At 70.9% G+C, this 57671-nt stretch carries 39 protein-coding genes and 1 tRNA gene (1 of these 40 cut by a window edge); 26 read left to right on the forward strand and 14 right to left on the reverse strand.

The features are described from left to right. Positions 1 to 150: 150 nt before the first annotated feature. Complete coding sequence (gene acs, locus ACZ7LS_RS15910; RefSeq protein WP_385134836.1) at positions 151 to 2106, reverse strand: acetate--CoA ligase; 1956 nt, start codon at positions 2104 to 2106, stop codon at positions 151 to 153. A 231-nt stretch (positions 2107 to 2337) separates the two neighbouring features. Then, positions 2338 to 5034, reverse strand: a complete 2697-nt coding sequence (locus ACZ7LS_RS15915; RefSeq protein WP_385134834.1) for a bifunctional SulP family inorganic anion transporter/carbonic anhydrase — start codon at positions 5032 to 5034, stop codon at positions 2338 to 2340. Positions 5035 to 5341: 307 nt separating this feature from the next. Here ACZ7LS_RS15915 and ACZ7LS_RS15920 point away from each other — a divergent pair, with 307 nt between their 5' ends. Then, positions 5342 to 6616 carry a polysaccharide deacetylase family protein gene (locus ACZ7LS_RS15920; protein WP_382670603.1) on the forward strand — a complete coding sequence of 425 codons (1275 nt, stop codon included), beginning with the start codon at positions 5342 to 5344 and terminating at the stop codon, positions 6614 to 6616. A 44-nt stretch (positions 6617 to 6660) separates the two neighbouring features. Here the strand turns inward: ACZ7LS_RS15920 and ACZ7LS_RS15925 are convergent, their stop codons facing one another. After that, positions 6661 to 7647, reverse strand: coding sequence for an ATP-binding protein (locus ACZ7LS_RS15925; protein WP_382521018.1), 987 nt, complete (start codon positions 7645 to 7647; stop codon positions 6661 to 6663). Between the two features lie 102 nt (positions 7648 to 7749). On the opposite strand from ACZ7LS_RS15925, the gene ACZ7LS_RS15930 reads away from it, so the two are divergent. After that, positions 7750 to 8628, forward strand: coding sequence for a Fic family protein (locus ACZ7LS_RS15930; protein WP_385134832.1), 879 nt, complete (start codon positions 7750 to 7752; stop codon positions 8626 to 8628). 471 nt (positions 8629 to 9099) lie between these two features. Here the strand turns inward: ACZ7LS_RS15930 and ACZ7LS_RS15935 are convergent, their stop codons facing one another. Further along, positions 9100 to 9936, reverse strand: a complete 837-nt coding sequence (locus ACZ7LS_RS15935; protein ID WP_382521015.1) for an HAD family hydrolase — start codon at positions 9934 to 9936, stop codon at positions 9100 to 9102. Between the two features lie 515 nt (positions 9937 to 10451). Here ACZ7LS_RS15935 and ssd point away from each other — a divergent pair. From ssd to ACZ7LS_RS15970, 7 genes are all read left to right on the forward strand, one after another. Then, positions 10452 to 11555: a septum site-determining protein Ssd gene (gene ssd / locus ACZ7LS_RS15940; protein ID WP_382521013.1), complete on the forward strand. Its 1104-nt coding sequence runs from the start codon at positions 10452 to 10454 to the stop codon at positions 11553 to 11555. Further along, the gene (locus ACZ7LS_RS15945; RefSeq protein ID WP_382521011.1) at positions 11552 to 12715 is read left to right on the forward strand and encodes a TadA family conjugal transfer-associated ATPase; all 1164 of its coding nucleotides are present in this window, start codon (positions 11552 to 11554) and stop codon (positions 12713 to 12715) included. Before ssd ends, ACZ7LS_RS15945 begins: the two co-directional genes overlap by 4 nt. Further along, positions 12712 to 13593: a type II secretion system F family protein gene (locus ACZ7LS_RS15950; protein WP_385134829.1), complete on the forward strand. Its 882-nt coding sequence runs from the start codon at positions 12712 to 12714 to the stop codon at positions 13591 to 13593. Before ACZ7LS_RS15945 ends, ACZ7LS_RS15950 begins: the two co-directional genes overlap by 4 nt. Then, positions 13590 to 14393 (forward strand): type II secretion system F family protein, encoded by an 804-nt coding sequence (locus tag ACZ7LS_RS15955; RefSeq protein ID WP_385134827.1) that lies wholly within the window; start codon positions 13590 to 13592, stop codon positions 14391 to 14393. The genes ACZ7LS_RS15950 and ACZ7LS_RS15955 overlap by 4 nt, the downstream gene beginning before the upstream one ends. Positions 14394 to 14440: 47 nt before the next feature. Continuing rightward, complete coding sequence (locus ACZ7LS_RS15960; RefSeq protein ID WP_382521006.1) at positions 14441 to 14641, forward strand: DUF4244 domain-containing protein; 201 nt, start codon at positions 14441 to 14443, stop codon at positions 14639 to 14641. Between the two features lie 79 nt (positions 14642 to 14720). Continuing rightward, entirely contained in the window at positions 14721 to 15089 is a 369-nt protein-coding gene (locus tag ACZ7LS_RS15965) for a TadE family type IV pilus minor pilin (protein WP_382521004.1), read from the forward strand. After that, entirely contained in the window at positions 15086 to 15502 is a 417-nt protein-coding gene (locus ACZ7LS_RS15970; RefSeq protein WP_382521002.1) for an Rv3654c family TadE-like protein, read from the forward strand. The genes ACZ7LS_RS15965 and ACZ7LS_RS15970 overlap by 4 nt, the downstream gene beginning before the upstream one ends. Here ACZ7LS_RS15970 and ACZ7LS_RS15975 read toward each other — a convergent pair. Next, positions 15499 to 18048, reverse strand: coding sequence for a DEAD/DEAH box helicase (locus tag ACZ7LS_RS15975; protein ID WP_385134825.1), 2550 nt, complete (start codon positions 18046 to 18048; stop codon positions 15499 to 15501). The two genes, ACZ7LS_RS15970 and ACZ7LS_RS15975, sit on opposite strands and share 4 nt — an antisense overlap. A gap of 79 nt (positions 18049 to 18127) precedes the next feature. Between ACZ7LS_RS15975 and ACZ7LS_RS15980 the strand changes: the two genes are divergently transcribed. The 14 genes from ACZ7LS_RS15980 (at position 18128) to ACZ7LS_RS16045 (ending at position 37644) form a co-directional block, all read left to right on the forward strand. Beyond that, a complete protein-coding gene (locus ACZ7LS_RS15980; protein ID WP_003967428.1) occupies positions 18128 to 18481 on the forward strand; it encodes an STAS domain-containing protein in 354 nt (117 codons plus the stop codon). Between the two features lie 102 nt (positions 18482 to 18583). Then, positions 18584 to 19030, forward strand: coding sequence for an ATP-binding protein (locus tag ACZ7LS_RS15985; RefSeq protein ID WP_382670584.1), 447 nt, complete (start codon positions 18584 to 18586; stop codon positions 19028 to 19030). Positions 19031 to 19284: 254 nt separating this feature from the next. Then, the gene (locus ACZ7LS_RS15990; RefSeq protein WP_385134823.1) at positions 19285 to 21696 is read left to right on the forward strand and encodes a sodium-translocating pyrophosphatase; all 2412 of its coding nucleotides are present in this window, start codon (positions 19285 to 19287) and stop codon (positions 21694 to 21696) included. 241 nt (positions 21697 to 21937) lie between these two features. Beyond that, complete coding sequence (locus ACZ7LS_RS15995; protein WP_382520994.1) at positions 21938 to 22519, forward strand: small secreted protein; 582 nt, start codon at positions 21938 to 21940, stop codon at positions 22517 to 22519. A gap of 158 nt (positions 22520 to 22677) precedes the next feature. Next, positions 22678 to 24192: a DUF7059 domain-containing protein gene (locus ACZ7LS_RS16000; protein ID WP_385136791.1), complete on the forward strand. Its 1515-nt coding sequence runs from the start codon at positions 22678 to 22680 to the stop codon at positions 24190 to 24192. 192 nt (positions 24193 to 24384) lie between these two features. Continuing rightward, a complete protein-coding gene (locus ACZ7LS_RS16005; protein WP_382520991.1) occupies positions 24385 to 24582 on the forward strand; it encodes a hypothetical protein in 198 nt (65 codons plus the stop codon). A gap of 393 nt (positions 24583 to 24975) precedes the next feature. Beyond that, positions 24976 to 27873 carry a type I DNA topoisomerase gene (gene topA / locus ACZ7LS_RS16010; RefSeq protein ID WP_385136793.1) on the forward strand — a complete coding sequence of 966 codons (2898 nt, stop codon included), beginning with the start codon at positions 24976 to 24978 and terminating at the stop codon, positions 27871 to 27873. A gap of 135 nt (positions 27874 to 28008) precedes the next feature. Next, positions 28009 to 31629: a dTMP kinase gene (gene tmk / locus ACZ7LS_RS16015; protein ID WP_385136795.1), complete on the forward strand. Its 3621-nt coding sequence runs from the start codon at positions 28009 to 28011 to the stop codon at positions 31627 to 31629. Positions 31630 to 31820: 191 nt separating this feature from the next. Then, entirely contained in the window at positions 31821 to 33026 is a 1206-nt protein-coding gene (locus tag ACZ7LS_RS16020; RefSeq protein ID WP_382670565.1) for a DNA polymerase III subunit delta', read from the forward strand. A gap of 229 nt (positions 33027 to 33255) precedes the next feature. After that, positions 33256 to 34815 carry an alpha/beta hydrolase gene (locus ACZ7LS_RS16025; protein ID WP_385136797.1) on the forward strand — a complete coding sequence of 520 codons (1560 nt, stop codon included), beginning with the start codon at positions 33256 to 33258 and terminating at the stop codon, positions 34813 to 34815. A gap of 97 nt (positions 34816 to 34912) precedes the next feature. Then, positions 34913 to 34986: transfer RNA gene (locus tag ACZ7LS_RS16030), tRNA-Thr, on the forward strand. A gap of 209 nt (positions 34987 to 35195) precedes the next feature. Beyond that, positions 35196 to 35630, forward strand: coding sequence for a hypothetical protein (locus ACZ7LS_RS16035; RefSeq protein ID WP_382520883.1), 435 nt, complete (start codon positions 35196 to 35198; stop codon positions 35628 to 35630). Positions 35631 to 35821: 191 nt separating this feature from the next. Continuing rightward, positions 35822 to 37066 (forward strand): hypothetical protein, encoded by a 1245-nt coding sequence (locus ACZ7LS_RS16040; protein ID WP_385136799.1) that lies wholly within the window; start codon positions 35822 to 35824, stop codon positions 37064 to 37066. After that, positions 37063 to 37644 (forward strand): hypothetical protein, encoded by a 582-nt coding sequence (locus tag ACZ7LS_RS16045; RefSeq protein WP_382670549.1) that lies wholly within the window; start codon positions 37063 to 37065, stop codon positions 37642 to 37644. Before ACZ7LS_RS16040 ends, ACZ7LS_RS16045 begins: the two co-directional genes overlap by 4 nt. Positions 37645 to 37683: 39 nt before the next feature. Here the strand turns inward: ACZ7LS_RS16045 and ACZ7LS_RS16050 are convergent, their stop codons facing one another. Next, positions 37684 to 39948 (reverse strand): tetratricopeptide repeat protein, encoded by a 2265-nt coding sequence (locus ACZ7LS_RS16050; protein ID WP_385136801.1) that lies wholly within the window; start codon positions 39946 to 39948, stop codon positions 37684 to 37686. A gap of 485 nt (positions 39949 to 40433) precedes the next feature. On the opposite strand from ACZ7LS_RS16050, the gene ACZ7LS_RS16055 reads away from it, so the two are divergent. Continuing rightward, entirely contained in the window at positions 40434 to 43559 is a 3126-nt protein-coding gene (locus ACZ7LS_RS16055) for an AfsR/SARP family transcriptional regulator (protein WP_385136803.1), read from the forward strand. A gap of 431 nt (positions 43560 to 43990) precedes the next feature. Here ACZ7LS_RS16055 and ACZ7LS_RS16060 read toward each other — a convergent pair whose 3' ends face one another. Together ACZ7LS_RS16060 and ACZ7LS_RS16065 are read right to left on the reverse strand one after the other, a co-directional pair. Beyond that, on the reverse strand, positions 43991 to 47416 hold the full coding sequence (locus tag ACZ7LS_RS16060) for a CARDB domain-containing protein (RefSeq protein ID WP_385136805.1): 3426 nt from the start codon (positions 47414 to 47416) through the stop codon (positions 43991 to 43993). A gap of 428 nt (positions 47417 to 47844) precedes the next feature. Then, positions 47845 to 49104 carry a cytochrome P450 gene (locus tag ACZ7LS_RS16065; RefSeq protein WP_385136807.1) on the reverse strand — a complete coding sequence of 420 codons (1260 nt, stop codon included), beginning with the start codon at positions 49102 to 49104 and terminating at the stop codon, positions 47845 to 47847. Between the two features lie 249 nt (positions 49105 to 49353). On the opposite strand from ACZ7LS_RS16065, the gene ACZ7LS_RS16070 reads away from it, so the two are divergent. Continuing rightward, positions 49354 to 49983 (forward strand): TetR/AcrR family transcriptional regulator, encoded by a 630-nt coding sequence (locus ACZ7LS_RS16070; RefSeq protein ID WP_382520869.1) that lies wholly within the window; start codon positions 49354 to 49356, stop codon positions 49981 to 49983. Between the two features lie 120 nt (positions 49984 to 50103). Here ACZ7LS_RS16070 and ACZ7LS_RS16075 read toward each other — a convergent pair whose 3' ends face one another. The 5 genes from ACZ7LS_RS16075 to ACZ7LS_RS16095 form a co-directional block, all read right to left on the reverse strand. Further along, the gene (locus ACZ7LS_RS16075; protein ID WP_382878653.1) at positions 50104 to 51675 is read right to left on the reverse strand and encodes an AAA family ATPase; all 1572 of its coding nucleotides are present in this window, start codon (positions 51673 to 51675) and stop codon (positions 50104 to 50106) included. Positions 51676 to 51801: 126 nt separating this feature from the next. Beyond that, positions 51802 to 52497 carry a hypothetical protein gene (locus ACZ7LS_RS16080; RefSeq protein ID WP_385136809.1) on the reverse strand — a complete coding sequence of 232 codons (696 nt, stop codon included), beginning with the start codon at positions 52495 to 52497 and terminating at the stop codon, positions 51802 to 51804. After that, complete coding sequence (locus tag ACZ7LS_RS16085) at positions 52494 to 52790, reverse strand: hypothetical protein (RefSeq protein WP_382520863.1); 297 nt, start codon at positions 52788 to 52790, stop codon at positions 52494 to 52496. Before ACZ7LS_RS16085 ends, ACZ7LS_RS16080 begins: the two co-directional genes overlap by 4 nt. After that, a complete protein-coding gene (locus ACZ7LS_RS16090; RefSeq protein ID WP_382670529.1) occupies positions 52787 to 54565 on the reverse strand; it encodes a hypothetical protein in 1779 nt (592 codons plus the stop codon). Before ACZ7LS_RS16090 ends, ACZ7LS_RS16085 begins: the two co-directional genes overlap by 4 nt. Before the next feature lie 67 nt (positions 54566 to 54632). Next, a complete protein-coding gene (locus ACZ7LS_RS16095) occupies positions 54633 to 55103 on the reverse strand; it encodes a hypothetical protein (RefSeq protein WP_385136811.1) in 471 nt (156 codons plus the stop codon). Positions 55104 to 55305: 202 nt separating this feature from the next. Between ACZ7LS_RS16095 and ACZ7LS_RS16100 the strand changes: the two genes are divergently transcribed. Then, entirely contained in the window at positions 55306 to 57333 is a 2028-nt protein-coding gene (locus ACZ7LS_RS16100) for a caspase family protein (protein WP_385136812.1), read from the forward strand. A gap of 33 nt (positions 57334 to 57366) precedes the next feature. On the opposite strand, the gene ACZ7LS_RS16105 is transcribed toward ACZ7LS_RS16100, so the two are convergent. Next, positions 57367 to 57671: the final stretch of a CHAT domain-containing protein gene (locus tag ACZ7LS_RS16105; RefSeq protein WP_471064757.1), read on the reverse strand. It continues 4342 nt past the right edge of the window; the window shows 305 of its 4647 coding nt (coding positions 4343–4647); the start codon falls outside the window, past its right edge; its stop codon occupies positions 57367 to 57369.

A 57671-nucleotide genomic window follows, 5' to 3' on the forward strand; every position in this document is an offset into this window, starting at 1 on the left:
GGGGGGGGGGGCGGTGTGTGGGGGGGGTGTTGGGGGGGGGGGGGGGGGGGGTGGGGGGAGGAAAGGGGGGGGGGGGGGGGGGGGGGGGGGGGGGGGGGCCCCCCCCCCCCCCCCCCGCCCGCTTGCGTTCTCTACGCTGTACCGGCCCGCTCAGTCCTCGCTGGTCGCGCTGGGCAGCTGGCTCTGGATGAGGTCCATGACCGACGAGTCGGTCAGCGTCGTGACATCCCCGAGCTGGCGGTTCTCCGCGACATCCCGCAGCAGGCGCCGCATGATCTTGCCGGAGCGGGTCTTGGGCAGTTCCGCGACCGGCAGGATCCGCTTGGGCTTCGCGATCGGCCCGAGCGCGGTGCCGACATGGTTGCGCAGCTCGGCCACGAGCCCGTCGTCGACGCTCGCCGTGCCCCGCAGGATCACGAACGCGACGATGGCCTGGCCGGTCGTCTCGTCCGCGGCACCGACCACGGCTGCCTCGGCGACCTTGGGGTGGGAGACGAGCGCCGACTCCACCTCCGTCGTCGAGATGTTGTGGCCGGAGACGAGCATGACGTCGTCCACCCGCCCCAGCAGCCAGATGTCGCCGTCGTCATCCCTCTTCGCGCCGTCCCCGGCGAAGTACTTGCCCTCGAAGCGGGACCAGTAGGTGTCGATGAACCGCTGGTCGTCGCCCCAGATGGTGCGCAGCATCGACGGCCAGGGCTCGGTGAGGACGAGATAACCGCCGCCCCCGTTGGGCACCTCGCGGGCCTCGTCGTCCACGACGGTCGCCGAGATGCCGGGCAGTGCGCGCTGGGCGGAGCCCGGCTTCGTCTCCGTCACGCCGGGCAGCGGGGAGATCATCATGGCGCCGGTCTCGGTCTGCCACCAGGTGTCCACGATCGGGGTCTTGCCGGCACCGATGTGCTCGCGGTACCAGATCCACGCCTCGGGGTTGATCGGCTCGCCCACCGAGCCCAGCACCCTCAGAGAGGTCAGATCGAACTTCGCGGGGATGTCGTCGCCCCACTTCATGAACGTACGGATCGCGGTCGGCGCGGTGTAGAGGATCGTGACCCCGTACTTCTGCACGATCTCCCAGAACCGCCCCTGGTGCGGGGTGTCGGGAGTGCCCTCGTACATCACCTGCGTGGCGCCGTTGGCCAGCGGCCCGTACACGATGTACGAGTGGCCGGTCACCCACCCGATGTCGGCCGTGCACCAGTACACGTCCGTCTCGGGCTTGAGGTCGAAGACGGCGTGGTGGGTGTAGGCCGCCTGGGTGAGATAGCCGCCCGAGGTGTGCAGGATGCCCTTGGGCTTACCCGTCGTACCCGAGGTGTAGAGGATGAAGAGCGGGTGCTCCGCGGCGAACGCCTCGGGGGTGTGCTCGGGGGACTGGCGCCCGACGATGTCGTGCCACCACACATCACGGGAGTCGTCGAAGGCGGTGTCCTGGCCGGTACGGCGGACCACCAGCACATGCTCGACCTGCGGGCACTTGGCAACGGCCTCGTCGATGGCCGGCTTGAGGGCGCTCGGCTTGCCGCGGCGGTAGCCACCGTCGGAGGTGATCACCAGCTTGGCGTCGGCGTCCTGGATACGGGAGGCGACGGCGTCGGCAGAGAAGCCGCCGAAGACCACGGAATGCGCGGCCCCGATCCGGGCGCAGGCCAGCATGGCGACCGCGGCCTCGGGGATCATCGGCAGATATACGGCGACCCGGTCGCCCGCGCGCACCCCCAGCTCGGTGAGCGCGTTGGCGGCGCGCGACACCTCGTCCTTCAGCTCCGCGTAAGTGATCGCGCGGCTGTCGCCCGGCTCGCCCTCGAAGTGGATGGCGACGCGGTCTCCGTTACCGGCTGCCACATGGCGATCGACGCAGTTGTAGGCGACATTCAGCTCGCCGTCCGCGAACCACTTCGCGAACGGTGGGTTCGACCAGTCCAGAGTCTCGGTCGGCTCGGTGACCCAGGTGAGCCGCCTCGCCTGCTCGGCCCAGAAGCCAAGCCTGTCCGCATCGGCCCGCTCGTACGCCTTCGCCGTCACATTGGCGTGCGCGGCCAGCTCGGCCGGGGGTGCGAACCGCCGGTCCTCCTTGAGCAGGTTGGCCAGGCTTTCGTTGCTCACGACATCTCCCTTTCCCAGGGCGTCCTATGTGTCCCGGGCCTAGCTCATCAGGCGAATGCCCGGGTGACAAGGGGCTTCCGGAAATTGGTTTAGACCTGTGTGATGGGGATCGGATCCGCCGGGACACGGGTCCCGGATCCGCCGTCCCGCGCCCGACTGAGAAGTGGCCCTCCTCCCCGGGGTGGTGGGGAGGGGGGCCACACACTCTCACGGATGCGGTACGAGGTCGGTTCAGGCGCGCGACTCCTCCAGCGTGGTCGGGGCCACCCGGTCGAACACCTCTTCACCGCTGAAGTCACCGCGCGCCCCGACCCCGTCCGCCAGCAGATACGCCTGGGCCTCGCCGACATGGAAGTACATGCCGTGCAACTCCAGCGTGCCCTCGGCCAGTCGGCGGGCCACCGACTCATGGGCCCGAAGATGCTCCAACTGCTGGACGACATTGGTCAGACAGAGCTGCTCGACCGCGTCGGCGGGCAGCCGTCCGGAGATCCTGGCCCAGGAGTGCTGACCGCTTCGCATCCGCTCCAGGCTGGGCAGCCCGTGGCGCAGCCAGCGCCGCAGGGGCGTACCGACCCCGGGCCCGTCCCCGTCCGCGTCTGCGGGGGTGTTCAGCAGGGCCTGCATCGCCCCGCATCCCGAATGCCCGCACACGGTGATGGACTCGACTCGCAGCACATCCACCGCGTACTCGATCGCCGCGGCCACCGAATCGTCCGCGCCGTCCGCCCCTGGCAGCGGGACCAGATTCCCCACGTTCCGCACGGTGAACAGGTCGCCAGGACCACTGGACGTGATCATGCTCGTGATCAGCCGGGAGTCCGCGCAGGTGAGGAAGAGCTGCGAAGGCCGCTGTCCCTCGCGCGCCAGCCGGGCCAGCTCACCGCGTACCAGCGGCGCCGTATTGCGCTGGAAGGAGCTGATCCCGCTGGCCAGTTGGCGGACTCCGGGCGAACGCGCCGCGCCCGCGGACAGCGTGTGGCACATAGCGGTCTTCTTCGCTCCGGGCCACGCCGTACCGGAGAGATCGGCCGCGGACGGGTCGCTCGCGGGCTGGTCGGTGGTGGACGCGTCGGCGGTGGACGGATCGTTCGCGGGCCGGTCGGCGGTGAACGGGGTGGCCGTGGTCGAGGCGAATGCGGGCGGTGCGCCTCCGGACGGCTTGCCTCCGGACGGGTCGGCTGCGGAGGGGGCGTCCGCGGGTGGGACGACGCGTGTCCGCTCTCCATGTTGCGAGGCATTCACCTGCACGGGGGAGTGCTCCCCGCACCTGTGGTTGCGCCAGGGCGTCCAGGGCCGGCAGCAGGTGGGCGACTCCGTGGCCGGCTCGGCGATCCGGCCGCCCGCCCGCCCCGTGAACTCGGCCACACGGCCATGGGCGATATGAGCCATCTGCCAGTCGTGCAGCGCCTCGAACGCCGCGTGGTCCATGAAAGAGCCGTCCAGCTCGACCACACAGTCCGAGTCCCAGGGCACCTGGTGCAGCACCCGGCTGAGCCGCGGTACGGCGAGGAACGTCAACTGACCCCGCGCGCGTACGCGGTGGATCCCGTCCTGCACCTCGACCGTGATCCGGGTCCTGGTGAGCCGGTGCAGGGCCACCGCGACCGCCACAGCGATCCCGATCACCACGCCTTCCAGTACGCCGGTGAACACCACGGCGGCCAGCGTCACCACGTACACCAGCATTTCGCGGTTCCGCTGCACGCTGCGCAGATGGACGAGGTTCACCATCTGGACCCCGACGACCATCACCAGCGCGGCCAGGGCCGCCAGCGGGATCAGATCCAGCACGGGCACCAGCAGCAGGGCCGCGATCGCGACCCACAGCCCGTGCAGCATGGTCGAATTCCGGCTCACAGCGCCGGACGCCACATTGGCGGCGCTGCGGACGGCGACCCCTGTGATGGGCAGACCGCCGAGCGCGCCCGAGACGACATTCCCCGCCCCTTGTCCGGCCAGCTCCCGGTCCAGCCGGGCGCGCGGGATATGGACGCCGGGCTTCTTGCGCGCCGCCGTCAGCTTGTCCACGGCGACCGCGGACAGCAGCGATTCGACGCTGCCGACCAGGGTGACGGTGAGAACGGCCGCGAGCAGTCCGAGCACCGGCCCCTCGGGCAGCGCGGGCAGGGCATGGCTGCTCCAGGAGGGCAGATCGACGCGCTCCAGACTGACCCCGGCGAGCGCGGCCAGGGTCGTCGCGATCGCCACCGCCGCGAGCGTGCCCGGGATCTTACGTACGATCCGGCCCGTACGCCCCGGAATCCGTGGCCAGGCGAGCAGTACGGCGATGGTCAGCAGGCTTACGGAGAGCGCGCCCGGATGCAGATTGGCCAACTGGGCGGGCAGGCCGCGCACATTGTCGACGGCGGAGCTCTGCGGCGTACCGCCGAGCACGATATGGAGCTGGGCGAGCGCGATCGTGACACCGATGCCGGCGAGCATGCCGTGCACGATCGCCGGGCTGACGGCGAGCGCCGAGCGGGCCACCCGCAGCGCCGCGAGGCCGAGTTGGGCGAACCCGGCGCAGATGGTGATGGCGCAGGTGACGCGCCAGCCGAACTGCTGGATCAGATCGGCGGTGACGACGGTGAGTCCGGCGGCGGGGCCGCTGACCTGAAGCGGGGCCCCGCCCAGCCGGCCGACGACCAGACCGCCGACGGCGGCGGCCACCAGGCCCGCCTGGAGCGGTGCGCCGGTGGCGAGCGCGATGCCGAGGGAGAGCGGCAGCGCGATCAGGAAAACGGAGATCGACGCGGATACGTCGGCTCCGGCGATCCGGAACCCGCGCCCTCCGCGCCCTCCTCGGCCGCCACGGTCGTCGCGGTCGTCGTGCGGAGGTCTGCGCGGTCGGCGCAAGCGTGAGAGGCGCGCCAACGGGGACGCGGGCTCGGTGGGGGCGGTGCGGGTGGGGATGGCGGCAGTCATATTTCCCGTCTCCTCCGGGGCGGCGCGGTCGCGGTATAGGGGGGCGCGGCCGTGGGTCACGGCGTGCAGTGGCGGGACGTGTTTCCTCAACACTCGGTAAATAGATCGTAATGGAGAGTAAAGACTCCGGCATTACTTTCCGGGCAAATGGGGCAATGCTTCACCCTGAGGGGTGATTAGTGATCTTGTACGGCTTGTCGTTTCTTCATCTCATCGGTCTCAGTGCGACGTTGTCGGCGCTCGGCGCCGTGCCGGCAGTCGCCGCTCGGCACTTCGGTACTGAAACCTGAGGGAAGAGGGTGGGCGGATGCTGGCCGCCACAAAGAGAATCGGCTTCGGCGCCGCCGTCATGGCGCTCGCCGTCGGACTCGGGGGGTGTTCCGGATCGCCGGGAGCCGACAAGGAGGCCCCGAAGGGTGCCCACGGCGCCAAGGGGGCCCCCGGAGCCCAGAACGCCCCCCATCTCATCGGCGACGGCTCCACCGCGTTCACCGGCGCCCAGCCGCATCTGCCGAAGCCGGAGCGGCTGAAGCCGGGCCAGGAACCACCCCAGTTCGTGGTGTTCTCCTGGGACGGCGCGGGCGAGGACAGCCAGAAGCTCTTCTCCCACTTCCGCGGGGTGGCCAAGAAGTACAACGCGAAGATGACGTACTTCCTGAGCGGCGTCTATCTGCTCCCGGAGGAGAAGGCCGACCTGTACGACCCGCCGCAGCACGATCGCGGCACCTCGGACATCGGTTTCAATGACACACAGGGCATCAAGGACACCCTGCGGGAGCTGCGCGGCGCCTGGCGCGACGGCAATGAGATCGGCACCCACTTCAACGGCCACTTCTGCGGCAACGAGGGCGGCGTCGGTACCTGGTCCGTCGACGAGTGGAAGAGCGAGATCAACCAGGCCAAGTCCTTTGTGAAGACCTGGAAGACCAACGCGGGCCTGAAGGAGGAGGCCCCGCTCCCCTTCGACTATGACAAGGAAGCGATCGGCGCCCGTACGCCCTGCCTGGAAGGGCAGAAGAACATGATGCGGGCGGCGAAGACGATGGGATTCCGCTACGACTCCAGCGGCATCGGCAACCAGGTCTGGCCGAAGAAGGCGGACGGTCTCTGGGACATTCCGCTCCAGCTGGTCCCGGTGCCGGGGCGTGATTTCGAGACGCTCTCGATGGACTACAACTTCATGTTCAACCAGTCAGGGACGGTCAACGGCGATCCCTCGCAGCACGCGTACTGGGGCAACCAGATGCGTGACGGACTGCTGGAGGCCTTCGACCGCGCCTATCACGGGAACCGCGCGCCGCTGATCATCGGCAACCACTTCGAGTCCTGGAACGGCGGCACGTACATGACCGCCGTCGAGGACACGATCAAGACGGTCTGCGTCCAGAAAGAGGTGCGGTGCGTGACGTTCCGCCAGCTCACCGACTGGCTGGACGCGCAGGACCCGGAGACCCTGGACAAATTCCGCGGCCTGGGCGTCGGCAAGGCGCCCAAGGGCGGCTGGACGGCACTCGCGGCCGCCCCCGCGTCCAAGAGCCCGTCCCCGGCCGCCCGCCCGGCAGGCCACTCGGAAGAGCGCTGACGGCGCCGGCGGCGGGACGGAGGACGGGGGCTTCGCGGTCCCCTTCAGGAGGGCTGGGGTACGGCGAGTGCTTCGCCGAGGACGAAGGCGGGGTCGACCTGCGCGGCGAGATCGACACCCGTCTTCGCGTTGCCCCAGCTCTCCGCGTTCCTGAGGTGGAAGTGGACCATCTGCCGTGTGTACCGCTCCCAGTCGCGGTGCTCGTACGAATCCTCCGCCGCGTCCTGGAGCGTCTGGAGCGCGCAGCGGTTGTCCGCCTCCAGGAGTTCGAAGCGGATCGGCCGGCCCTTCTCCATCGCCCGGACCCAGTCGGAGTGGCCCACCGTGACGAGCAGGTCGTCGCCGACCTCCTCGCGCAGGAAGTCCAGATCGTCCTGCCCCTGGACCTTGTTGCCGATCACCCTCAGCGAGACGCCGAAGTCCCGCGCGTACTCCTTGTACTGGCGGTATACGGACACGCCCTTGAGCGTCGGCTCCGCCACCAGGAACGTCATGTCGAACCGGGTGAACATCCCGGACGCGAACGAGTCCGAGCCCGCCGTCATGTCGACCACCACATACTCGTCCGGGCCGTCGACCAGATGGTTGAGGCACAACTCGACCGCGCCGACCTTGGAGTGGTAGCAGCTCACCCCGAGATCGGACTCGGTGAAGGGGCCGGTTGCCATCAGCCGGATCTCGCCGTCGTCCAACTGGACGGTCCGGGCGCACGCGTCGTACACCGGATTGTTCTCGCCGACCCGGAGCAGCCGCGACCCCTCACCAGGCGGTGTTGTCTTGATCATCGCTTCGGCCGACGGGATCCGTGGGTTGCTGCCCCGCAGGTAGTCCTTGATCAGCGGGAGATGCGCACCCATCGCGGGCAGCGCGGCGGCTTCCGGCTCGTCGAGGCCGAGCGCGGCCCCGAGATGCTGATTGATGTCGGCGTCCACCGCGACGACGGTGGCCTCGTTGGCGGTCAGATGACGGATGAAGAGCGAGGACAGCGTGGTCTTGCCGCTGCCGCCCTTGCCCACGAAAGCGATCTTCATGTTCACCTAGGGTAGTGGCAATCTCGCGCAAGGTGAGCGGGTCGAGTGAGGAAGACCACTCCAAGGTGGGGCGCGCGGCCCGGGCGCGTAGCCTCGCTACTTATGAGTACGACTGCCTCTGACGCTTCCTTCGCGCCCCGGCCGGAGGACCCCCTGCTCGCGCTGGCCTCCTTGCCCGGGGTTCCCGACGCGGTGGATTCCGTACGCAGGGCGGTCGACCGCGTCTACAGCCACCGTGTGATGCGGCGCCGCAGCAACGAGGTCACCTCCGAGGCGGCCCTGCGCGCGGCGCGCGGCTCCGCGGCGCTGTCCGGTGCCGACTGGGCGCTCGAAGAAGTGCGTCGGCGCAGCGACTTCGGTTCGGAGGCCGAGGCCCGTACGGTCGGCGCGGCGCTCCGACTGAACGCCGAGGCCGGTCAACTTCTCTCCATCTGGGGGCAGTCGCCGCTGCGCGTGCTCGCCAGGCTGCATCTGGTGGCCGCCGGGGGCGCGGGCGTCACGGACGAGACCGTGGGGCGGCCCCGGCTGACGGGCGAGCCGGTCGTGGAGGCGCCCGAGTGTGTTGTTCCTGAACCGCTGGACAAGACTCCGCTGCCGGGAGCGGACGAGGTGGCCGGACGGCTGGAGGGGCTGTCCCGGCTGGTGGTCGCGCCGGGCAGGGCGCCGGCCCTGGTGACGGCGGCGGTGGTGCACGGCGAACTGCTGGCGCTGCGGCCCTTCGGCTCGTACAACGGCCTCGTGGCGCGGGCGGCCGAGCGTGTGGTGCTGATCGGCAGCGGCCTTGACCCCAAGTCGGTCTGTCCGGCGGAGGTGGGACACGCGGAACTGGGGCCCTCGGCGTACGCCGCCGCCTTCGACGGCTATCTGTCGGGCACCCAGGAGGGGATGGCTGTGTGGATCACCCACTGCGGGCGGGCGATCGAACTAGGGGTACGGGAGTCCACCGCCGTATGCGAGGCGCTTCAGCGGGGCGCGGCCTGAGCCGAGGCGCCATAAGGGGCCGGGACGCCGTAAGGAGAAGTGGCCTCAGCGGAAGTGGCCTCAGCGGAAGTGGCCCTCAGCGGAAGTGGCCTGAACAGGGTTGCGGCGGCGCCTCGTTGGCACCGCCGCTGGCATGTCCACCGAGTTACCAAGCGTCCTCGTTGTGTTGCCCATCAGGTCGGGTACTTCGCCCGTCACCTGGTGCGGCTGGCCCGTAATCGACGGGTCGACGTCGCGTGGGTGCTCAGTTTTCATGCTCGGTCCGTGGGGCCTGGTGCGTACAACAGGTGATCCTCTCGGATGTCCTTGGTCTCGCGGGCCGTTGACTCCTTTCTACTCCTGTCCGCAGGGATGGGAAACCCCTGGCCGGACTTCTTTACTTTTGGGTTCAAATAACGACAAAACGGTCATGGAGGTGCGCGCCCTGTCCGACCGGACGGCCCAGGGGCCGGACGGCGCGGGCGTCAGGCGTCAGGTGAGGGCCGACTGCCTCCGCTTGGTGGCGTACCAGACCAGACCCGCCGTCGCGGCGGCCGCGCCCACCGCTGCCGCCGCGACCAGTGCCGGCCGAGGCGGCATCGAGAAGGCGGGCAGGCGCTGCTTGAGACGTACGGGCCGGTTGAAGACGAGAATCGGCCAGTCGCGCGCCGCCGCCTCCCTGCGCAGTGCGCGGTCCGGGTTGACCGCGTACGGATGTCCCACCGACTGGAGCATCGGTACATCGGTGTAGGAGTCGCTGTACGCGTAGCAGCGGGAGAGGTCGTACCCCTCCGACGCGGCGAGCGCCTTGATGGCCTCGGCCTTGGTCGGCCCGTACGCGTAGTACTCCACCTCACCCGTGAAGCAGCCGTCGGCGCCGACGACCATCCGGGTGGCCACCACCCGGTCGGCGCCGAGCAGATCGCCGATGGGTTCGACGACCTCGGCGCCGGAGGTGGACACGATCACCACATCGCGGCCGGCGGTGTGATGGTCCTCGATGAGGGACGCCGCCTCGTCGTAGATGATCGGGTCGATGAGATCGTGCAGCGTCTCGGCGACGATCTCTTTGACCTGCTGGACGTTCCAGCCCTTGCAGAGAGCGGAGAGATACTCCCGCATCCGCTCCATCTGATCGTGATCTGCGCCTCCGGCGAGGAAGACGAACTGCGCGTATGCGGTGCGCAGTACGGCGCGGCGGTTGATCAGGCCGCCTTGGTAGAAGGACTTGCTGAAGGTCAACGTCGATGACTTCGCAATGACCGTCTTGTCCAGGTCAAAGAAGGCTGCTGTGCGCGGCAAGGAGTGGTTTTCCACGAGGCCGAGCATATGCGCCCACCATTCGGCGTAAGCTGGGGCGCGTGGGTTTGCCTGAGAAGGCTCTCGGGTACACCATGGAAGTCACGGATCGTTCGCGACCGTGCTAACCCGGTCCGGCTCCTCCCCCCCCCGAGTCGGCCGTGGGGACGACCCCCGCTCTCCCCCCCGGCGGGGGTCGTCGCATGTCCGGACGCGTTTTTGGCTCGTCGAAGCCACTCGTCCCCCTTTCTGAAGCTCTCTGCGCGATGGTGCTCCCGCAAGCATGCCCGTCACTGTGCGTAGCGAATGCGCTGCTCTCCGGAAGTCACTGGTATGAGCTACCGGGATATTCACAACTGGTGAGTTGTCCACAGTTTTCAAGCAAGATCCACACGATTTCTTGTTGCGCTGCACGGTGATTCCTGCCGCGAAGTTCGCGGCAGCCGGAATCACGGATACCGGATCACTGCGAGATCGCGGAGAGAAGCGCTCGCGGATAGCCGGATCGAAGAAGAGATAGGGGGGCGGAGATCGTGGCTGGATCCATGACATCCGATCGTTCGCGGATCGGCGGGGGAGGCGGGGCCGGGCCGCTGATTCTGACCGAGGATGTGGAGTTGCTCGACGATCTGCTGAGGCTCTGTGCCGCGGCCGGAGCCGAGCCGCAAGTCCACCATTCGGTGCCGGAGCGGAAGGGGTGCTGGGAGGACGCGCCGATGGTTCTCGTCGGCGACGACGCGGCGGCGCGTTGCCGTGGTGCCGCCCGCAGACGGGACGTGATGCTCGTCGGGCGGGACCAGGACGACCCGGGTGTGTGGCGGCGAGCGGTGGAGATCGGCGCGGACTGCGTGCTGAGGCTCCCCGACGCCGAGAGCTGGCTCGTCGACCGGATCGCGGACGCCGCCGAAGGGGTCGGCCGGCCCGCGCTCACCGTCGGTGTGATCGGCGGGCGTGGCGGCGCGGGGGCTTCGACGCTGGCGTGCGCCCTGGCCGTCACCGCGGCGCGCGCGGGCCGGCGCACGATGCTCATCGACGCCGATCCGCTCGGCGGTGGCCTTGACGTGGTGCTCGGCGGCGAGCAGGCGGAGGGCAGAAGGTGGCCGGATTTCGCCGCTTCCAAGGGGCGTGTCGCGGGCGGCGCGCTGGAGGAGTCGCTGCCCCGGCTCCATGAACTGCGGGTGCTCAGCTGGGACCGCGGCGATTCGGTGATGCTCCAGCCGGAGGCCATGCGGTCGGTGCTCGCGGCGGCCCGCAGGCGCGGCGGAGTCGTGGTCGTGGATCTTCCCCGGCGAGTCGACGAAGCCGTGGCGGAGGCCCTGGCGCAGCTGGATCTGGGGCTGCTGGTGGTGCCCGCCGAGCTGCGGGCCGTCGCCGCGGCCGGCCGGGTGGCCTCGCTGGCGAACATGGTCCTCAGGGATCTGCGGGTGGTGGTCCGGGGTCCGTACGCCGCCGGGCTGGACGAGCGATGGATCGCCGGCGCGCTCCGGTTGCCCCTGGTGGGCGAATTGCCTCTGGAGCCCGGTCTGTCCGAGTCCCAGGACGGCGGCGCGCCGCCGGGATCCCGGGCGCGAGGACCGCTCGCCGCGTTCTGTACGGCGTTCTGGGAGCGGGCGCTGGCCGGGGCCGGGGACGGGAGCGTGACGACATGAGCGGCGGCGGGGCGGCGTACGGGCTGCTGGACGCCGTACGGCAGCGGCTCGCGGAGAGCGGGGCGGACCCGACGCCGGCCAGGGTGGCGGCGGCGCTGCGGGCCCAGGGGCGGTTGCTGGGCGATACGGAAGTGCTCGGCGCCGCGGCGGAGTTGCGGTGCGAGCTGGTGGGGACAGGCCCTCTGGAGCCGCTTCTCGACGACCCCTCGGTGACGGACGTGCTCGTCTCCGCGCCCGACCGGGTGTGGGTGGACCGGGGCGGTGGTCTTGAGCTGACGGCCGTGACGTTCACCGACGCCGCCTCCGTACGGAGACTGGCGCAGCGGCTCGCGGCCGCGGCCGGGCGCCGGCTCGACGACGCCAGACCCTGGGTGGACGCGCGGCTGCCCGACGGGACACGGATGCACGCGGTGCTGCCGCCGGTGGCGGTGGGCTCGACCTGCCTGTCGCTGCGGGTGGTACGGCCCAAGGCGTTCTCGCTGCCGGAGCTGACCGCGGCGGGGACGGTACCGCCGGGTGGGGAGCGGGTGCTGCGGGCGCTGATCGAGTCCCGGCTGTCGTTCCTGATCAGTGGGGGCACGGGCACGGGCAAGACCACGCTCCTGTCCACACTGCTCGGTCTGGTCGGCGAGCGCGAGCGGATCGTACTGGCCGAGGACTCCGCCGAGTTGAGGCCCGATCATCCGCATGTGGTGCGGCTGGAGGGCAGGCCGGCGAACCAGGAGGGCGCGGGCCTGGTGACGTTGCGGGATCTGGTCAGACAGGCGCTGCGTATGCGGCCGGACCGGCTGGTCGTCGGCGAGGTCCGGGGCCACGAGGTCACGGAACTGCTCGCCGCCCTGAACACGGGACACGAAGGCGGCTGCGGCACCGTACACGCGAATACCGCGGCGGACGTGCCGGCGCGTCTGGAGGCGCTGGGAACGGCGGCGGGGCTCGACCGGGCGGCGTTGCACAGTCAGCTGGCGGCGGCGCTGTCGGTCGTGATCCATCTCGTACGGGACCGCGACGGGCGCCGGAGGATCGCCGAGGTGCACGTGCTGGAACGGGATCCGGCAGGGCTGGTGGTGCCGGTGCCCGCGTTGCGCTGGGGCGCCGGAGGCTTCGCGTACGACCGTGGCCGGCAGCGGTTGCTGGCGCTGATCGGAGGCGCGCCGTGACGGCTCTGACGACGCATGTCACCGCTTTCGCGGCGGTGCTGTTCGCCGGGGGAGCGGTCCGGCTGGCCATCAGGCAGGAACGGGGCTTGCGCCGGGCCGGACAACTGCTCGCGGCCCCGGGCTCGTCCGTCGCCGCGGTGCCGGGGGCGCCGCCGTGGGAGCGATGGCTGCCGAAGGCCCGCGAGGGGGCGCGACGGCTGCGGGGGAAGTGGCTCTGCCTGGCGCCCGCGGTGCTGCTCGCGCTGCTGGGCGAGTCGGTCCTGCCGCTGCTCGGCGGCGTGCTGGCGGTGCCGCTGGTGGGGCGGTGGCTGCGCGCCAGGGAGCGGAGGAAGGCGCGCGAGCGGATGGCCGACAGGATCGTCGCGTTGTGCGGCACGGCCGCAGGCGAGCTGCGAGCCGGCCTGCACCCCACCCAGGCCCTGCTCGCCGCCGCACGGTCGACCGGTGGCCTGGGAAGCGCGGAGGGCGCGGTGCTGGCGGCCGCGCGGTTCGGCGGCGACGTACCCGACGCCCTGCGGAAGGCGGCGCGTGAGCCGGGAGCGGACGGCCTTGTCGGGCTCGCGGCCTGCTGGCGGGTGGCTGTGGACGGCGGGGCGGGGCTCGCCGCCGGGCTGGACCGTCTGGAAGCGGCGCTGCGGGCGGAGAGAGAGCAACGGGAAGGGTTACGAGCCCAGCTGGCGGGCGCCTGGGCGACAGTCGTGGTGCTGGCGCTGCTTCCCGCGGTGGGCCTGGCGCTGGGCTGGGCCCTGGGCGCGGATCCGCTGCGTGTCCTGCTGCACACCCCGGCCGGGCTCGGCTGTCTGCTGGTGGGCGGGCTGCTGGAGGGCGCGGGCCTGTGGTGGGCCGCCCGGATCGTACGGACCGGGGAGGCGCCGTGACGGGGGAGTTCACCCACAGGCTGTGGGCGGTTGTCCCGGCGCTCACCGCGGCCGGCTCTGTGGCCATGGTGTGTCTGGCCCTGGTGTCTCTCGCCTTCGCGGTGGAGGCCGGGCGGCGTGAACGGCGGGCGCGGGCGCGGTTCGTGGCCCTGCTGGCGGTCGCGTACGGACGGCGGCGGCCACGGTCCCGGGCGGCCGCGGTGTGGGCGCGGCGCTGGGGTCCGCCGGGCGTCGCGGTGATCTTCGGCTGGATCATGGTCGGCGGGGTGGCCGGCTGGCTGGTCGGGCTCGCCGGGGCGTACGGGGTCCGCAGGTGGTCGCGTACGAGAAAGCCGGGAGACCGTACCGGCACCGATGAGGCGGCCCGTCAGCTCCCGCTCGCCGCCGATCTGCTGGCCGCCTGCGTCGCCGCCGGGGCGGGGCCGCGCGAGGCGGCGGAGGCGGTCGGGGAGTCGCTGGGCGGACCCGTTGGCGACCGGCTGGCACGGACGGCCGCGGAGCTGCGGCTCGGCGGCGAACCGGCCGAGGCGTGGGGGCGGTTCGGGGAGATACCGGGCGCGGCGGGGCTGGCCCGCTGTCTCGAACGGGCGGGATCGACGGGAGCGCCGGCCGCCGAGCCGGTCTCCCGGCTGGCCGCGGGCTTCAGGGCGGAACGAGCCCGGGAGGCGGTGGCCAGAGCCCAGCGGGCCCAGGTGCTGATCACGGCCCCCGTGGGGCTGTGCTTTCTCCCCGCCTTCCTGGCGGTGGGGGTGGCCCCGGTGGTCATCGGCCTGGCGAGCGGACTGCTGAACGGCAGCTGACCACTGACCAACTGACCAACTTTCCACGGCTTCTACGGGGAGATGACATGAGGATGAGGATCCGACGCATGCGGCGGGTAGGGCTGCGCGGGGCGCGGGCAGACGCAGGGATGACCACGTCCGAGTACGCGGTGGGGACGATCGCCGCCTGCGCGCTCGCTGCGGTGCTCTACAAGGTAGTCACGAGCGGGCCTGTGGCGGGTGCCTTGCAGTCGTTGATCGGCAGGGCTCTCAGTGCGCAGTTCTGAGACGGTCCGTACGCGCCCGGCCCGGGGCCGTCGCCCGGCCCGTCGCGGTGACCGGGGGTTCGTGACGGCGGAGGCGGCGATGGCGGTACCGGCGCTGGCCGTGTTCGCCCTGGCCCTCGTCTGGGCTCTGATGGCGGCTTCCTCACAGATCCGGTGTGTGGACGCGGCGCGGGCGGGGGCGAGAGCGGCCGCCAGAGCCGAGCCACGGGCCGCGGCGGTGGCCGCCGCCCGTTCGGCCGCCCCGGCGGGCGCCAGGGTCGCTCTCGGCCGTACAGGCGATCTGTGGCGGGTGCGGGTGGAGGCGCCGACGCCCGGACCGGGCGCCCTGGCCCTCACGCTCACCGCCGAGGCCGTCGCGTCGGCGGAGGACGCGGTGGACGTCCCGGACCCCGTACAGGCCGCGAGAGACGGCTCCAGGGGCCCGCGCAGAGCCGGAGCGGCGCCATGACCGGGGAGCGGGCCAGGGACGGGGCCGCCAGGGCCAGGGCGGGGAGCGGGGACCGTGGGTCGGCGACGGTGTGGGCGGCGGTGGCGGCGACCGCGCTGTGCGCCGTCTTCGCCCTGGTGCTCGCGATGGGACAGGCGGTCGTCACTCGGCACCGGGCGGGCACGGCGGCCGATCTGGCGGCCCTCGCCGCGGCGGACCACGCGCTCCTCGGTTCGGCGGACGCCTGCCGCAGAGCGGTCGCGGTGGCGGCGGCGCAGGGATCGGAGGTGGTGCGGTGCGTGGTGAGCGGTGAGATCGCGGACGTGACGGCGCGGGCGGCCTTCGGGCCGTACACCCCGACGGTCAGGGCACGGGCGGGACCACCACCGCTCCCCGTGCCTCCGCCAGGCGCCGTGCCGGGTCTCGCGGGCTAAACCACGGTGGACGCGTCCGCGACCGCGTCCGCGACCACGTCCGCGTCGGCAACCGCGACCGCGACGGGATCCGCTTCCGGTTCCGCTTCGGCCCGCGCGTCGGGGGCGGTGCTGAGCAGCTCGGTCAGCAGCCGTACGGCACCTCGCTTGTGCAGGGGGTCGTTGCCGTTGCCGCACTTCGGGGACTGGATGCAGGACGGACAGCCGGCGTCGCACTCGCAGGAGGCGATCGCCTCGCGGGTGGCACCGAGCCACTCCCGTGCTGTCCGGAAGGCCCGCTCCGCGAAGCCCGCGCCGCCGGGATGGCCGTCGTACACGAAGACTGTCGGCAGCAGCGTGTCCGGGTGGAGGGGCACGGACACCCCGCCGATGTCCCAGCGGTCGCAGGTCGCGAAGAGCGGCAGCATCCCGATCGAGGCGTGCTCGGCGGCGTGCAGCGCGCCGCCCAGCTGCTCCGGATTGACCCGGGCCCGGTCGAGCTGGTCCTCGGTGACGGTCCACCACACGGCCCGGGTGCGGAGCGTCCGTGGCGGCAGGTCGAGTTTGCTCTCGCCCAGTACCTCGCCGGTGATCAGCCGGCGGCGCAGAAAGGAGACCACCTGGTTGGTGACTTCGACGGAGCCGTAGCAGAGGCGTCCCTCGCCCCACGGGATCTCCGTGTCGGTTTCGAGCACGGAGATGGCGGTGGTGTCGCGGGCGGTGGTGGAGTACGGCGGGTTCGCCTCTTCGACCAGGGCGACCGAGTCCGCCAGGTCGAGCCGCTTCACCAGGTACGTACGGCCCTGGTGGAGGTGGACGGCGCCGTCGTGGACGGCGGTGTGGGAGGCGGCTTCGTCGACCGTGCCCAGCAGCCGTCCTGTCCCCGCCTCGACGATCTGGACGGGACTGCCGCCCTCGCCCCGGATGTCGGCGAGATCGGCGGCCCGCTCGCGGCGGGTCCAGTACCAGCCGGAGGCGCGGCGCCGCAGCAGCCCCGCGGTCTCCAGCTGCGGGAGCAGGTCGGGTACGGCGGGGCCGAAGAGCGTCAGATCGGCTTCGGTGAGGGGGAGTTCCGCGGCCGCCGCGCACAGATGGGGGGCGAGGACGTACGGGTTGTCGGGGTCGAGGACGGTGGACTCGACGGGCTGCCGGAACAGCGCCTCGGGGTGGTGGACGAGGAACGTGTCCAGCGGATCGTCCCGCGCGACCAGGATGGCCAGCGCTCCCTGCCCGGAGCGGCCTGCCCGGCCCGCCTGCTGCCACAGGGACGCGCGGGTGCCCGGATATCCGGCGATGACGACGGCGTCCAGGCCCGAGACGTCGATGCCCAGCTCCAGGGCGGTGGTGGCGGCGAGGCCGAGCAGCTCGCCGGAGTGCAGGGCGTTCTCCAGGGCGCGGCGTTCCTCGGGGAGGTAGCCGCCTCGGTAGGCGGCGACCCGGCGGGCCAGCGAGCGGTCCACCTCGGCCAGCCGTTCCTGGGCGATGACGGAGATGAGCTCGGCGCCGCGCCGGGAGCGTACGAAGGCGACCGTACGGACGCCCTGGACGGTCAGGTCGGTGAGGAGGTCGGCGGTCTCGGCGGTGGCGGTACGGCGGACGGGGGCGCCCTTCTCGCCGTGCAGCTCGGTGAGCGGCGGCTCCCAGAGCGCGAAGACCAGCTCGCCGCGCGGTGAGGCGTCGTCGGCGACCTCGTGGACGGGCAGCCCGGTGAGCCGGCCGGCGGCCTGGGCAGGCTCCGCGGCCGTCGCCGAGGCGAGCAGGAAGACCGGATTCGCTCCGTAACGGGCGCATACGCGGCGGAGCCGGCGCAGTACCTGCGCCACATGGGAGCCGAAGACACCGCGGTAGGTGTGGCACTCGTCGATGACGACATAGCGCAGGGCGCGCAGGAAGGAGGCCCAGCGGGGGTGGGACGGGAGTATCCCCCGGTGCAGCATGTCCGGATTGGTCAGCACGTAGTTGGCGTACTGCCGGACCCACTCCCGCTCCTCGACGGGGGTGTCACCGTCGTAGACGGCGGGGCGCACGTGATTGCCGAGCGGGGCGGCCAGCGCCTTGACGGCGCGGCGCTGGTCGGCGGCGAGCGCCTTCGTCGGGGCGAGGTAGAGCGCGGTCGTTCCCCGGCCGTTGGGCGCCTCGGAACCGTCGAGGAGGGTGCTCAGTACGGGGGCGAGATACGCCAGGGACTTGCCGGAGGCGGTGCCGGTGGCGATCACGACGGACTCGCCGTCCAGGGCGTGCTCGGCGGCGGCCGCCTGGTGGGCCCACGGATGGTCGATACCGGCCCGCTGAATGGCGTTGATCACTTCCGGGCGGATGCGGTCGGGCCAGACGGCATGACGCCCCGCACGTGGGGGCAGGTGCTCCGTATGGGTGATGCGCGCAGCACGGCCCGCCCCCGTGGCGAGCCGGTCCAGGACCGTACGGGGGGAGGGGCGGTTGCCCCCGCTCTCGGGGGGTCCACTGGGGCGGTGATTCCTGGCCATCGGCATCGAGTGTGTCACTGGCGTGACGGACAATGGTCTCAAGGCGTCGTGCATGACTGCTGGTAAGTGATTGAATGCCATCGCGGCTGGCGATACGTCCCCTGGCTCCGTCGGGGAGACCCGAGGGGCGACCGCTCGATAGCAAGGTGCTGGAGGATCCGTGGACCTGTCCCTGTCGACTCGCAATGTGTCCGGCCCTGGTGGCGACCGTACGGTCGTCGAGGTCGGTGGCGAGATTGATGTGTATACCGCGCCCAAGCTGCGCGAGCAGTTGGTCGAGTTGGTGAACGACGGCAGCTACCACCTGGTTGTCGACATGGAGGGCGTGGACTTCCTGGACTCGACCGGTCTCGGCGTGCTCGTGGGTGGCCTGAAGCGAGTGCGCGCCCATGAGGGCTCGCTGCGCCTGGTCTGCAACCAGGAGCGCATTCTCAAGATCTTCCGGATCACCGGTCTCACCAAGGTGTTCCCGATCCACACCACGGTCGACGAGGCCGTAGCGGCCACCGACTGAGGTCGGCCGCGTCTTCCGGAGGAGAGAGGGCAGAGGCACCGGGCGTGATGCCCGGCGCCCGCGCCCGTGAGTTTCCACGCTCGTACGTTCGAGGGGGATCGCATGGCCACCGTTGAACTCCGCTTCAGCGCCCAGCCCGAACACGTCAGAACGGCCCGTCTGGTGGCGGCCGCCGTGGCTCGCCGGGCAGGCGTCGATGAAGCTGTGTTGGACGAGGTCAGACTCGCGGTCGGTGAAGCGTGCAGCCGGGCGGTCGGGCTGCACCGCAGCCATGGCATCACCGCTCCGGTGAGAGTCGTGCTGAACGAGGAGGAGAAAACCTTCTCCATCGAGGTCGGCGACGGCGTCACGGCCACGGGCGGTGCCGCCGGCGAGGCCCGTGACGGCGCGGCTCCGGCCGACTCCCACGAGAGCGACGCCGAGGGTGAGGACGAGATGGGTCTCGCGGTCATCAGCGGGCTCGTCGACGATGTGGAGGTCACCTCGGGCGACGACGGTGGCGTCATCCGGATGAGCTGGCCGACGGCCGCGGCCGTCGCGCTGCCCTGACGGCACACGGCACTGCCACCGGCCCTTTCGGGCAGCCGAACGGGGAGCCGGTGATCCATTCCAGAAAGGCCCTGCCGAGCAGGGCCTTTCTCTTTTCCATCGGATTATCGATCACCCATTAACGCGCTTATCCCATTACCCTTTCCAAGGTCATTCGATAAGTCAAGGTCAATTGCATGTGGCGTGCTCTGTTTTGATCAGGTTCCGCTCCCTACAATCCGTCCATCTTGAACGCTGAGCGTCAAGGAGGACGAATGGCGGGGCACTTCCAACCACAACTGTCCGAGCACCCCACTTCTCTCGCCGCGGCGATACTCACGGATGACAACCGCGTCATCGTGATCGTCATCGCGGTCGTCGCGCTGGCGGCGCTGTTCGTTGCCCAGCTGCTGGTGCGCCAGGTGCTGGCGGCCGGCGAGGGCACCGATTCGATGAAGGAGATCGCGGCCGCGGTCCAGGAAGGCGCGAATGCCTATCTGGCACGGCAGTTGCGCACCCTCGGCGTATTCGCCGTCGTGGTGTTCTTCCTGTTGCTGTTGTTGCCGGCCGACAACTGGTCACAACGCGCGGGACGTTCGTTGTTCTTCCTGGTGGGTGCGCTTTTCTCGGCGGCCACCGGTTACATCGGCATGCGTCTCGCCGTACGCAGCAATGTGCGGGTGGCGGCGGCCGCGCGTGAGGCGACACCGGCGGAGGGTGAGCCGGAGAAAGATCTCACGGCCGTTTCGCACAAAGCCATGAGGATCGCATTCCGTACGGGTGGCGTGGTCGGCATGTTCACGGTGGGCCTCGGTCTGCTCGGTGCCTCCTGCGTGGTCCTCGTCTACGCCGCCGACGCCCCCAAGGTGCTGGAGGGCTTCGGCCTCGGGGCCGCGCTGATCGCCATGTTCATGCGCGTCGGCGGCGGCATCTTCACCAAGGCGGCCGACGTCGGCGCCGACCTGGTCGGCAAGGTCGAGCAGGGGATCCCCGAGGACGATCCGCGCAACGCGGCGACGATCGCCGACAACGTGGGCGACAACGTCGGTGACTGCGCGGGCATGGCCGCAGACCTGTTCGAGTCGTACGCGGTGACGCTCGTCGCCGCGCTGATCCTCGGCAAGGCGGCGTTCGGGGACTTCGGGCTGGCCTTCCCGCTGATCGTCCCCGCGATCGGGGTGATCACCGCGATGATCGGCATCTTCGCGGTCGCCCCGCGCCGCGCCGACCGCAGCGGGATGAGCGCCATGAACCGCGGCTTCTTCATCTCCGCGGTGATCTCGCTCGCGCTGGTGGCCGTGGCGTCGTTCGTCTACCTGCCCTCCACGTACGCGGAGCTGGACGGGGTCACGGACCAGGCGATCCTGACGCACAGCGGTGACCCGAGGGTGCTCGCCCTGCTCGCGGTGGCCATCGGGATCGTGCTGGCAGCCCTGATCCAGCAGCTCACCGGCTACTTCACCGAGACCGGCCGGCGCCCGGTCAGGGACATCGGCAAGTCCGCCCTGACCGGGCCCGCCACCGTCGTGCTCGCGGGGGTGGCCATCGGTCTGGAGTCCGCTGTCTACACGGCGCTGCTGATCGGCCTCGCGGTCTACGGGGCGTTCCTGCTCGGCGGTACGTCGATCATGCTCGCCCTCTTCGCGGTGGCCCTGGCGGGCACCGGGCTGCTCACCACCGTCGGCGTGATCGTGGCCATGGACACCTTCGGGCCCGTCTCCGACAACGCCCAGGGCATCGCCGAGATGTCCGGCGACGTCGAGGGCGCGGGCGCGCAGGTGCTCACCGACCTCGACGCCGTGGGGAACACCACGAAGGCCATCACGAAGGGCATCGCCATCGCCACGGCCGTACTCGCCGCGTCGGCGCTCTTCGGCTCGTACCGGGACGCCATCGCCACGGCCGTCGCGGAGGTGGGGGCCAAGGCGGGCGAGCTGACGCTCAGCCTGGACATCTCGCAGCCCAACAACCTGGTCGGGCTGATCCTGGGCGCCGCGGTCGTCTTCCTCTTCTCGGGGCTGGCGATCAACGCGGTCTCGCGATCGGCCGGTTCGGTGGTCTACGAGGTGCGCAGGCAGTTCCGCGAGCACCCCGGGATCATGGATTACACCGAGAAACCGGAGTACGGCCGGGTGGTCGACATCTGCACCAAGGACGCGCTGCGCGAGCTGGCCACCCCGGGACTGCTCGCCGTCCTCACCCCCATCGCCGTCGGCTTCTCGCTCGGCGTGGGCGCGCTCGGCTCGTTCCTGGCCGGCGCGATCGGTACGGGCACGCTGATGGCCGTCTTCCTCGCCAACTCGGGCGGTGCCTGGGACAACGCCAAGAAGCTCGTCGAGGACGGTCATCACGGCGGCAAGGGCAGTGAGGCCCACGCCGCGACGGTCATCGGGGACACCGTGGGAGACCCGTTCAAGGACACGGCGGGTCCCGCCATCAACCCCCTGCTGAAGGTGATGAACCTGGTGGCGCTGCTCATCGCCCCGGCGGTGGTGCAGTTCAGTTACGGGGCGGACGCCAGCGCCGGCGTCCGCACGCTGGTGGCGGTGCTCGCCCTTGTCGTCATCATCGGCGCGGTCTATGTCTCCAAACGGCGCTCGGTCACGGTGGACGGCGGGAGCGAGGGCGGCGGGGGCGGTTCCGGCGGCGGGAGCGAGAAGTCGCCCGACCCGGTGGCGGCTCCCTGACGACTCCTGACGGCTGCTGCGGCTTCTGACGGCTGAGAAACGCACAGGAGCGGGCGGGTGGCGCGGAGTGACGCGCCGCCCGCCCGCTCACGTCCGTGAGGGACGGCGTACGTCCGGCGTGAGGTGTCTCTCTCTTGGTGCAAATGGCTGCAATAGGGTATTGAACGGACGTTTGGCGCGCGGTTGTCGCCCACTTGGCGTGTATGTTCCGGGGCCGAGAGCCTTGGAAGGGACCCATCCGGTGAACAAGAAGCTTGTGGCCGCGCTGTCCGGCGGTGCGGTGCTGCTCATGGCGCTGTCCGGCTGCAGTGGTGATGACAGCGAACAAAAGGTGAACGACTGGGCCAAGAAGGTCTGTGACCAGGTTCAGCCTCAACTGACGAAGATCGCGGACGCCAACACCTCCATCCAGCAGGCGACCTCCGACAGCAGCAAGCCCGCTGATGTCCAGAAGGCCGACTCGGCTGCCTTCCAGGCCATCTCCGACGCCTACAAGGCGCTGGGCTCCGCCGTGGACGGCGCGGGCGCCCCGCCCGTCACGGACGGCGAGAAGACCCAGAAGGAGGCCGTCAAGGAGCTCAACGCCACCGCGACGGCGTACGCGGGCCTCAAGACGAAGGTCGACGCGCTCGACACCAAGGACCAGGCGGACTTCGCCGACGGCCTCAAGGGCGTCGCGGACGAGCTGGACAAGCTCGGCAAGAGCGGCGACCAGGCACTCCAGAAGCTCCAGTCCGGCGACGTCGGCAAGGCGATGGCGAAGCAGACCGGCTGCCAGAAGCCCCCCTCGACGGCCGGGGGGTCCGCTTCCCCGGCGGCGTGACCCGACGGCACGCCACCGCACCACACCGTCCGCTCCCGGGCGCCCTCAGGGGCTTCGGGCCGCTCCGGAACGCGGTCGCACACGGCCCGCGGCCCGGTCCCCCGAACGGAGGGGCCGGGCCGCGGGCCGTTGTCAGTGGCAGCCGCCACAATGTGGGGGTGAGTACGACCAGCCTTCCCGCGCCCGACCACTCGCCCCGACTCCGTGCGGCCCTGCTCGCCGCCGACTTCACCGCAGACGGCCTGCTCGACCTGCTCGGCGCACCCGCCTATGCCGCGCTGGCCCGCAGCGAGACCGTGCCCGCGCTCCGTGCCACCCCCGGCGACACCCCGCTCGAAACGCTCGTACGGCTCTTCCTGCTCCAACGACCGGTCCCGGGGGAGCGCGCGGCTGCCGCGCTGCCGCTGGACGAGGCGCTCGCCGACGGCTGGGTCACACAGGACGGGGACGACGGCGACGACGTCCACGCGACGGTGGACGTACGGCCGTACAGCGGGCCCGAGGGGCAGGACTGGTTCATCGTCTCCGACCTGGGCCGCGCGGTCGGCGGCGCCTCGGGCGCGGGCGGCCATGACGAGGGGGTGGTGCTCGGCGTCGGCGGCGCCTCGACGACCCTGGCCGGGATCACCGTACGCGCACCGGTCGGGAGCGCGCTCGATCTCGGCACCGGCTCCGGTATCCAGGCGCTGCACGCCGCCCAGCACGCCACCCGCGTCACGGCCACCGACCTCAACCCCCGGGCGCTCGGCTTCACGCGGCTGACGCTGGCCCTTTCCGGCGCCCCCGCCGCCGAGCTGCGCGAGGGCTCGCTCTTCGAGCCGGTCGCGGACGAGACGTACGACCTGATCGTCTCGAATCCGCCGTTCGTCATCTCGCCCGGGGCCCGGCTCACCTACCGCGACGGCGGGATGGGCGGGGACGAACTGTGCCGCACGCTCGTCCAGCAGGCGGGGGAGCGGCTGAACGACGGCGGATTCGCGCACTTTCTCGCCAACTGGCAGCACGTGGAGGGGGAGGAGTGGCAGCAGCGGCTGCGCTCGTGGGTGCCGCGCGGCTGTGACGCCTGGATCGTGCAGCGCGAGGTCCAGGACGTGACGCAGTACGCCGAGCTGTGGCTGCGCGACAGCGGTGACCACAGGGCCGACCCGGAGGAGTACACCGCGCGGTACGAAGCGTGGCTGGACGAGTTCGAGGCCCGTAAGACCAAGGCCGTCGGCTTCGGCTGGATCACGCTCAGGAAGACGGGGGCCGCGGAGCAGTCGATCGTCGTGGAGGAGTGGCCGCATCCGGTGGAGCAGCCGCTCGGCGAGACCGTACGGGCCCATTTCGAGCGCCAGGACTATCTGCGGACGCACGACGACGCGGCGCTCCTCGCCGGCCATTTCGTCCTGGCGCCCGAGGTGGTCCAGGAGCAGGTGGGGCTGCCGGGTGCCGAGGACCCGGAGCATGTGGTGCTCCGTCAGCACCGCGGTATGCGCCGGGCCACGAAGGTCGACGCGGTCGGGGCCGGTTTCGCGGGGGTCTGTGACGGGACCTTGAGCGCGGGACGGATCCTGGACGCGATCGGCCAGCTGATGGGGGAGGATCCGGTGCTGCTCAGGGACCGTACCCCGCAGGCGATCCGGCTCCTGGTGGAGGAGGGATTCCTGGAACCGGCGCCCGCGCCCCGATGACGCCGCCCGGATGACGCCGCCGCGGTGACGCCGCCGCGGTGAGGGGCGCGGTGCGGGGCGGCCTCGGCGTGCGGGTGAAAGAGCGCGGCGTTCACCCGGAATTCGCGCTGGTGACGTCCCGGGGTGCCAGCCTCGGCCCACTGACACCTCGGCGCCCGCCAGCGGGTGCCACGGAATGAGCGGGGTACGGGCATGGAGAGTGGGCCGGCGATCTTCGCGGGGACGGCGTTCACGCTGTTCAGTGCCGCGCTGCTGCTGTGGACGGGGGCACGCGTGCTGCACCGCGCGCCGGTGGCCCACGGCGTACGGCCCGCGGCGTCCATCACGCTCGCGACACTCTCGGGCGTGGTCTTTCTCGCTCTCGGCGTGTGGTGCTTCGGTCGTATCTGAGGGTTTCCGACGTATCCGGGCCCGGTTTCCGGACGCCGGAGCGGAACCTCCGGCCATGATCGGTAAGGCCCGTGCGCGGCTCCGGCAGGCCGCCGGACCTGCACCGGACGCGCCGGGGGCCGTGATCCGGAACCATCGCCGCGTATCCCGGCGGAATCACTGCCTCCGCGTTCCGACGCGACGAGCCCGGGGGTCCGGGCGGCAGGAATGACTGGAGTCGGGTTACCGTTCGAGTGGCCGTTGCGGGCTTTCGCCGTTTGACACGGGGGCGGGTTGTACCGTCACACTCCGCAGCGAAGCAGCGTCACCGCTGGGCCGTACCGGGCCCCGCCAAGGCGTACTGCCGTACTGCCGTACGAGCCCACCGAGCGTCGACCGGAGAGAAGAGCGAAGTTGTCCCCGACCAGCGAGACCGCACACGGCGGCCGCCGACTCGTCATCGTCGAGTCGCCTGCCAAGGCGAAGACGATCAAGGGCTACCTCGGCCCTGGCTACGTCGTCGAGGCGAGCGTCGGGCACATCCGCGACCTCCCGAACGGCGCCGCCGAGGTGCCCGAGAAGTACACCGGCGAGGTGCGCCGCCTCGGCGTGGACGTCGAGCATGACTTCCAGCCGATCTACGTCGTCAACGCCGATAAGAAGGCCCAGGTCAGAAAGCTCAAGGAGCTGCTGGCCGAATCCGACGAGCTCTATCTCGCCACCGATGAGGACCGCGAGGGCGAAGCCATCGCGTGGCACCTCCAGGAAGTCCTGAAGCCCAAGGTCCCGGTCCACCGGATGGTCTTCCACGAGATCACCAAGGACGCGATCCGGGCCGCCGTCGCCAATCCGCGCGAGCTGAACACGCGCATGGTCGACGCCCAGGAGACCCGCCGCATCCTCGACCGGCTCTACGGCTACGAGGTCTCGCCGGTCCTGTGGAAGAAGGTCATGCGCGGCCTCTCGGCGGGCCGCGTCCAGTCCGTCGCCACCCGCCTCGTCGTCGAGCGCGAGCGTGAGCGAATCGCCTTCCGCTCCGCCGAGTACTGGGACCTGACCGGCACGTTCTCCACCGGCCGCGCCGGGGACGCCTCCGACCCGTCCTCGCTGGTCGCCCGGCTGAACGCGGTCGACGGCCGGCGCGTCGCCCAGGGCCGTGACTTCGGTCCCGACGGCCGGCTCAAGTCCGACCAGGTGCTGCATCTGGACGAGGCCAACGCGCGGGCGCTCGCCGCCGCCCTGGAGAACGCCTCCTTCTCCGTACGCTCGGTCGAGTCCAAGCCGTACCGCCGCTCCCCGTACGCCCCGTTCCGTACGACGACGCTCCAGCAGGAGGCCTCGCGCAAGCTGGGCTTCGGGGCGAAGTCCACGATGCAGGTCGCGCAGAAGCTGTACGAGAACGGCTTCATCACCTACATGCGTACGGACTCGACGACCCTCTCGGACACCGCGGTCTCGGCGGCCCGTGCGCAGGTCACGCAGTTGTACGGGGCAAGCTACCTGCCGGACAGGCCGCGGACGTACGCGGGCAAGGTCAAGAACGCGCAGGAGGCGCACGAGGCGATCCGTCCCTCGGGCGACCGGTTCCGTACCCCCGCCGAGACCGGACTGACCGGCGATCAGTTCAAGCTCTACGAGCTGATCTGGAAGCGGACCGTCGCCTCGCAGATGAAGGACGCGGTCGGCAACAGCGTCACCGTCAAGATCGGTGGCAGGTCGAGCGACGGCCGGGACGCGGAATTCTCCGCCTCCGGCAAGACGATCACGTTCCACGGCTTCATGAAGGCGTACGTCGAGGGCGCGGACGACCCGAACGCGGAGCTGGACGACCGCGAGCGCCGGCTGCCGCAGGTCGCCGAGGGCGACGCCCTCTCCGCCGAGGAGCTCTCGGTGGACGGCCACGCGACGAAGCCGCCGGCCAGGTACACCGAAGCCTCGCTGGTCAAGGAGTTGGAAGAGCGCGAGATCGGCCGTCCGTCGACCTACGCCTCGATCATCGGCACCATCCTCGACCGCGGCTATGTGTTCAAGAAGGGCACGGCGCTCGTCCCGTCCTTCCTCTCCTTCGCCGTGGTCAACCTGCTGGAGACGCACTTCGGCCGGCTCGTCGACTACGACTTCACGGCCAAGATGGAAGACGATCTCGACCGCATCGCGCAGGGCGAGGCCCAGGCCGTGCCGTGGCTGCGGCGGTTCTACTTCGGCGAGGGCGACGACAACGCGGGGGTCGCCTCGGGCGCCGGGAACGGCGACGGCGACCACCTCGGCGGCCTCAAGGAACTGGTCACGGACCTCGGCGCGATCGACGCCCGGGAGATCTCCTCCTTCCCCGTCGGCGACGGGATCATGCTGCGCGTCGGGCGGTACGGCCCGTACGTCGAGCGCGGCGAGAAGGACGAGGAGGGCCACCAGCGCGCCGATGTGCCGGAGGACCTGGCGCCCGACGAGCTGACGGTCGAGTACGCCGAGGAACTGCTGGCCAAGCCGAGCGGTGACTTCGAGCTGGGCGCGGACCCGGAGAGCGGCCACCAGATCGTGGCGAAGGACGGCCGTTACGGACCGTACGTCACCGAGATCCTGCCGGACGGCACCCCGAAGACCGGCAAGAACGCGGTCAAGCCGCGTACCGCCTCGCTCTTCAAGTCCATGTCCCTGGACACGGTCACGCTCGCCGACGCCCTCAAGCTGATGTCGCTGCCGCGCGTGGTCGGCACGGACGCCGAGGGCGTGGAGATCACCGCGCAGAACGGCCGGTACGGCCCGTACCTGAAGAAGGGCACGGACTCGCGGTCGCTGGAGACCGAGGACCAGCTCTTCAACATCACGCTGGACGAGGCGCTGGCGATCTACGCCCAGCCCAAGCAGCGGGGCAGGGCCGCGGCCAAGCCGCCGCTGAAGGAGCTGGGGACGGACCCGGTGAGCGAGCGGCCGGTCGTGGTGAAGGACGGGCGGTTCGGCCCGTACGTCACGGACGGCGAGACGAACGCGACGCTGCGGACCGACGACAGCGTCGAGACGATCACCCCGGAGCGGGGGTACGAGCTGCTCGCGGAGAAGCGCGCGAAGGGGCCGGCCAAGAAGACCGCGAAGAAGGCGGTGAAGAAGGCTCCGGCGAAGAAGGCACCCGCCAAGAAGGCGACGACGGCGAAGAAGGCCGCCGCGAAGACGACGACCGCCAAGACGGCGGCGAAGAAGACGACGGCGAAGAAGACGGCCGCGAAGTCGGCGGCGTCCTCGGCTTCGGCGTCTTCGTCTTCGCCCTCGGCCTCGGCCTCGGCTTCGGCTTCGGCTTCGGCGAAGTCGGGCGAATAGGCAGCTGCGTTCAGGGGCTCGGTGCAGCCGGCTGAGCCGCGGGGACGGGGGAGCGGGGCGGGGAGTTCGCCCTGTCTCCGCGCTCTGTTCGGACGGGGCTCCAGGGTTGTCACCGGCTGCGGATAGGCTGGGCGGATGACGCGAGCCGAGCAGCCAACGGTCGTGAGCCCCACCTCCGACTCCGACGCACTTGCCGCAGACTCACGAGAGCGCGCCGTACGATCTCTGTTGCGCCTTCCACCGCTGCGGCGGCTTTGGGGTGCCCAGTTCGTCGGCGGGATCGGCGACGTACTCGCCGTACTCGTGCTTCTGCTGCTGTCGTTGCAGGCGGCGATCGCCGAGGGCTCGTTCGGTGCCGGATACCGGGGTGTGGCGTTCGCCGTCGCCGCCGTGTTCGGGGCCCGGGTTCTGGCGACGCTGCTGTTCGGGGCGGTGCTCCTGGGGCCGCTGACGGCGCTGATCGCGCCCAGTGGCGGGCCCGGGGCCAAGACCAAGAAGACGACTGGAGTGTCGGCCGGGACGGTTGACGCGGTTGACGCGGCTGGAAGCTCTGCGACGCCTGAGGCGTCCGGGGCCACGGCGGTCAAGAGCCCCGCGTTCAAGAGCCCCGCGTTCAGGAACAAGGCGGCCAAGAACAAGACGGCCAGGAGCAAGGCGGCCAAGCCCGCGCGGGACGGTGGCCCGCTAGACCGTCGCTGGACGATGATCGTCGCGGACGTACTGCGCCTCGCGCTGCTGATCGTCGCGCCGCTGTGGCTCGACTGGACCCCCGACCGCGCCCTGCCGATCCTTCTCAGCACGGTCTTCGTCGCCGGTGTCGCCGAGCGCTTCTGGACGGTCGCCAAGGAGAGCGCGGCTCCCGCGCTGCTGCCGGCTCCGCCACTGGAGGGCGCCGCGGTACGCCCGCTGCCCGACCATCTCGACGCGCTGCGCCGGCTCTCCCTGCGCACGTCCTTCGCCGCCGTCCCCGTCGCCGCCGCGGTCCTGCTCGTCGCCACGCTGATCGGCAATCTGCTGGGCACGGGCATCGAGTGGTTCTCACTGCATCAGGCGGCCCTCGGGTCGTATGTCGCGGCCGGGCTGTTCGCCGCGTCGGTGTCGACCCTCTACTTCCTGGAACTGCCCGACGGCCATACGCCCCGCCCGCGTTCCCCGCTCGAAGGGCTGCGCAGGTCCGTGGGCGCCGCGAGCGGCAAGACGTCCCGTGGCTCGTCCGGTGGCAAGGCGTCTGCCGGCAAGGGATCCGGTGAGAGCAGCGGTCAGGACGGCGCCGACGGCAACGCCGGCGGTACCAGCGCCCGGGACAAGGGACGTACGGGCGCGGTGCCGCTGTTCGTCCTCGCGTGCGGCGCGATCGCCGGCGCCGTCGCCGCGGCCGTGGGCGTCGCCGTACTCCAGGCCAAGGACCTCGGCGGCGGTCCCGTCGCCTTCGCCCTCCTCGTCCTCGCCCTGGCCGGTGGAACCGGGCTGGGCATCCGCGGCGCCGGGAAGGTGCTGCCCGCGCTGTCGCGCCGCCGGCTGTTCGCGCTGGCGATCGCGGTCACCGGCATAGCGCTGCTTGTCATGGGCCTCGTGCCGGACATGGCGACCGTGCTGTTCCTGGCGCTGTTCGCGGGCTTCACGGCCGGTGTCGCGGCGAATACTGGACACACCCTTATCGACCTGGAGACGGAGGAGTACGGTCGTAGCCGGGTCACCGAGCACCTACAGGCTGTAGTCCGGGTCTTCGTCGGGCTCGGCCTGGTCGTCGCTCCCCTCGTCGCGGCGGCCATCGGCCCGCACCGCCTCTCCGGTGGCGACTTCGTCTTCGCGCACGACGGAGCGGCCTTCACGCTGATACTGGTCGGCGCGCTGCTGCTGCCCGTGGCGGCCGTCGTCCTCGCCAAGACGGACGACCGGTCCGGCGTGCCGCTGCGCCGCGATCTGCGGGACGCGCTGCGCGGCGGCGCCGACCCGGCGCAGGCCCCGGCGGCGACCGGCTTCTTCCTCGCGATAGAAGGCGGCGACGGCGCCGGAAAGTCGACTCAGGTCGAGGCGCTCGCCGACTGGATCAGGGCCAAGGGCCATGAAGTGGTGGTCACGCGCGAGCCGGGTGCCACCCCGGTGGGCAAGCGGCTGCGCACGATCCTGCTGGACGTGTCGAGTGCCGGTCTGTCGAACCGCGCCGAGGCCCTGCTGTACGCCGCCGACCGGGCCGAGCATGTCGATTCGGTCGTCCGCCCGGCGCTGGAGCGCGGCGCGATCGTCATCTCCGACCGCTACATCGACTCGTCCGTGGCCTACCAGGGCGCGGGCCGTGATCTCTCGCCGACCGAGATCGCCCGTATCTCGCGCTGGGCGACGGACGGACTCGTACCGCATCTGACGGTGCTGCTCGACGTCTCCCCGGAGACGGCGCGCGAGCGGTTCACGGAGGCGCCGGACCGGCTGGAGTCCGAGCCCGCGGAGTTCCACCAGCGGGTACGGTCCGGCTTTCTCACCCTCGCCGCCGCCGACCCCACCCGCTATCTGGTGGTGGACGCCGGCCAGGAGCCGGAATCGGTCACCACGGTCGTACGGCACCGGCTCGACCAGATGCTGCCGCTCTCCGAGGCCGAGGTGAAGGCCCAGGAAGAGGCGCGGAAGGCGGCCATCGAGGAAGCCCGCCGCAGGGCGGAGGAAGAGGCCGCGCGCAAGGCGGAGGAGGAGCGCCTGGAGCGCGAGCGGCAGGCGCAGCTCGCCAAGCTCCGTGCCGAGGAGGAGGAGCGCAAGCGCCGCGAGCTGGAGGAGGCGCGGCAGCGCGAGGCCGAGCGGCAGGCCGAGGAGGCCAGGCAGCGCGCCGAGGAGGCGCGCAAGAAGGCCGAGGAGGAACGGCAGCGGCGCGAGGCCGAGGAGCGGGCGTACGAGGCGGAGCAGGCGCGCCTCAGGCGGCAGGCCCAGGAAGAGGCCAGGCTCAGGGCGGAGGCCGAGGAGCGCCGCCGTGAGAAGCAGCGCAAGGCCGAGGAGGCGCTGCTCAGGGCCGAGGAGGCACGGCGGCTCGCGGAAGAGGCGGCGGCCGCCGCGGCGGCGGCGGCTTCGGCGGAGGCTCCGGGGGTCTCTCCGAACGAGATCACGGTCCCCACGCCGCTCCTCAAGAAGCCGGAGTTCACGAAGAAGCCGGAGATCGCGCCGGACGAGGTGACGCAGGAGGTACCGGCGGTACGGCCGGCGGATCCGGACGAGACGGCCGTCATTCCGCAGGTGCCGGATCCGGACCGGTCCGCTGAGCGTGGTGCCCCGGGTGACCGGGGCGAGCGTACGGACCGGGGTGGCCGGGGCGAGCGTACGGACCGGGGTGGCCGGGGCGAGCGTACGGACCGGGCGGCCGACGAGACTACGGTGCTCCCGCCGGTACGGGACGACGGGCACGGCGACGAGCGGGGCGCGAATGGCGCGGCGGGCGGCCGGGACGCCCGCGCGGCCGACGAGACCGCCGTGCTCCCGCCCGTACGGAACGCCGATCCGGCCGACCGGGTGCCGCCTGGCTTCTTCCGGGAGGACGCGCGGCCGTCGCCCGCCGAGGGCGGCAACGAGCGCACGCGTGAGCTGCCGCAGGTCAACCCGGAGGCGTATCGGGAGGGTGGTCAGGAACGTACGCCCGAGCGCCCGCGCCGCCGCTCCGACTGGGCGGAGGAGACTCCGCTGGACGACCTTCCGACCCTGGCGGACGAGCTGCTCGGCCCGCATGACGACGACAGCGACGGCAGCGACGGCAGCGACGGCAGGCGCCGCCGCTGAGGCCTGTTCGGACGGCCGGGGCCCGGCGCCGGAAGGCCGGCCCCGGGCATGGTCGGACCCCGACCGTGCCCGGGGCCGGCCGTCGGACTCGGGCCGGACTGTCAGACCCCGGCCCCACAATGGGATCCGGACAGTGGAATCCGGGGCTCACGTGGGTGGGACCGCACATGGCATGGAGGTGGTGACGGCGCATGACCGTATGGGACGACCTGGTCGGACAGGACCGCGTTCGGGCGACGCTCGCCGCCGCCGCCCGGGACGCGGACGCGCGCGTGACCGCCGAGGCGGCGGGTACCGAGCCGCCGGAGGCGTCGAGGATGACGCACGCCTGGCTGTTCACCGGACCGCCCGGTTCCGGCAGGTCCACCGCGGCGCGCGCCTTCGCCGCCGCCCTGCAATGCACGAGCCCGGACCGTGCGCTCGGCGGTGAGCCGGGCTGCGGGTTCTGCGACGGCTGCCATACGAGTCTGATCGGTACGCACGCCGATGTGGACATCATCCGCACCGATCTGCTGTCGATCGGTGTGAAGGAGACCCGCGAGCTGGTCCGCCGCGCCCAGCTCTCACCGGCCGGCGGGCGCTGGCAGGTCAATGTGCTGGAAGACGCCGACCGCCTCACCGAGGGCGCGGGGAACGTCCTGCTCAAGGGGGTGGAGGAGCCGGCGCCCCGTACGGTCTGGCTGCTCTGCGCGCCCTCCCTGGAGGACGTCCTGCCCACGATCCGTTCGCGCTGCCGCCACCTCGTGCTGCGTACTCCACCGGTGGCGGCTGTCGCCGATGTCCTGATCCGGCGCGACGGCATCGAGCCCGAGGCCGCGCATGCCGCCGCCCACGCCACCCAGGGGCATATCGGCCGGGCGCGCCGTCTCGCCACCGACGAACGGGCACGGGCCCGTCGCGCCACCGTTCTCAAGATGCCGCTGCGTGTGGACGACATCGGTGGCTGTCTCAGGGCGGCGCAGGAGCTGATCGACGCCGCCACGGAGGACGCCAAGCAGGTCGCCGAGGACGTCGACGTCAAAGAGACCGAGGACATGAAGACCGCGCTCGGTGCCTCGGCGGGCGGCCGGATGCCCCGGGGCACAGCGGGCGTGATGAAGGAGCTGGCCGACCGCCAGAAGCGCCGTTCCACTCGTACGCAGCGGGACAGCCTGGATCTGGCCCTCACCGATCTGACCGGCTTCTACCGCGATGTGCTGGCCATCCAGCTGGGCTCGCGCGTGGCGCTCGCCAATGGGGACGTACGGGACGCGCTGGACCGGGTCGCCCGTGCCTCGGCGCCCGAGCGGACGCTGCGCCGGATAGAGGCGATCGTCGCCTGCCGCCAGGCGCTGGACCGCAATGTGGCGCCGCTGCTGGCGGTGGAGGCGATGGCGGTCTCGCTGCGGGCGGGCTGACGGACGGTACGGGGCCGCAAGAGCCTGTTTGTACGGGCGGTGGACGGCGCGGGCGGTGGATGGCACGGGGGGAATGCGTAGGGTCCGGGGAATCCGTGAGGTCCGCGGGATCCGGGGAATCCGCGGGTTCCGTGGGGTCCGGGGAATGCGGAAGTTCCAGGAGATCCGGGAAATCACCCGTACGAGCACTGACAGGCCGCGTACGCGATTCGGCGGCTAGGCTCCCTGAATGGACACCAGGCGCCTGTTCCGTATTACCGCCACCGCGTTCGTGGCGGCCGGTCTGCTGATCTCCGGCTGCAGTTCCGGCAGTTCCTCGTCGGAGGCATCGACTTCGGATACGGATACGAATGCGGGCTCCGGCGCGGTGTCCATCGACCCCGCCGCGCTGAAGAAGTACTACGACCAGAAGCTCAAGTGGCGCGCGTGCGGAGTCCCTGGTTTCGAGTGCGCCACGATGAAGGCACCGCTCGACTACACGAAGCCGGACGGGACCCGGATCGATCTGGCCGTCGCCCGCAAGAAGGCCACAGGGCCCGGCAAGCGCCTCGGTTCTCTCATGGTCAACCCGGGCGGTCCCGGGGGCTCGGCCATCGGGTATCTCCAGGCGTACGCGGGCATCGGCTACCCGGCCCCGGTCCGCGCCCAGTACGACATGGTGGCCATCGACCCGCGCGGCGTCGCCCGGAGCGAGCCCGTCGAATGCCTCACGGGCAAGGAGATGGACGCGTACACCCAGGTCGATCAGACGCCGGACGACCAGGCCGAGACCGCGAAGCTGGCCGCGTCCTTCAAGAAGTTCGCCCAGGGCTGCCAGAAGCGCTCCGGCGCGATCCTTCCGCATGTGTCCACGGTCGAGGCGGCCCGTGACATGGACATCTTCCGTACCGCGCTGGGCGACCAGAAGCTCTCGTACGTCGGGGCGTCGTACGGCACCTTCCTGGGCGCGACGTACGCGGAACTGTTCCCACAGCGCACCGGCCGCCTCGTCCTCGACGGCGCGATGGACCCGTCCCTCCCGGCCCGTGAACTGAACCGCGACCAGACCGCGGGCTTCGAGACCGCCTTCCGGTCCTTCGCCGAGGACTGCGTCAAGCAGGCCGACTGTCCCCTCGGCACGAAGTCCGTGGCCGATGTCTCGAACCGTATGAAGACCTTCTTCACCACACTGGACGCCAAGCCCGTCCCGACCGGCGAGAGCCGCCCCCTGGGCGAGTCCCTCGCCACGACCGGCGTGATCGCCGCGATGTACGACGAGTCGGCCTGGCCCCAGCTCCGCCAGGCCCTCGGGGACGCCATGAAGGGCGACGGCGCGGCCCTGCTCTCCCTCGCCGACTCGTACTACGAGCGTGACAGCGGGGGCTCGTACGCCAATCTGATGTACGCCAACTCCGCCGTGAACTGCCTGGACCTCCCGCCGGCCTTCGACAGCCCCGAAGCGGTCGCCCAAGCGCTCCCCTCCTTCGAACAGGCTTCCCCGGTCTTCGGCAGAGGCCTGGCCTGGGCCTCGCTGAACTGCACCTACTGGCCCACCAAGGCCACCGGCTCCCCCCACCGCATCGAGGCGAAGGGCGCGGCCCCGATCGTCGTGGTCGGCACCACCCGCGACCCGGCGACCCCGTACAAGTGGGCCCGGTCCCTGGCCGCCCAGCTCTCCTCGGGCACCCTCCTCACCTACAACGGCGACGGCCACACGGCGTACGGCCGCGGCAGCGACTGCATCGACACGGCGATCAACACCTACCTCCTGGAGGGCACGCCCCCGGCGGACGGCAAGAAATGCTCCTGACCTGCGGGAAGACCCCTGCGGGAAGGGTGTGCGGAGCACCCTCCAAAACTGTGTAGACTTGGCCGCGCTGCTGATCGCACCATGGTGCGGAAGGCACGCCGCCTTAGCTCAGTTGGCCAGAGCAACGCACTCGTAATGCGTAGGTCTCGGGTTCGAATCCCGAAGGCGGCTCAGTCCCTGAACAGGGAAAACCGTTCGAACGAAGGCCCCCGCGAAGATCGTGGGGGCCTTCTGCGTGGGCGAATGATCGCGGGCCGGGGGTGAATCGCGGAGGCGGATTCGGTGGGGGTCGGATCGGCGGGCCGGGGTGCGTTGGCGCGCTGTGGTCGGCCGGTGTCAGGGGGTAGGGTGACTGGCCCGGTCGGGGCGAAGGGGGTTCGGTGGAAGCGGAGTTGATGGCACTCGCTGCCGCGGGCGCTACGGCGCTCGTACAGCAGATGGCGACCGATTCGTGGGCGCAGGCTCGTGATCGTATCGTCGCGTACTTCTCGCGCCGCGGCGGTGAGGAAGACGTGATCGAGGGGGAGCTGGAGACCTCGCGCGGGGAATTGACGGGGGCGGCGGGGGACGGCGACGAGGGGATCGCCTTGGATGTCGAGGCGGAGTGGCGGGCGCGGTTGCGGCGCGCTTTGGTGGCCAATCCGGATTCCGCTTCCGAGCTGCGGGCCATTCTCGATGAATTGGCGCCCGACGGGGGCGATCAGCGGGTCGCGGATGTCCACAACGTGATCAGCGGGGGTACGCAGCACGGTCCGGTGGTTCAGGCCGGCGATGTGGGTTCGCTCAACTTCGGTACGCCTCCCGCTCAGGAATGAAGCCGGGTATCCGGCGTGGCGGATTCTGTTGCCCCGGCCTCTGGTGTGGGACGAATCGGGTGAAAGTGGCCTCGGTCGTGGTCGCACGCCGCCGGACAAGGTGGCTGCAAGGGGTCTGCAAGGAAAGCGCCGTGTCCCCCGGGCACCCCTCTGTCGACTGCTGAACGCAGCGACAAGCATGGGGGAGTGTTGTGTCTGTCAAAACCACACAATCGGCGCTGATCGAACAAGGTCGGTGGCTGACCGTACTGGACTGCAAGCGATTGCTGATCGTCGCTCACACCGTGACGTTCGCTCAGCGACTGCGGGAGATCCTCTGCCTGTTGGAGGCCGACTTCCGTATCCAGGTGGTCTTCACCACCCCGCCGCACGCCTTCGGGGAGGGGGTCTCGCGGTATCTGGAGAGTCTGGGCATCGCCACCGTGCCCTGGGAGGAGGCCCGACGGGCCGAGTTCGACCTGGCGCTGGCCGCCGGATCCCGGGGGGTGCACGAGTTGCGGGCTCCGGTCGTGCGCATCTCGCACGGAGCCGGCCACATCAAACTGCTCACCGACACCTCCACCCTCGAACCGGGGGAGACACGGGCGCCCGGGATGCTGAGCCGTCAGCATCTTCTGCACGAGGGACGGGTGGGTCCGGCGGCGATCGTCTACGCGCACGAGCGCGATCTGGAGGAACTGGCGCGATCCTGCCCCGAGGCGCTTCCGGTGGCGCAGGTGGTGGGGGATCCCTGTGTCGACCGCATCGTGGCCGGGAGGTCCCGGCGCGAGGAGTACCGCGGGGCGCTGGGGCTGGCGGCGGGGCAGCGGCTCGTGGTCGTCTCCTCGACGTGGGGGCCCACCTCCACCTTCGGACGGCTCGACGCCCTGCTGCCGCAGCTGCTGAGCCAGCTGCCCCGGCGTGACTACCGGGTCGCCCTGCTGCTCCATCCGAATGTCTTCGCCGGTCACGGGGGCTGGCAGGTACATAGCTGGCTGGCCGGCTGCCGCGGCCGGGGGATCGCGGTCGTGCCCCCGGAAGCGGACTGGCAGGCGCCGCTGATCGCCGCCGACTGGATCATCGGTGACCACGGATCGCTGACGGCGTACGGAACCCTCACGGACGCCGCCATGCTGCTCACGCCCGGACCGAGGCGCGAGATCTCGGCCTACTCGCCGGCGGCGCTGCTGGCCACGCTGGCGCCCGTGATCTCTCCCGCGTATCCGCTGGACGAGCAGTTGCGCTATGCCGCGGAGCGGCACCGTCCGGGGCAGTACGAGCAGGTGGCTTCCCTGCTTTCCTCGGCGCCGGGCCAGTTCCACCAGCGGATGCGCGCTGTCATCTACCGGCTGCTCAAGCTGGGCGAACCGGCCTGGGCGCCGCTCGTCCCCCCGTTGCCCCTGCCACCGCCGCTGGAGCAGTGGGAGGCCATCGACCCGGGGGTGGCGCAGCGATGAGCCGGCCTGTACGGGTACCGGACGCCGCGTGGTGCGCGGTGCGGTTCGGTGTCCGGCGTACGTCCAGCGAGGTCTGTTCGGATGGTCGCACCGGCCTGGTCACCGTCTCCGCCTCTATCGTCTGGAGGTCGGCGACGGGGGACGGTCTGGTCACTGTCCGGCTCGACGCGGTGTCCGAAGCGGCGGGGAGTCGTCCGTACCCGCCGGGTCATGGTCCGTGCGACCTGCATCTGTGGGTGAACCCGGACGCTCCGGGAGAAGCGGACCAGGTGGAGTACGCCGATGTGCTCGTGTCCCGGACGCCGTTGCCACCGTCGGCGGCCCGCCGGCACGCGAACGAACTGATCGTGCGCCATCCGGGCTGTCTCGTCGCCGCCGTGCCCGACTCCGAGAACGGGTGCGTCCTCGGAACACGGCGCGGCGGGGGCGTCGTCATCCCGGCGTGCGCGGGAGCGGACGGGGCGCGTCCGGCTCCGCCGTACGCCGTGGCCGCGGTGGTGCACGCCTGGCTGGTGGCCGGAGAGCCGCTGGAATCGCTCAGGTCCGTCCGCCTGCGTGAGCGGGACGGTCGTTTCTGACCGACGACAGCGGGGGCACGGAGCCGGCTGCGGCAGCGCTCACAGCTGCCGCAGCCGGTCGTCGAGGCGCTGCGCGTCGGCGGGGTTCAGCCGCTGGAAGAGGTCCCGGGCCGCCTCGTAGCAGCGGCGCGCCTCGGCCATGCCGCCCTGCCGCTGGGCGGCCTGGCCGAGCCATTCCAGGGAACGCCCCTGCCAGTGCGCGGACTGGGCGACGGGCCCCCGGAACATCTCCAGCGCCTCGCGCAGCCGCCGGGTACCCGTCTCGTGGTCCCCGTCGCAGTCCAGGACATGGCCGAGGAGGGCCAGGGCGCGGGCCGCTTCGTAGCCTTCGCCCTGGGACTCCAGTTCGGCATAGGCGCGCGTGAGATGCCGGGCCGCCGTACGGTGATCGCCGGTCGCCGACGCGGTCTCGCCGAGACGTCGTCTGGAGAGCGCGGCCCCGCGCCGGTAGCCGATCGACTCGCGCAGGAGCAGGGCCTGTTCGAAGTGCTCGCGAGCCTCGTCGAAGCGCGAGGTGAGCAGTTCGATGTGGCCCAGTCCGTTCAGGGCCTGCGCCTGTTGCCGGACGTCACCGTCGGAGGTGGCGTGCTCCAGCGCCTGGACGTACCAGTCGGCGGCCTCCTCGTACCGCCCGGCGTTGCGCAGACCGATCGCGCCCGAGGTCAGCATGCGGCCCTCGCCGTCCCTGGAGCCGCTCGCGCGCGCTGCCGAGAGGCCCGTGCGGTGCGCCTCGACCCACATGTCGGAGGGGCGCAACCGCAGGAAAAGCGGCCACATGGCGTCCACCAACTGCCAGCACGAGGTGAGCCATTCGGCGTCGGCGCAGTGCCGTACGGCGGCCATGAGGCCGTTGCGGTGCGTATCGAACCAGGCCAGCGCCTCGGCCGGGTCCGCGAGCGGAGTGGGCCGGACGGGCGAGGAGGGGAGTTCGCGCGTCGGCATCCGGTGGCTGGGGGTGAGGATCTCCTCCCCCGCCGTCGCGGTGATCAGACACCAGTCGACGAAGCGGCGCTGTATGTGCGCGCGCTGCGAATCGCTCTCCTCCGCGTCGCCGCGCCGCCGGGCGTGGGGGCGTACGAGATCGTGGAAGCGGTAGATCCCCGGGCTCGTCTCCTCCAGGAGGCTGGCCTCCAGCAGGGCGCCGACGGCCATGTCCACGGCGTCCGTCCCGGGCGCGGGGGTGGTGTCGTCGCTCGCTCCGTCACCACCGATCGCGGTGAGCATGAACAGGTCGTAGCGCTCCGTGGGCAGGAGTCCCATCCGCCGGTAGAGCGTGGCGCTCTCGCGGGGCAGCAGACCGTACGACATGTCCAGTGCGGAGCGCACCACGGCTTCTCCATCGACACGCAGGGCGTCGAGCGGCCCCTGATCCTGGGACAGGCTCTCGGCGAGGGCGGATACGGAACGGTGTGGGCGGAGCACGAGCTGGGCGGCGGCCAGGCAGACCGCGAGGGGCAGACAGCCGCACAGGGTGACCACCGCGCGGGCCGCCTCCGGATCCTGGGCGACGCGCCCGCCGCCACCGCCGACGGCCAGGAGTTCGACGGCCGACTCCGGGGTGAGGGCCCCGAGCCGGTGCGTGGCCGCGCCGTCGGCGAGCAGCCCGGTGAGGTGGTTTCTGCTGGTCACCACGGTCAGCCCGGTGGGCGTGCCGAGCAGCAGGGGCCGCACCTGCGCCGCGGTGAACGCGTTGTCCAGGAGAACGGCCAGTCGCAGTTCCGAGGTCAACGAGCGCCACAGCGCTATCCGTTGTGAGGTGTCCGCGGGTACGGAGGGCGCTCCGAGCGCGTACAGGAAGCCTTCCAGGACGGTGGCGGCGGGGACCGGACCTCCGGCGGTCCCTTCCGCGGCATGACCGCCCAGGTCGGCGTACAGCTGGCCGTCGGGGAAGCTGCTCGCGTTCTCGTGCAGCCAGCGCGAGGCGAGGGTCGTCTTTCCGATGCCGGGGAAACCGCTGACGACCAGGAGCTGCGGTGCCTGCGCCGGACGCCGGGCGCGCAGGGCGTCGAGGGCCCGCACATCCTCCTCGCGGTCCACCAGCGCCCGCCGCAGTGGCGGCAGCTGGCGGGGCACCGGGGGCCGGGGCGCGTCCTCCCGGGCCGGTTGGTGGAAGTGGATGCCGCCCTGGATGTCGCGGGCCTGCACGACAGGACCATGGAGAACGGCCGCGCCGGCGATCGTGTTCGTGTGGGCCGGCCGGTGGCCCCGGGGCGGAGAGTGACGTCGTAACCAGTCACTCACGGAGGCTTCGGTGCCGGGGTCGTGCGCGGCCAACGCGTGCAGCGCCAGGGCGAGTCGCCTCATCGCCGAAGCGGCTCCCGGACCGGCCGCCGCCGCTTCTTCCGGTGCCGTGGAAACCGCGGGGGGCGCCGGCACCGCGGAGTTATCTGTTTCATCCGCCAAGCGGGGCCATAAACGGGCCACCGTCTGATCTGTCCCGGCCGCCGTTTCCATGATGGCGGCCAATTCCCGCCAAGCGGCGGAATTCCGGTCAGTGCCCCACGCGACCATGGCCGACAACAGCGCTCCCGCTCGGTCGGATTCCGGAAATGGCACCTCTGCGGCCCCCCTTCGGCACCGTAACGATCATGCCATCAGCATATGCGTCAGGAATGCGTCGTCATCAGCCAGCTAGGGAGTCCTTCCCCATCTCGCGCCGTGGATGAACAGATTCGTTCAGACGTAAGTCAGTTTCGGACTTCAAAGAGGCCCATATAGCCAGGTGGGGGGCCTCCATGGCACGCTCGGATACCCGGCCTGTAGCGGGCCGGACCGGCGGGAGGACGCTGGTGGAGTTCGAGATTCGACTTTCAGGATCGGTCGAAGTACGGGCCGCCGGCCGACGCAAGGACCTCGGTCCCGCCAAAACTCGTCTGGCGTTCGCCGCGCTCGCCTGGGACGCCAGTCGCACCGTGAGCGTGGATGAGCTGATTCACCGGATCTGGGACGACGATCCGCCGAGCAAGGCCAGGGACGCGCTGTACGTGCACATATCGCGTATTCGCAGAGCCTTGAAGAGCGTCGCCGGGAGCGACGCACCGGCCGTCGACAGCCGTACGAACTCCTACGTGATGAACGTCGACCCGGACCGGGTGGACCTGCGCCGCTATACCAGCTGCGTCGACCAGGCCCGCTCCCTGAAGGACAGCGACGACGAGGGAGAGGCCATCCGCCTGCTCGACCACGCGGAGAGCCTCTGGCGCGGGGAACCGCTGGCCGGGATCACGGCCTACTGGGCCGGTCAGCTCCGCCTCACCATCGGCGAGAGAAGCCTCATCGCCGCCATGGTGCGCGCCGAAATCCTCATGGCGGCGGGGAAGTTCGCCGACGCCGTACCCGTGCTGCTGCCCCTGGCCGAGGAGCACCCCGTCGACGAAGCACTCGTCGAACTACTCGCTCTCGCCCTGTACGGCAGCAGGCGCGCCGCCGAGGCGACCAAGCTGTTGCAGAGGACGCGGCAGCGCATCGTCCGTGACATCGGCCTCGACGCGGGCCGGCGGTTGCGCCAGGTCCATCAGGGGATCATCTCGGAGACGCCCGTGGCGGCGCTGCTGGAGCAGGCGGGCATCGGCAAGCGCACGGTCTCGCGACCGGCAGGGACGATTCCGGACAACGTACCGCGTGATATTCCGTGGGTCGGACGGCGTGACGAGCTGCGACGGCTGAAGGCGGCGCTCTCCGAGACGAGTGGTCCCTCCTCCGGTCACTCCGCGCCGGTCGTCACCATCGAGGCGATCGACGGCATGGGCGGCGTCGGCAAGACGTCGATGGCCGTGCACCTCGCGCATCAGCTGCGCGACCTGTTCCCGGAAGGCCGGATCTATCTGCATCTGCACGGTCATGCCGACGACCGGCCGCCGCTGAGCGCGGCCCACGCGCTCAGTGAACTGCTGCGCCTGCTCGGTACGCCGCCGAAGGAACTCCCGCAGAGCCTGGACGAGTTGATCTCTCTGTGGCGCACCACCGTCAGGGACCGCCGCATGCTTGTCATCCTGGACGACGCCGCCGGCCCCGCACAGGTCCGGCCCTTACTTCCCGGCGCGTCCCCGACAGCCGTCATCGTGACGAGCCGGCAGCGGCTGCCCGGTCTGCCCGGTGTGCGCCCGGTCTCCCTTGACGTGCTGCCGCGCGAGGACGCCATCGCGCTCTTCAACCAGCGGCTCGGCCCGCGACGCGCCGTCCGGGAGGCCGACACCGCGGAAATCGTCCGTATCTGCGGATATCTGCCGCTCGCTGTCGATGTTCTGGCGAGCCGCTTACTGGCCCGGCCTTCGTGGACCACGTCCGACCTGCTGAAGCAGTTGACCGATGGTGACAGAAGGCTTTCCCAATTGCGCGACGGTGAGCGGAACATCACACATGTCTTCGCATCGTCCTATCGATGGCTGACACCCTTGCAGCGGCTCGTCTTCCGTCGTATCGGCCTCCATTTCGGATTGGAGTTCGGTCCGCACGCGGTGGCGGCACTGGCGGGACTGTCCTTCGAGGCGACCGAGGACGCTTTGGAAGAGCTGCTGGCTCATCACCTTATTTTCGAGCCGTCACCGCATCGATTCACCATGCATGATCTTCTGCGCGTGTACGCACGTACGCTGATCGATGACGGTTCCGATGCGGACGGGCCGGAATTCGACCGGGACACAGATGCCGACCGGGACACGGAAAACGAGTCCGATCAGGCACTTCGCCGTCTGGTGGAGCATTATCTGAGTGTCGCGGACCGGGCCGACCGGCTGGCCTACCGCGTTCGCTCACGCATCCCCGTCGGAGAACGTCCCTCCACCGCGTGGCCCGAGATCGCCGACGCGCGGGCGGCGGAGCGGTGGCTGATCGCCGAAGGCGCCAATCTGATGGCCGCGCTCGACTGGACGCGCCGTCATGGGTCGGAAGGCCAACTGGCCTTGTTCGTCCATGTGTTGGCGGGCTACTGGAACGTGGAGGGGCATCTGGTCACGGCCGAACCGCTGTTGCGCCGCGCGGTCGCCCACTGGCGTGCCGTCGGTGATGACGCGGCGCGGGGGCGAGCCCTGCTCGACCTGAGCGCGCTGTGCTCGCAGAGCGGTCGGTACGAAGAGGCGCACTCGACGGCGAACGAAGCCCTGGGTATCGCACGGTCCCTGAAGGATTCGGAGCTGGAGAGCGAGTCCATTCACCAGCTGTCGCTTCCGCTGTGGCACACCGGCCAGTATGTGCTGGCCCAGACCCTTCAGGAACGGTCTCTTGCTTTGCGTATGCAATTCAAGGACGGGTTCCAGATAGCGCGTAGCCACAACTTGCTCGGAATCACCCATCTTCAGTTGGGACGCCATCAGGAAGCGATTGACTGCTTCCTGCTCGCTCTTTCCGGATTCGCCGATGCCGGAGATGACAGGGGCAGATATCGCACGCTGAACAACATGGCGGAGCTGTATCAGAAGGTCGGTAATCTGGAAGCCTCGGAGCGCGCTTATCGGGAAGCGATCGACGTCTCCAGCGATATGGGCGGAAAGGGCGATCGCGCCACCCTTCAGATGAATCTCGCGAGCGTGCTGACGGCGCTCGGGAAGATCGACGAAGCCCTCACTCTCTATGGGGGCGCGCTGGTGGCCCTGCGTGCCGTCGAGGACGCGCGCGGGGAAGGCATCGCGCTCAACGGGACCGGCAGGGCCCATCGGGCGGCCGGTCGCGGCGAGCAGGCCCTGGCGAAGCACATCGCCGCCCTCGCGGTCATGCGGCGCATCCAAGCCGCAGGTGAGGAGGCCGGGGTGCTGTACGACCTGGCGCTGGCGGAGCAGGACACGGGGCGGCTGGACCAGGCCGCGGCGCATCTGGAGGAGAGCCTCGCCATCAGTCGCAGGCTCGGGGCCCGAAGCGATGAGGAGCGGGCTTCGCGGGCGCTGGCCGGGCTGCGCCGGCTGAGGGGCTACGGGAGCTAGCGGGCCGGCGCCTGCGGCTACAAAACTGCCGCTGGCATATGCGTTTCGGGAACGGTTTTCCGGCTGTCCTCGCAGGTGCGGCGAGGGGGACCGGTGTACGGGAGTGGCTGCCGGGCCGGTATAAGATCTTCTTCGGTCGACGGCGACGGCTTCGCGGCTCCGCGGAAATTCGCCACACCCTCCCATGTGCTTTAAGAATCAAGCGAAATCAGGGGTCGTTTTAGTGCCACGTAACGGAACGACAGGTTCCGGTGCCCGTATCCTCTCCATGGCTCGCCGCACGTTTGGATTGCTCTTGTTAACCATGGTTTGCATGCCGTACGTCGTCAGGGTCGTCGAGATCATGTCGATGACGGGCAGTATCTGACGGAACCAAGAAGGTGCTGGACCGCGAACGCGGTCCAGCACCTTTTGTGTGGGGCGACGAGGGATCAGCCGCCCGTGATCACGAATTGCGAGCCCGGCTGCGTGACGATGTTGCCGTCGGCCGAGTTCGTGATGGTCACGTTGGTCAGCCTGGCGGAGCCACGCGCGCCGCTCATGGCGAGGACGCCGGCGCCATTGTTGGATTTGTCGATCTTGACGTTGCTGATGGCGACGTCCGGGACGTTGCCGCCGCCCGTTTTGAACTGGATGCCGTCATAGGTCGAGTCGTAGATGTCGGTGTCCCGGATGGTGACCCCGGGGATGTCTCTGCTCTGGGCGAAGAGAGTGATGGCACCGAACTCCTGGTCCTCGTTCCAGAAGGCGCCGCCGGTGCGGTGCAGGGCGTTGTTGGCGATCAGGGTCTGCCCGGAGAAGGGCAGCGGGTCATGGTCCGTGGCCAGCATGATGCCCGGGTAGTTGGCCGTGTCGTACACCAGGTTGTTCTCGATCTTGTTGCCGTAGCCGCCGTAGACCGCGATGCCGGTCGCACGCCAGGGCAGTTGGATCGTGTTGTTGAGGAACTGGTTGTCGTGCGCGATGTCCGTCGACGGGTTCTTCACGTAGCGGTTGGCCCACACCGCCAGTGAGTCGTCGCCCGTGGTGCGGAACGAGGAGTTGAACACCCGCGAATTGCTCGTGCCGTTGGTGAAGTTGATGCCGTCGGCGTAGGTGTTGCGGATACGCATACCGCTGAACTGCAGGCCGTCGGCCGGGCCCCAGAGGTCCGGGATGTTGTCGTAGTCACGGCCCACCCAGACACCCACGTTGGCGTGCTCGATCCAGACGTTGGAGATCTTGGTGTCCTTGCCGAAGCGGCCGTTGAGGCCCACCCCGCCCTCGGCGCCGCCCGGTCCGCCGCGGATGGTGCCGGAGCCGAAGATGGCGATGTCGGAGATCTGGGTGTTGTCGTCGATGTCGAAGCCGAAGTTGCCCTCGTGCGGATGGTTGATGCTGCCCACCGCCTGGTGCGGCTCGGTCAGGGTGTAGAGCTGGGAGTGCCACATCCCCGCGCCGCGGATGGTGACATCGCTGATGCCCACCTGGTTGTACTGCCCGCGGTCCAGCGGGTCATCGGTGAGGATCTTCTTCTCCTGCCGCCACTGCCCCGCCGGGATCCATACGCACGCGATGTCACCCTTCTGGTCGGCGGTCACCGCCCGCTGGATGGCGTCCGTGTCGTCGATCCCGTCGTCGGGCACCGCGCCGTACTCCGTGATCGAGGTGCACTCGGCCGGCTTGCTCGCCGGGGGCGCCACCTGCTCCAGGTCGATCAGGTCGATGATGTAGAAGGAGGCCGAGTCGGCGGCGTCGCGCTGCAGCCGGAACTTGGTGCCGACCGGGTAGGTCGTCGGCAGCAGGGCGTGGGACTCGTCGAAGAGCCGGCGGGCGTCGGCCTGGGGCGTGTTGGTCAGTGCCTCGGGGCCGTCGGTGTTGCCGTACAGCCAGCTGTGCTTCGACGAGAGGGTCAGCTTCCGGACGAACGTGTCGTTGACGTAGAGGCTGATGGTGGCCTCGGCGCCGCCGCCGTTCGGGGCGTCCGGGATCGAGTTGCGTACGACGATCGAGTTCGAGGGGTTGGTCGAGGTGAACTCGACGAACTGGCCCGTGGAGTTGAGCCGTACCGACTTGCGGCCCGAGGACTCGGAGGCGAAGTTGGTGTGCCCGAAGGTACGCAGCGGGTCGGCCTCCAGCAGGGTGCCCTGGTAGCGGGCGGTCTCGGCCTCGTATTCGACGTACGGGACGGCGGCCCCGCGTCCGACGACGATCGAGCGCGAGAACGCGTTGTTGGTCTCGTTGGTCTCGGTGACGACGTTGGTGGCGTCGGCGGTGGCGACGATGGTGGCTCCGCCGTTGGTGGCGGTCCAGGTGCCGTTGACGCTCACGTTGGCCGTCGCGCCCGCGGCGATCGACGGGGTGTTGGTGTTGAGCGTGGTGCCGCCCACGACGACGCGGGTGACCGTGGTGGCGCCGGAGGCGGTCGTCCCGCGGTTCTTCACCGCCACGGTGAAGCTGACCGGCGCTCCGACGGCCGGGTTCGCGGGGCTGGATTCGATGCCGAGCACCTGGAGATCGGGGCCGGGGCTCTGCCCGACGACCAGGTCCGTCGCCGAGGTGAAGCTGTTGTTGGCGTTGTCCTGCTCGATGATCGTGTCGGTCGGGTCCACCAGCGCCGTGACGCGGTAACTGCCCGCCGCGCGCTTCCCGATGTCGACCGGGACGGTGGCGGAGGCCCCCGCGGCGAGCGCGGACACCGGGGCGCTGCCCGCGACCACGCCGCCCAGGCTGACGTTCACGGTGGTCGCGCCCGCGGCGGCCGTTCCGATGTTCCGTACCGTCGCGTTCACCCTCGTGGTGTCGCTCTCCACGGGAGAGGCGGGGGTCCACGACAGCGCGCTGACGGTCAGGTCCGGATTGGGCGCCGGCGTTCCGATGACCTGGAGCTCACCGACCTGCCCGCCGGTCGCGCCGGTGTTGCTGAAGATCTGGAGCTGCAGGTCGGCGGCGCGCTTGTTGACCGGGATCGTGACCGTGTTCTGGTTCGACGCCGGGTTGAAGGTGTGGTTCGCGCGGGCCACGAGTGAGGTGAAGGCGGTCCCGGCCTGGTCGCGGCCGAGTATCTGGATGCTCTGGGTACGGGTCGCCCACGCCGCGTCGGGGTTGAGCTTGATCACGACGGAGGTGATGTCGGCGTTGGCGCCGAGCTTCACCGTCAGCGTCGACGGGTGGCCCGCGGACTCCCAGTAGGTGCCGATGTTGCCGTCGTTGGCGTTGCGCGCGACGTAGGTGAAGACCGTCGACGACGCCTCGATCGGCTTGCCCCGGGCCAGATCGGTGTCGTCGGCGCCGCCGCCGTCTCCGCCGTCTCCGCCGTCTCCTCCGTCACCGCCGTCGCCGTCATTCGCCGGACCGTAGATCTCCAGCTCGGAGACCTGCGCGGCGGGCCAGCCCGTGTTGCCGGTGATGTTCAGCCGTACGTACCGGACGGTCGCGACGGTGAAGTCGATGGTGACGGTGTTGCCGGAACCCGGGGCGAACGCGTGCCCCTGCGCGGCCGAGAGCGTGCTGAAGGTGGACCCGTCGGTGCTGCCCTGTACGGCGAGAGCCTGCGTACGGGCCTCCCACGAGGCCGGCAGCTTGACCACCACGCGGTCGGTCCTGGCCTCGCCGCCCAGGTCGACCCGTATCCACTGCGGGAACGCGTTGGACGGCCCTTCCCAGTACGTCTGCTGGTTGCCGTCGGTGGCGTTGGCGGCGGGATGGTTCCCCTCGGAGCCGCTCGCCGAAGCCGCTCTGCCCTGAGCCAGGTTGGGTCGTTCGGCCGCGTAGGCGGTGCCTGAGCCGGAGGCGGAGACCGGCAGGAGCCCGATGGTGATCAGGGCGGCGATGAGCGCGCCGATGATCAGCCGCCGGCGGGGCTGTTTCCGTTTCATGGTGTCCTCTGTTCTGTCGGAACGCGAGAGCCTGTCGGAACGGGAGACCGGACAGCCCGCGGTTCCGGGCCGGCCGTACGACGCGCGGGACCCGCGTCACGCGTCACGCGGGTGCGTGGAGGCGAGGCGCGGGTGCCGGTGCGCCGGGCCGGGCGTTTCGGAACAGCTGTCGTCCTGAAACGGAGTGGTGCGGTCGCAGCAGACGGGGTCGGGTCCCTGCTGCGAAGTTGCACAAGGAGCGCAAAAAAATTGAGCTAGTTATCTATGTTTTTGCGAGTCACAGGGTGCAATCATGTCATCGGTTTGTCAACGGTTCTCGCACGCCTGCCGAGTTGACGACGAAGGGCGCGGCGGGTGTACGCCCGCCGCGCCCCTCGTCGACCGACCGGCTCAGCCCCTCGGGGGCCGGTTCGGGTCGGGACGGGTCATCAGGCCTCCCAGGTGACCGGCAGGGCCCGTACGCCATAGACGAGAGCGTCGTCCTTGAAGCGGATCTCCTCGAACGGGACGGCCGGCCGCAGCGTGGGCATGCGCTGGAAGAGCGTGGTGAGGACCACCTCCAGTTCGACTCGGGCGAGTTGCTGGCCCAGGCACTGGTGCGCGCCGTAGCCGAACGCCAGATGTCCGCCCGCCTGCCTCGTCAGGTCGAGCCGGTCGGCGTCCGGGAACGCCCGGCCGTCGCGGTTGCCCGAGGACAGCGCCGCGACCAGCCAGTCCCCGGCGCGTACGGTCTCGTCCGCGATCCGGATGTCCTCCGTGGCGTAGCGGAGCAGCCCGAACTGGAGGATCGTCAGATAGCGGAGCAGCTCCTCGATGGCGGGGACGGCGAGGGCCGGCTCGGCGCGCAGGGCGGCGAGTTGCCCGGGGTGCCGGAACAGCGCCAGGGCGCTGAGGGCGATCATGTTGGCGGTGGTCTCGTGACCGGCGATCAGGAGAGTGACCCCGAGGGTGACGAGTTCCTCCTGGCTGAACGGCTTGCCGGAGTCCTGTCCGCGCTGGATGAGCCGGCTCAGCAGGTCGTCCCGCGGGGCGGTCCGCTTGGCGGTGATGAGCTGGCCGATGAACTCCTCGATCGCGGCGGCCGCCTCCTCCACTTTCTCCGGGGCGCTGCCCACCCTGATGAGAACGGCGGTCTGCTCCTGGAAGCGGTCGCGGTCCTCGGGGGGTACGCCGAGGAGTTCGCAGATGACCAGTGACGGGATGGGCAGGGCGAAGTCGCGGTAGAGGTCGGCGGGCCGGGGGCCGGCCAGCATGGCGTCGATGTGCTCGTCCACCAGGCGCTGGACGAAGGGGCGCAGGGCCCGCATCTTCTTGACCGTGAATTCGGAGGTCAGCATGCGGCGGAGCCGGGCGTGGTCGGGGCCGTCCAGGTGCAGCAGCGAGCCGGGTGCGATCGGCCGGTGCAGATCGCCGTTCGGGACGATGTGCGTGGACGGGGCGGCACGGGAACTGAGCCGCGGGTCGGACAGCGCGGCCCGTACGTCCTCGTACCGCGATACGACCCAGGCGTCGGCGCCGACCGGGCAGGACGCGCGGGAGACCGGCTCCTCGGCGCGCAGCGCCTCGTACTCGGGCGGCGGGTCGAACGGGCAGCCGGAGGTGCGGGTGGCGGCGAAGGGCTTCACGGTCGGAACGTCCGTCTCCTCGCTCACGTCGGTCGCATCGGTCGCATCGGTCACGTCGGTCATGGCGTGTTCCTCTCTCGTCGCGTACCGAGCGCGCACCGGACGAGTGCCGGACGGGCACGGACGCCTTTGTGGCAGTTGCTGCCACAAGGCCAACGATGCCAGTCGGCAGCTGATGCCGATAGTCGGTGCGATCGTTTCCGGCCCGAGCGGCGTCCCCGCATCACGCCAGGTGGCGGCCGGCCGCCGCATGGCACGATGGGCGCCGACGCGACCGGAGGTTCCGGTGCCGCGGAGGGGCGGAGGTACGGGGTGGGGCTTCGTGAGATGAAGATGGAGCGGACGCGGCAGCTGATCGCGGACACGGCCATCTCGCTCTTCAGGGAGCACGGATTCGCCGCCACGACCATCGAGCAGATCGCCGCCGCCGCCGAGGTCGGGGCCCGTACGGTCTACCGCTACTACCCGACCAAAGAGGCGCTGGTCGTGCGATTCATCGAGGACACCCTCGATGTCGCGCTCGAAGACCTGCGCGGCATGCCCGAGCACGCACCACTGCCGCAGGCCCTGTACCAGGTCATCGAGAGCGTACGGCGCACCGTCGCGGACGACCCGGAACGGCTGATCGACGTCTACCGGATCGCGAACCGGACCCCGTCCATCCAGGCGCAGTTGAGCGCCGGGACCTGGAACTGGCGGCAGGATCTCGCCGCGGAGATCCTCCGCCGTACGAGCGGCGACTTCGCCGAGCTGGTGGCCGCCCTCGCCGCCGCGAACATCATGAACATCATCGAGATCTCGGTCCAGGAGTGGGTGCGCGCGGAGGAGCACACCGCCATGGACCGGGCCATCGAGCGGGGGCTCGAACTCCTGCGCACGGGTGCGGTGCCCGTCCCGGCGCCGCCCGTGGACGAGCCGACGGGGAGCGCGTCCCGGGACTGACCGGACCGAAACGTCTGCCGGCGGCCGGTCTTGCGCTCGCCCGACGTCAGCCGCCCGACGTCATTCGCTCATCCCTCGGTCGCTCATCCCTCAGTCGCTCACCCCTCAGTCGCCCATCCCTCAGTCGCCCATGAAGACGACCCGGCGCGAGGGGCCCGCCGAGCCCGGGGACGCCGTGGTGAGCGAGCGGCCCGCCGGAACGGCGCGGTCGCGGCCCCAGGAGCGGATCTCCTCGATCTGTTCGGGGTTGGTACGGCTCATGGGGGAGGCGTTGGCGAACGTGTCCTCGACGAAGGAGGGGTCGAGCCCCCGCGGGTCGTCGCCCTGGAGGTGGAGCTCGGCGCCCACGTCGTGGAGAGCGGCCTCGATGTCGGAGCCGGCGAAGCCGTCGGAGAGGTCGACCAGCAGGTCCAGCCGGTCCGGGGCGGGCTCGGCCTTCACATAACGGCGGTAGTAGAGCTGGATGATCTCCCGGCGGTCCTGCGCGTCGGGCAGGTCCACGAAGAAGAGTTCGTCGAAGCGGCCCTTGCGCAGCAGCTCGGGCGGCAGGCTGCGGACGTCGTTGGCGGTGGCGACGACGAAGGCGCGCGAGTCGGACTCCTGGAGCCAGAAGAGGAACTGACCGATGATCCGCTGCGGCACTCCCGACATGTCGTGGCTCCCGGCGAGGCCCTTCTCGATCTCGTCGATCCACAGGATGCACGGCGCCACGCGGTCGGCGGTCTCCAGCGCCTCGCGCATCCGGCCCTCGGACTCGCCGAGGTACTTGCCGTGGATGCTGGCCATGTCCAGCCGGTAGAGAGGCAGCCGCCACTGGGACGCGATGGCCTTGGCGGACAGCGACTTCCCGCAGCCGGGCACACCCACCAGGAGGGCGCCGCGGGGTGGCCGGAGACCGGTGCCGCGGAGGTCGGAGTGCATCAGCTGGTGCTTGCGCCGCAGCCAGTCACGGAGATTGGTCAGTCCGCCGATTCCGTAGTCCTCCTCGCTCTTGAGGTGGATACGTTCGAGTCCGGCCAGATCGCTGAAGATCCGGTCCTTGGAGCGGGCGAGGGCGAGGACGTCGTCCTTCTCGACGGACCCCTTGGCGACCAGCGTGGCCATCAGGTTGACCGCTTCGCCCTCGGTGACGCCCTGGAGGAACTCCGCGGCCCGGCGCGCGTCCTCCTCGGTCCAGGCGATCGGTACGACCCCGTGGTGGTCGGCGAGGAAGCCGTGGATCGTCGCGTACATCTCGTCGGGGTCGGGGAGTTCGAGCTGAAGGCTCATCCCGAGACGCTGGAGGCCGCTCCAGATCGGCTTGTCGGTGATCAGGACCAGGCTGCCCGCGTTGGCGTCGGCGAGCCTGGCGAGTTCGGCGACATGCCGGGTGAAGGGGGAGTCGGTGTCCAGGTCGTCCGGGTCCACCAGCACCAGGGTCGCGTTCGGCCGGCTGCTGAACTGGGCCGCGGCGAACTCCATCGCGCCCGTCAGCGAACGGTCGTCCTGCACCGTCGCGTTGGAGCGCAGATCCCGCAGTCCCGTGGCGCGCGTATAGATCCAGAACGGCAGCCCCGAGCGGCGCGGCTGGGCGGCGATCTCCTTCACGAGGCGCAGCGCGCGCGGCTGTTCGATGGTGCGCAGGCCGATGACCGGCACGCGTGCGGTGAGGTAGTTGTCCAGGTCGTCGCGGCACTCGCGGTAGTTCGGCATGCGTGGCCTTCTACGGAGGAGAGAGGGGAGGTGGGGCCGTTCGCCCGGGTGGGGGAGCGGCCGAGTGGGGGCCTGGGAGGTCTAGGAGGTCTAGGAGGTCTGGGGGTGGTGGGGGTGGTGGGGGAGTTACGGCGGGGTCACCCGGCGCCTGCCCGTCGCCGTCGGGTCGTACGACCAGCCGCCGGTGGCAGCGGGCCGCGCCGTGGATACGGGCGGGTCCGCGGTGGGTACGGGCGGAGGCGCCGAGGTCACCGCCGTGAGCGGGTTGTCGCGCAGCGTCCGCCGCCGGGCCTCGATCCGGCGCGGGTCGCCGCCCTCCGACACCATGCTCTCCACCGCTCGTTCGAGGTCCTGCTGCAGTGACCGCGTCGCGTCGTCCACCATCTTCAGCAGCCGCGGCCGCAGGTCCTCGGGCAGCGCGGGGTGGTTCGCCAGGGCGCGTACGGGATGCAGACCCGAGCGGGCCTGTGCCAGGGCACGCCCGACCGAGAACTCGTCCGCCGCCTCGCCGAGCGCTGCGGCGAGCGCGTCGGCGCAGCGCTGGAGGCGCGCGGAGAGCGCGTCGGTGAGCCGGAGCCGCAGCCGGTCCCAGGTGTCGGCGGCGAAGTCCTCCTGGCGCAGGGGCGGCAGCCCGGCGCCGTCGGACCGGCCGCCGGACGTGGCGTGGGTGCCGGACGTCGCGTGGGTGCCGGACGGAGCGTCGGTTCGTGCCGCCCCGCCGGAGCCGGCCGCCCAGTCGGCCAGGAACGCCGCCCAGGTCTCGTACGTACCCCCGTGGGCCCAGAGACCCCCGGTCACAGGTCCGCTCACAGGTCCGCTCACAGGTCCTTCTTCGGGCGTCGTACGGTCATCTCGCCCGGCGGCAGGGGCTCCCAGTCGGGCAGCCCCTCCACCACCTTCCGCAGCCGGGAGGTGGCCCGCTCCTTGGGGCGCGCGGGGGCGGACGCCCAGGGCGAGGCGGCCTGGAACGGTGTGGCCTGGGACGGCGTGGCCTGGGACGGCGTGGCCCGCGGCGCGGTGGTCTGCGACGGCGCGGTGGTCTGGGGCGGGGTGGTCTGCGGCGCGGTCTGGGGCGGCGGCGGGACGACGCGCCGCGGCTGCTGCTCGGGGATCATGACGTGTGCTCCTCCGCCGGCTCGGTGACGGTGCGGCCCTCGTACGGGGACGAGGCGTGCGCGGCGGTCGCCAGCGAGGCGATCATGGCGCGGGTGGCGGCTTCCACGGCGTCCGCCTGCTGGAACCGGGTCTGCCAGTCGGTCAGTTCGGCGCGGGCCGCGCGCAGCGTCCCGATGGATTCCTGCTTGGCCCGTTCCAGGGACTGCCTCGCCGTCTCCTGGAGCTTGCGGGCCGCGTCGGCGCGGTTGTGCAGGATCAGCGCCCACACCCCACCGACGACCAGCGCCGCCACGAACGCGAAGCCGACGCTGAACGGGCTGAACAGCAGCAGGACGGCGAGCACGATCCCGCCCGGCAGCAGAGCCTTCTGCCGCCAGGGGAAGGCGAGCGAGTCGATGAACGGCCGGGCGTGCCCGTCCCAGTGCGCCGCCAAGGACGCCTCCAGCGTCTCCAGCGGAGTGGTGAACGAACCCGACCACGGCGGCAGCGCGAAGGTCTGCGCCCCCACGCCGTGCGTCGTGGCGAAGTACGCCCCCACGTCCGGCGGGATCGCCGCCCGGTAGTCCCGGCTGAAGGAGGCGTGCGCCCGCTTGAACCAGCTGTGGCAGGCGGCCACCGAGAGCCGCTGGGTGGCCGGGGAAGCCCCGATGGCCCCCGGGTTGAGCGCCGAGGTGGTCTGGACGGTGAGGTAGTCGAGGGTCTCCTCCAGCGACGCCGCGTCGACGTCGACGGCCTGCTGCGCCGCGTCCAGATCGCCGCCCTTGTCGATGACGGCGTTGTTGAAGGCCAGATCGCGGCGGAGCGGCAGCTCCTCGTTGTCGTACTCCCCGACCAGCCGGTCCAGGATGTCGTCGACCGCGTCCTCGATACGGTCCGAGGGCTCCGACTCGCGCGCCATCATCGCCGTGTACTTGTCGAGTACGGCCTGCTGGGCACGGGCCGAGGAGAGTACGGCGTCCAGCCGGCCCCACTCCGGGGACACCGCGGCCAGCCGCGGGAAGTCGGCCTGGGCGGACGGCGCGCGCATCGAGTCGATCTCCGCCCGCCAGCGGGCGATCTGGGCGGTCTCGGTCGCCTCGTCGGCGAGCAGCGTCTCGCGCCAGGTGGCGAGGGTGTCACGGAGCAGCTCACGGCCCGCGGCGCCGAACGCGCCCTGCGAGATCGATTCGAGGATCACCGCGAACTCCCGGCCGAGCGCCGCCGGGTCCTGCACATTGAGGTAGTGGCGCAGCCAGCGCACCGCGCCGGCGTGCCGGCCCTGGCGGCGCAGCACCAGCGCGAAGAACAGCGAGGTCCGGTCGGGGGAGCGGCGGAACGCCTCCTCCACGGCGCGCTCGCACAGCGAACGGTCGTCCGCCGCCCAGCTGGACAGCGCGATCAGCGCGGGGGCCAGCCAGTATCGCGGGGTCTGGATCATGAGCTGCTCGCCCACGTTCCGTACGGTCTCCTCGGAGACCAGACCGGTGTCGAAGGCCTGGAGCATGCCGACCGCCGAGCGCCTGACCACCTTGTGATGGCCGAACTCGTGGTCCACCTTGTCCTGGATCACCCCGACCCGGGTCTCGGCGCGCTGGACGTTGGCCGTCAGCTCGGCCTGCCGTACGAACGTCATGAAGTCGGCGCGCAGCTGCTGGAGTTCGGTGCGGGTCTCCTGCTGGGCCTGGCCGACGGCCGACACCTGGCCGGAGACCGCTCCCACCTGTTCGCCCAGCCGCACCACGAGGCTGTTCACGCGATCGACCTGGCGCCGCAGGTGGTGGTCCACCTCGGACATGGATCCTCCGTCGTTGTCTGTGGCTCTGTGGCTCTGTGGCTCTGAGATTGTCGAGGTTGGCGGGGCCCTACGGGCGAACGACGGAGCCGTCCTCCAGGACCGGCAGTACCGTCCCGCCGGCATAGACCTCGACGTACTCGTAGGCCCCGGACCGCACCAGCATCCGGGCCGCCGCGAAGGGTTCCGGCATCGGATCGCCCGGCGCGAAGTGGTCGATGATCGTGTGGAAGAGGCTGAGCCGGTGGTCCACGAAGGGCGGCCCGAGCCGGCACACGGCCACGAAGCCCACCGGGACATCGCCGTACGACGTGGCGTACTGCTCGCGGATCCAGCCGGACAGCTCCCGCACCGCCGCCTCGTCGAGCCCGGCGTCCAACCGCCTTACGGAAGCGAGCAGTTCGCGCGTACGGTCCCGGTAGCGGTCCCCCGCGAGGACCGGGGGACCCGCCGGCGCCGCGGGTGCGGTACGCCTGCCCGGCGCGGCGCCCGGTCCAGCGCCGGGGCGTACCACCCGGCGCGGCCCTTCGATGAAGCCCATGGATCCCCCAGATCCCCCGTGTGTCATGGGTCCGTCCGGCGCGGCCTGAACCGCGCGGGCTCAGAACAATAGCGACGGCACCTCCATACTGCTAAGCGCCGGGCGGCGGCGACACCGGATAACCGAAGTACGCCCGAGAAGCGCCCAGTTCACGACCGCTGCGGGTACGCCGCACCCGCGCGCGCCCTGACAGACTTCCCCCATGGGGACCGCGTTCGTACTTCTGGTGGGGATCAATGACTATTCGGCCATGTCGTCGGCCGCCGGCCCGGCGCCGGGCTCGCTGACCGGCTGCCTCAACGACATCCGGGCCGCGCGGGGCTGGCTGGAAGGGCGGGTCGACGGCCCGCCGCCCCGGATCCTCGAACTGACCGACGGCGAGGCGACCGTGGCCGCCGTCACCGACGCCCTCCGCACGCATCTGGGCCAGGCGGGCCCCGGGGACACCGCGCTGTTCTGGTACGCGGGCCACGGCACCGAGTTCGCCGCCACCGAACGCGCCCATCTGTACGTCGAGCCGACCGGCTACTGCCAGGCGCTGGTCTGCGCTGACGGCATCCTGATCGACAAGGATCTCGGCGTGCTCCTCGACGGTGTCGCCGCGCGCGGCGCGCACACCGCCGCCGTCCTCGACTCCTGCTTCTCCGGTGGCGCCACCCGGCTGAGTGACGACCTCGTCAAGCGCGCGCTGCCGCACGATCCTTCCTGGCCGGCGTACGGGGACGCCGGGAGCCGGGCGGGCGGCCCACGGGCCCGTGACGTCCAGGCCCCCGCCGGGGCGGCGCGGCATGTGCTGCTGGCGGCGTGCCGTGTCAACCAGGCGTCGTACGAGGACGGGCACGGCGCGGCGCGGCACGGGCTGTTCACCCGCGCCCTGCTCGGCGCCCTGCGCGACATGGGGCCGGGCGCGACCTACCGGCAGGTGCTGGCCGCGGCAGGCTCGCGGGTGCAGTCCGCGACCGAGCACCAGAACCCGGTGCTGTACCCGGCCGATCCCGGGGGCGTAGCCGACCGGGCGGTCCTCGGCGGCGCGGCGGACCGGCCGCTCGGCCCGCATCTGCTGCTGCACGGCCCGGACGGCTGGCAGATCGACTGCGGCAGCACCCATGGGCTGTCGGGCGGCCCTGGAGGCGCGCGGGACGACCGTGGCACGGAGTTCGCCGTGGTCGAGTCCGGCCGTGACGGGGACGCGGGGGGCGTCGTACGCGTACGGGCCGTCGAGCCGCTGCGCGCGCTGGTCACCCCCGTGGGGTGGACCCCGGATCCGGTGCGGATCTATCCCGTCGCGGTGTCCGCGCCGGCCCTGCCGCCGACCTCGGTCGTGGTGGACGGTGGCGACCGCGCGCTCCTCGACGCCATCGAGGCGGCACCGCTGCTGCGCCTCGCGGACGACGGCTCAGGTCAGGGTCCAGGTGCGGGGCCAGGCCGGGGTTCAAGTCGAGGTCCGGGTCCGGGTCCGGGTCCGGGTCCGGGACCAGGCCCAGGCCCAGGTCCACGTGCGCGTTCCGGATTCGGCCATGGCCAGGTCTTCAAGGTCGTCGTCCGGGACGACGGACGGGCCCGTGTCCTGCGCCGGGACGGGACCGACGCGACCGCTCCGCTCCCCGCCCACCGGGTGCCGGACTGCCTGGTCCATCTCACCCGCTGGCACCAGCTGCGGGACCTCGCCAACCCGGCGTCGCCGCTCGCCTCCCTGGTGGACGTCGAGGTATCCGTCTGGAACGGCGAGCGGATCCTGCCGGACGGCCACGGCGAGATCCGCTGCGCGTACGCCGACGGGCGCGAACCGCTGGTCTCCGTACGGATCCACAACCGCTCCCACGACCGCACGCTCTGGTGTGTGCTCCTCGACCTCACCGACAGCTACGCCAGCCACTCGGGGCTCTTCCCCGGCCACTTCATCGGCCCGGGGCGCACCGGGTACGCCCTCGGCAACGCGCCCGTACATCTCTCGCTGCCGGAGTCCCGCAAGGCGGAGCCCGGCGCGTACGTCCGCGACTGGCTCAAACTCATCGTGGCCGAGGGCGAGTTCAGCACCGTTCCGTTTCAGCTCGGGCCGTGGAACGCGGACGCGCCGCCGGCCGCCCGCGGCACCGAGGCGGACCACGTCCTGCGCTTCACCCGCCCTCCGCACGCGGGCCGCGACGCGGGCCCGGGTCCCGGCGGCGGTGGTGCGCCCGGCCAGTGGTTCGCCCTCACGGTCCCGCTGCGGACGGTGGTACCGGAGTGACGCCCGTCCGGCGCCTGTCCGACGTTCGGCGGGTCAGTGCCCGAGGTGTGTGAAGCCGGCCCACGCGGTGAGGTCGTCCGGGCTGAGGGCCCCGGCGCGCCGCGCCAGCGTTGCGGGCATGGCGGGCGGGAGCACGCGCGCGGGGTCGAGCATCCACAACTGGGCGCGGCGCAGGGCGGCTCCGGGGGAGAGGCGCTCGGCGCGCAGGTAGTGGTGGGTCATGAACATGAGCAGGGAGGTCGCGTCGTCCGGCACCGGCCAGAGTGAGCCCACGACCGACCGGGCCCCGGCGACGAGGAAGGCCGTGGCCAGGCTGTAGGCCTCGTTGTGGCCGCGCC

Source organism: Streptomyces sp. NPDC039430, from assembly GCF_055639435.1.

Excerpts from the sequence above, each read along its gene's own strand:
- ACZ7LS_RS16020 (WP_382670565.1), top strand. The coding sequence starts at position 31,821 with ATGACCGTATGGGACGACCTGGTCGGACAGGACCGCGTTCGGGCGACG.
- ACZ7LS_RS16090 (WP_382670529.1), bottom strand. The coding sequence starts at position 54,565 with ATGTCCGAGGTGGACCACCACCTGCGGCGCCAGGTCGATCGCGTGAAC.
- ACZ7LS_RS15985 (WP_382670584.1), top strand. The coding sequence starts at position 18,584 with ATGGCCACCGTTGAACTCCGCTTCAGCGCCCAGCCCGAACACGTCAGA.
- ACZ7LS_RS16060 (WP_385136805.1), bottom strand. The coding sequence starts at position 47,416 with ATGAAACGGAAACAGCCCCGCCGGCGGCTGATCATCGGCGCGCTCATC.
- ACZ7LS_RS15920 (WP_382670603.1), top strand. The coding sequence starts at position 5,342 with ATGCTGGCCGCCACAAAGAGAATCGGCTTCGGCGCCGCCGTCATGGCG.
- ACZ7LS_RS15965 (WP_382521004.1), top strand. The coding sequence starts at position 14,721 with ATGGCGGTACCGGCGCTGGCCGTGTTCGCCCTGGCCCTCGTCTGGGCT.
- ACZ7LS_RS16075 (WP_382878653.1), bottom strand. The coding sequence starts at position 51,675 with ATGCCGAACTACCGCGAGTGCCGCGACGACCTGGACAACTACCTCACC.
- ACZ7LS_RS15930 (WP_385134832.1), top strand. The coding sequence starts at position 7,750 with ATGAGTACGACTGCCTCTGACGCTTCCTTCGCGCCCCGGCCGGAGGAC.
- ACZ7LS_RS16050 (WP_385136801.1), bottom strand. The coding sequence starts at position 39,948 with ATGAGGCGACTCGCCCTGGCGCTGCACGCGTTGGCCGCGCACGACCCC.
- ACZ7LS_RS15945 (WP_382521011.1), top strand. The coding sequence starts at position 11,552 with ATGAGCGGCGGCGGGGCGGCGTACGGGCTGCTGGACGCCGTACGGCAG.
- ACZ7LS_RS15960 (WP_382521006.1), top strand. The coding sequence starts at position 14,441 with ATGAGGATGAGGATCCGACGCATGCGGCGGGTAGGGCTGCGCGGGGCG.
- ACZ7LS_RS16025 (WP_385136797.1), top strand. The coding sequence starts at position 33,256 with ATGGACACCAGGCGCCTGTTCCGTATTACCGCCACCGCGTTCGTGGCG.
- ACZ7LS_RS15915 (WP_385134834.1), bottom strand. The coding sequence starts at position 5,034 with ATGACTGCCGCCATCCCCACCCGCACCGCCCCCACCGAGCCCGCGTCC.
- tmk (WP_385136795.1), top strand. The coding sequence starts at position 28,009 with ATGACGCGAGCCGAGCAGCCAACGGTCGTGAGCCCCACCTCCGACTCC.
- ACZ7LS_RS15990 (WP_385134823.1), top strand. The coding sequence starts at position 19,285 with ATGGCGGGGCACTTCCAACCACAACTGTCCGAGCACCCCACTTCTCTC.
- ACZ7LS_RS15925 (WP_382521018.1), bottom strand. The coding sequence starts at position 7,647 with ATGAAGATCGCTTTCGTGGGCAAGGGCGGCAGCGGCAAGACCACGCTG.
- ACZ7LS_RS15970 (WP_382521002.1), top strand. The coding sequence starts at position 15,086 with ATGACCGGGGAGCGGGCCAGGGACGGGGCCGCCAGGGCCAGGGCGGGG.
- ssd (WP_382521013.1), top strand. The coding sequence starts at position 10,452 with ATGACATCCGATCGTTCGCGGATCGGCGGGGGAGGCGGGGCCGGGCCG.
- ACZ7LS_RS15975 (WP_385134825.1), bottom strand. The coding sequence starts at position 18,048 with ATGGCATTCAATCACTTACCAGCAGTCATGCACGACGCCTTGAGACCA.
- ACZ7LS_RS15935 (WP_382521015.1), bottom strand. The coding sequence starts at position 9,936 with ATGCTCGGCCTCGTGGAAAACCACTCCTTGCCGCGCACAGCAGCCTTC.
- ACZ7LS_RS16095 (WP_385136811.1), bottom strand. The coding sequence starts at position 55,103 with ATGGGCTTCATCGAAGGGCCGCGCCGGGTGGTACGCCCCGGCGCTGGA.
- ACZ7LS_RS16100 (WP_385136812.1), top strand. The coding sequence starts at position 55,306 with ATGGGGACCGCGTTCGTACTTCTGGTGGGGATCAATGACTATTCGGCC.
- ACZ7LS_RS16045 (WP_382670549.1), top strand. The coding sequence starts at position 37,063 with ATGAGCCGGCCTGTACGGGTACCGGACGCCGCGTGGTGCGCGGTGCGG.
- ACZ7LS_RS16005 (WP_382520991.1), top strand. The coding sequence starts at position 24,385 with ATGGAGAGTGGGCCGGCGATCTTCGCGGGGACGGCGTTCACGCTGTTC.
- ACZ7LS_RS16065 (WP_385136807.1), bottom strand. The coding sequence starts at position 49,104 with ATGACCGACGTGACCGATGCGACCGATGCGACCGACGTGAGCGAGGAG.
- ACZ7LS_RS16085 (WP_382520863.1), bottom strand. The coding sequence starts at position 52,790 with ATGATCCCCGAGCAGCAGCCGCGGCGCGTCGTCCCGCCGCCGCCCCAG.